54 protein-coding genes and 1 pseudogene are annotated in these 56,816 nt (G+C 59.3%); 28 read left to right on the forward strand and 27 right to left on the reverse strand.

The window, feature by feature from the left end; all coding sequences use genetic code 11:
* Window positions 1-85: 85 nt before the first annotated feature.
* The 9 genes and pseudogenes from EOW68_RS01480 to EOW68_RS01520 form a co-directional block, all read right to left on the reverse strand.
* A pseudogene (locus EOW68_RS01480) lies at window positions 86-433 on the reverse strand (IS5/IS1182 family transposase); the annotation flags it as partial.
* Window positions 434-491: 58 nt separating this feature from the next.
* On the reverse strand, window positions 492-1,241 hold the full coding sequence (locus EOW68_RS01485) for a metallophosphoesterase (RefSeq protein WP_128223407.1): 750 nt from the start codon (window positions 1,239-1,241) through the stop codon (window positions 492-494).
* Window positions 1,241-2,833 (reverse strand): RPA family protein, encoded by a 1,593-nt coding sequence (locus EOW68_RS01490; RefSeq protein WP_128223408.1) that lies wholly within the window; start codon window positions 2,831-2,833, stop codon window positions 1,241-1,243. Before EOW68_RS01490 ends, EOW68_RS01485 begins: the two co-directional genes overlap by 1 nt.
* Window positions 2,830-4,101: a Single-stranded DNA binding protein gene (locus EOW68_RS01495; RefSeq protein WP_128223409.1), complete on the reverse strand. Its 1,272-nt coding sequence runs from the start codon at window positions 4,099-4,101 to the stop codon at window positions 2,830-2,832. Before EOW68_RS01495 ends, EOW68_RS01490 begins: the two co-directional genes overlap by 4 nt.
* Window positions 4,102-4,152: 51 nt before the next feature.
* A complete protein-coding gene (locus EOW68_RS01500; protein WP_128223410.1) occupies window positions 4,153-4,530 on the reverse strand; it encodes a hypothetical protein in 378 nt (125 codons plus the stop codon).
* A gap of 45 nt (window positions 4,531-4,575) precedes the next feature.
* A complete protein-coding gene (locus EOW68_RS01505; protein WP_128223411.1) occupies window positions 4,576-5,001 on the reverse strand; it encodes a hypothetical protein in 426 nt (141 codons plus the stop codon).
* 65 nt (window positions 5,002-5,066) lie between these two features.
* Complete coding sequence (gene nth / locus EOW68_RS01510) at window positions 5,067-5,756, reverse strand: endonuclease III (protein WP_128223412.1); 690 nt, start codon at window positions 5,754-5,756, stop codon at window positions 5,067-5,069.
* Window positions 5,757-5,800: 44 nt separating this feature from the next.
* Window positions 5,801-6,634, reverse strand: a complete 834-nt coding sequence (locus EOW68_RS01515) for a ZIP family metal transporter (protein WP_128223413.1) — start codon at window positions 6,632-6,634, stop codon at window positions 5,801-5,803.
* Between the two features lie 101 nt (window positions 6,635-6,735).
* Window positions 6,736-7,506 carry a TrmB family transcriptional regulator gene (locus EOW68_RS01520; protein WP_128223414.1) on the reverse strand — a complete coding sequence of 257 codons (771 nt, stop codon included), beginning with the start codon at window positions 7,504-7,506 and terminating at the stop codon, window positions 6,736-6,738.
* Between the two features lie 148 nt (window positions 7,507-7,654).
* On the opposite strand from EOW68_RS01520, the gene EOW68_RS01525 reads away from it, so the two are divergent.
* A complete protein-coding gene (locus tag EOW68_RS01525; protein ID WP_128223415.1) occupies window positions 7,655-8,803 on the forward strand; it encodes an SPFH domain-containing protein in 1,149 nt (382 codons plus the stop codon).
* Between the two features lie 100 nt (window positions 8,804-8,903).
* Entirely contained in the window at window positions 8,904-9,518 is a 615-nt protein-coding gene (locus tag EOW68_RS01530; protein WP_128223416.1) for a winged helix-turn-helix transcriptional regulator, read from the forward strand.
* Here EOW68_RS01530 and EOW68_RS01535 read toward each other — a convergent pair whose 3' ends face one another.
* The 4 genes from EOW68_RS01535 to EOW68_RS01550 all read right to left on the reverse strand — a co-directional run bounded on the left by EOW68_RS01535 (window position 9,519) and on the right by EOW68_RS01550 (window position 11,587).
* On the reverse strand, window positions 9,519-9,761 hold the full coding sequence (locus tag EOW68_RS01535; protein WP_128223417.1) for a DUF7123 family protein: 243 nt from the start codon (window positions 9,759-9,761) through the stop codon (window positions 9,519-9,521).
* Window positions 9,762-9,903: 142 nt separating this feature from the next.
* Window positions 9,904-10,299 (reverse strand): TRAM domain-containing protein, encoded by a 396-nt coding sequence (locus EOW68_RS01540; RefSeq protein WP_128223418.1) that lies wholly within the window; start codon window positions 10,297-10,299, stop codon window positions 9,904-9,906.
* Between the two features lie 87 nt (window positions 10,300-10,386).
* Window positions 10,387-11,097: a YkgJ family cysteine cluster protein gene (locus EOW68_RS01545; RefSeq protein WP_128223419.1), complete on the reverse strand. Its 711-nt coding sequence runs from the start codon at window positions 11,095-11,097 to the stop codon at window positions 10,387-10,389.
* Window positions 11,098-11,305: 208 nt separating this feature from the next.
* On the reverse strand, window positions 11,306-11,587 hold the full coding sequence (locus EOW68_RS01550) for an ArsR family transcriptional regulator (RefSeq protein ID WP_128223420.1): 282 nt from the start codon (window positions 11,585-11,587) through the stop codon (window positions 11,306-11,308).
* 272 nt (window positions 11,588-11,859) lie between these two features.
* Here EOW68_RS01550 and EOW68_RS01555 point away from each other — a divergent pair, with 272 nt between their 5' ends.
* The 4 genes from EOW68_RS01555 (at window position 11,860) to EOW68_RS01570 (ending at window position 16,831) form a co-directional block, all read left to right on the forward strand.
* Window positions 11,860-12,564, forward strand: coding sequence for a class I SAM-dependent methyltransferase (locus tag EOW68_RS01555; protein WP_128223421.1), 705 nt, complete (start codon window positions 11,860-11,862; stop codon window positions 12,562-12,564).
* Between the two features lie 132 nt (window positions 12,565-12,696).
* Window positions 12,697-14,463 (forward strand): 2-oxoacid:acceptor oxidoreductase subunit alpha, encoded by a 1,767-nt coding sequence (locus EOW68_RS01560; protein WP_128223422.1) that lies wholly within the window; start codon window positions 12,697-12,699, stop codon window positions 14,461-14,463.
* A complete protein-coding gene (locus EOW68_RS01565; protein WP_128223423.1) occupies window positions 14,460-15,323 on the forward strand; it encodes a 2-oxoacid:ferredoxin oxidoreductase subunit beta in 864 nt (287 codons plus the stop codon). Before EOW68_RS01560 ends, EOW68_RS01565 begins: the two co-directional genes overlap by 4 nt.
* Window positions 15,324-15,415: 92 nt before the next feature.
* Window positions 15,416-16,831, forward strand: coding sequence for a serine/threonine protein kinase (locus EOW68_RS01570; RefSeq protein ID WP_128223424.1), 1,416 nt, complete (start codon window positions 15,416-15,418; stop codon window positions 16,829-16,831).
* Window positions 16,832-16,847: 16 nt separating this feature from the next.
* Here EOW68_RS01570 and EOW68_RS01575 read toward each other — a convergent pair whose 3' ends face one another.
* Window positions 16,848-18,377, reverse strand: a complete 1,530-nt coding sequence (locus tag EOW68_RS01575) for a glutamate-cysteine ligase family protein (RefSeq protein ID WP_128223425.1) — start codon at window positions 18,375-18,377, stop codon at window positions 16,848-16,850.
* 133 nt (window positions 18,378-18,510) lie between these two features.
* Between EOW68_RS01575 and EOW68_RS01580 the strand changes: the two genes are divergently transcribed.
* Window positions 18,511-19,092 (forward strand): response regulator, encoded by a 582-nt coding sequence (locus EOW68_RS01580; RefSeq protein ID WP_128223426.1) that lies wholly within the window; start codon window positions 18,511-18,513, stop codon window positions 19,090-19,092.
* On the opposite strand, the gene EOW68_RS01585 is transcribed toward EOW68_RS01580, so the two are convergent.
* Window positions 19,093-20,637 carry a bacterio-opsin activator domain-containing protein gene (locus EOW68_RS01585; RefSeq protein ID WP_128223427.1) on the reverse strand — a complete coding sequence of 515 codons (1,545 nt, stop codon included), beginning with the start codon at window positions 20,635-20,637 and terminating at the stop codon, window positions 19,093-19,095.
* 33 nt (window positions 20,638-20,670) lie between these two features.
* Entirely contained in the window at window positions 20,671-21,858 is a 1,188-nt protein-coding gene (locus EOW68_RS01590) for a sensor histidine kinase (protein WP_431358689.1), read from the reverse strand.
* Between the two features lie 203 nt (window positions 21,859-22,061).
* On the opposite strand from EOW68_RS01590, the gene EOW68_RS01595 reads away from it, so the two are divergent.
* Window positions 22,062-22,982, forward strand: coding sequence for a halocyanin domain-containing protein (locus tag EOW68_RS01595; protein WP_128223429.1), 921 nt, complete (start codon window positions 22,062-22,064; stop codon window positions 22,980-22,982).
* Between the two features lie 22 nt (window positions 22,983-23,004).
* Here the strand turns inward: EOW68_RS01595 and EOW68_RS01600 are convergent, their stop codons facing one another.
* A complete protein-coding gene (locus EOW68_RS01600) occupies window positions 23,005-25,047 on the reverse strand; it encodes a primary-amine oxidase (RefSeq protein ID WP_128223430.1) in 2,043 nt (680 codons plus the stop codon).
* Window positions 25,048-25,126: 79 nt separating this feature from the next.
* On the reverse strand, window positions 25,127-26,305 hold the full coding sequence (locus EOW68_RS01605) for an AI-2E family transporter (protein ID WP_128223431.1): 1,179 nt from the start codon (window positions 26,303-26,305) through the stop codon (window positions 25,127-25,129).
* A gap of 393 nt (window positions 26,306-26,698) precedes the next feature.
* Here EOW68_RS01605 and EOW68_RS01610 point away from each other — a divergent pair, with 393 nt between their 5' ends.
* From EOW68_RS01610 to EOW68_RS01620, 3 genes are all read left to right on the forward strand, one after another.
* Complete coding sequence (locus EOW68_RS01610; RefSeq protein WP_128223432.1) at window positions 26,699-27,124, forward strand: cobalamin B12-binding domain-containing protein; 426 nt, start codon at window positions 26,699-26,701, stop codon at window positions 27,122-27,124.
* A gap of 10 nt (window positions 27,125-27,134) precedes the next feature.
* Window positions 27,135-28,175 (forward strand): methylmalonyl Co-A mutase-associated GTPase MeaB, encoded by a 1,041-nt coding sequence (gene meaB, locus EOW68_RS01615; RefSeq protein ID WP_128223433.1) that lies wholly within the window; start codon window positions 27,135-27,137, stop codon window positions 28,173-28,175.
* A 78-nt stretch (window positions 28,176-28,253) separates the two neighbouring features.
* Window positions 28,254-29,186: an alpha/beta fold hydrolase gene (locus tag EOW68_RS01620; protein ID WP_128223434.1), complete on the forward strand. Its 933-nt coding sequence runs from the start codon at window positions 28,254-28,256 to the stop codon at window positions 29,184-29,186.
* Between the two features lie 12 nt (window positions 29,187-29,198).
* Here EOW68_RS01620 and EOW68_RS01625 read toward each other — a convergent pair whose 3' ends face one another.
* Entirely contained in the window at window positions 29,199-30,542 is a 1,344-nt protein-coding gene (locus EOW68_RS01625; RefSeq protein ID WP_128223435.1) for a RimK family alpha-L-glutamate ligase, read from the reverse strand.
* Window positions 30,543-30,621: 79 nt separating this feature from the next.
* Between EOW68_RS01625 and EOW68_RS01630 the strand changes: the two genes are divergently transcribed.
* Window positions 30,622-31,632, forward strand: a complete 1,011-nt coding sequence (locus EOW68_RS01630; RefSeq protein ID WP_128223436.1) for a succinylglutamate desuccinylase/aspartoacylase family protein — start codon at window positions 30,622-30,624, stop codon at window positions 31,630-31,632.
* A gap of 6 nt (window positions 31,633-31,638) precedes the next feature.
* Here the strand turns inward: EOW68_RS01630 and epsC are convergent, their stop codons facing one another.
* Complete coding sequence (epsC, locus tag EOW68_RS01635; protein ID WP_128223437.1) at window positions 31,639-32,511, reverse strand: serine O-acetyltransferase EpsC; 873 nt, start codon at window positions 32,509-32,511, stop codon at window positions 31,639-31,641.
* 215 nt (window positions 32,512-32,726) lie between these two features.
* Complete coding sequence (locus EOW68_RS01640; protein WP_128223438.1) at window positions 32,727-33,542, reverse strand: nitrilase-related carbon-nitrogen hydrolase; 816 nt, start codon at window positions 33,540-33,542, stop codon at window positions 32,727-32,729.
* Between the two features lie 109 nt (window positions 33,543-33,651).
* Here EOW68_RS01640 and EOW68_RS01645 point away from each other — a divergent pair, with 109 nt between their 5' ends.
* From EOW68_RS01645 to EOW68_RS01655, 3 genes are all read left to right on the forward strand, one after another.
* On the forward strand, window positions 33,652-34,566 hold the full coding sequence (locus EOW68_RS01645; RefSeq protein ID WP_128223439.1) for a DMT family transporter: 915 nt from the start codon (window positions 33,652-33,654) through the stop codon (window positions 34,564-34,566).
* 123 nt (window positions 34,567-34,689) lie between these two features.
* A complete protein-coding gene (locus EOW68_RS01650) occupies window positions 34,690-35,667 on the forward strand; it encodes a phosphoadenosine phosphosulfate reductase family protein (RefSeq protein ID WP_128223440.1) in 978 nt (325 codons plus the stop codon).
* Window positions 35,668-35,710: 43 nt separating this feature from the next.
* Window positions 35,711-36,205, forward strand: coding sequence for an acyl-CoA thioesterase (locus EOW68_RS01655; RefSeq protein ID WP_128223441.1), 495 nt, complete (start codon window positions 35,711-35,713; stop codon window positions 36,203-36,205).
* A 46-nt stretch (window positions 36,206-36,251) separates the two neighbouring features.
* On the opposite strand, the gene EOW68_RS01660 is transcribed toward EOW68_RS01655, so the two are convergent.
* Complete coding sequence (locus tag EOW68_RS01660) at window positions 36,252-36,722, reverse strand: cupin domain-containing protein (protein WP_128223442.1); 471 nt, start codon at window positions 36,720-36,722, stop codon at window positions 36,252-36,254.
* A gap of 41 nt (window positions 36,723-36,763) precedes the next feature.
* Complete coding sequence (locus EOW68_RS01665; RefSeq protein WP_128223443.1) at window positions 36,764-38,284, reverse strand: alpha/beta hydrolase family protein; 1,521 nt, start codon at window positions 38,282-38,284, stop codon at window positions 36,764-36,766.
* A 184-nt stretch (window positions 38,285-38,468) separates the two neighbouring features.
* Here EOW68_RS01665 and EOW68_RS01670 point away from each other — a divergent pair, with 184 nt between their 5' ends.
* The 3 genes from EOW68_RS01670 to EOW68_RS01680 all read left to right on the forward strand — a co-directional run bounded on the left by EOW68_RS01670 (window position 38,469) and on the right by EOW68_RS01680 (window position 40,106).
* On the forward strand, window positions 38,469-38,825 hold the full coding sequence (locus tag EOW68_RS01670) for an RNA polymerase Rpb4 family protein (RefSeq protein ID WP_128223444.1): 357 nt from the start codon (window positions 38,469-38,471) through the stop codon (window positions 38,823-38,825).
* A 50-nt stretch (window positions 38,826-38,875) separates the two neighbouring features.
* On the forward strand, window positions 38,876-39,232 hold the full coding sequence (locus EOW68_RS01675) for a hypothetical protein (RefSeq protein ID WP_128223445.1): 357 nt from the start codon (window positions 38,876-38,878) through the stop codon (window positions 39,230-39,232).
* Between the two features lie 541 nt (window positions 39,233-39,773).
* Window positions 39,774-40,106, forward strand: a complete 333-nt coding sequence (locus EOW68_RS01680; protein ID WP_128223446.1) for a DUF7344 domain-containing protein — start codon at window positions 39,774-39,776, stop codon at window positions 40,104-40,106.
* A gap of 289 nt (window positions 40,107-40,395) precedes the next feature.
* On the opposite strand, the gene EOW68_RS01685 is transcribed toward EOW68_RS01680, so the two are convergent.
* Window positions 40,396-40,866: a DUF1269 domain-containing protein gene (locus EOW68_RS01685; RefSeq protein WP_431358693.1), complete on the reverse strand. Its 471-nt coding sequence runs from the start codon at window positions 40,864-40,866 to the stop codon at window positions 40,396-40,398.
* Window positions 40,867-41,439: 573 nt separating this feature from the next.
* Between EOW68_RS01685 and EOW68_RS01690 the strand changes: the two genes are divergently transcribed.
* From EOW68_RS01690 to EOW68_RS01705, 4 genes are all read left to right on the forward strand, one after another.
* Window positions 41,440-42,768, forward strand: coding sequence for a metallophosphoesterase family protein (locus tag EOW68_RS01690; protein WP_128223481.1), 1,329 nt, complete (start codon window positions 41,440-41,442; stop codon window positions 42,766-42,768).
* Between the two features lie 250 nt (window positions 42,769-43,018).
* Complete coding sequence (locus tag EOW68_RS01695) at window positions 43,019-43,777, forward strand: mechanosensitive ion channel family protein (RefSeq protein ID WP_128223448.1); 759 nt, start codon at window positions 43,019-43,021, stop codon at window positions 43,775-43,777.
* Between the two features lie 379 nt (window positions 43,778-44,156).
* Window positions 44,157-44,759 carry a hypothetical protein gene (locus EOW68_RS01700; protein ID WP_128223449.1) on the forward strand — a complete coding sequence of 201 codons (603 nt, stop codon included), beginning with the start codon at window positions 44,157-44,159 and terminating at the stop codon, window positions 44,757-44,759.
* Complete coding sequence (locus tag EOW68_RS01705; RefSeq protein ID WP_128223450.1) at window positions 44,756-45,418, forward strand: DUF2238 domain-containing protein; 663 nt, start codon at window positions 44,756-44,758, stop codon at window positions 45,416-45,418. Before EOW68_RS01700 ends, EOW68_RS01705 begins: the two co-directional genes overlap by 4 nt.
* A 374-nt stretch (window positions 45,419-45,792) precedes the next feature.
* Here the strand turns inward: EOW68_RS01705 and EOW68_RS01710 are convergent, their stop codons facing one another.
* Window positions 45,793-46,674, reverse strand: a complete 882-nt coding sequence (locus tag EOW68_RS01710; protein ID WP_128223451.1) for a mechanosensitive ion channel family protein — start codon at window positions 46,672-46,674, stop codon at window positions 45,793-45,795.
* Between the two features lie 164 nt (window positions 46,675-46,838).
* Here EOW68_RS01710 and EOW68_RS01715 point away from each other — a divergent pair, with 164 nt between their 5' ends.
* From EOW68_RS01715 to EOW68_RS01725, 3 genes are all read left to right on the forward strand, one after another.
* The gene (locus EOW68_RS01715; protein ID WP_128223452.1) at window positions 46,839-47,336 is read left to right on the forward strand and encodes a DUF1269 domain-containing protein; all 498 of its coding nucleotides are present in this window, start codon (window positions 46,839-46,841) and stop codon (window positions 47,334-47,336) included.
* Window positions 47,337-47,710: 374 nt separating this feature from the next.
* Entirely contained in the window at window positions 47,711-49,270 is a 1,560-nt protein-coding gene (locus EOW68_RS01720) for an MFS transporter (protein ID WP_431358694.1), read from the forward strand.
* Window positions 49,271-50,044: 774 nt separating this feature from the next.
* Window positions 50,045-50,518: a hypothetical protein gene (locus EOW68_RS01725; protein ID WP_128223454.1), complete on the forward strand. Its 474-nt coding sequence runs from the start codon at window positions 50,045-50,047 to the stop codon at window positions 50,516-50,518.
* Window positions 50,519-50,692: 174 nt separating this feature from the next.
* Here EOW68_RS01725 and EOW68_RS01730 read toward each other — a convergent pair whose 3' ends face one another.
* Together EOW68_RS01730 and EOW68_RS01735 are read right to left on the reverse strand one after the other, a co-directional pair.
* The gene (locus EOW68_RS01730; RefSeq protein ID WP_128223455.1) at window positions 50,693-51,496 is read right to left on the reverse strand and encodes an alpha/beta fold hydrolase; all 804 of its coding nucleotides are present in this window, start codon (window positions 51,494-51,496) and stop codon (window positions 50,693-50,695) included.
* 651 nt (window positions 51,497-52,147) lie between these two features.
* On the reverse strand, window positions 52,148-52,828 hold the full coding sequence (locus EOW68_RS01735; RefSeq protein WP_431358690.1) for an alpha/beta fold hydrolase: 681 nt from the start codon (window positions 52,826-52,828) through the stop codon (window positions 52,148-52,150).
* Between the two features lie 123 nt (window positions 52,829-52,951).
* On the opposite strand from EOW68_RS01735, the gene EOW68_RS01740 reads away from it, so the two are divergent.
* The 3 genes from EOW68_RS01740 (at window position 52,952) to EOW68_RS01750 (ending at window position 56,504) form a co-directional block, all read left to right on the forward strand.
* Window positions 52,952-53,749 carry a helix-turn-helix transcriptional regulator gene (locus tag EOW68_RS01740; protein ID WP_128223457.1) on the forward strand — a complete coding sequence of 266 codons (798 nt, stop codon included), beginning with the start codon at window positions 52,952-52,954 and terminating at the stop codon, window positions 53,747-53,749.
* Window positions 53,750-53,869: 120 nt separating this feature from the next.
* Window positions 53,870-54,658, forward strand: coding sequence for a helix-turn-helix transcriptional regulator (locus tag EOW68_RS01745; protein WP_128223458.1), 789 nt, complete (start codon window positions 53,870-53,872; stop codon window positions 54,656-54,658).
* Window positions 54,659-54,764: 106 nt separating this feature from the next.
* Window positions 54,765-56,504 (forward strand): vanadium-dependent haloperoxidase, encoded by a 1,740-nt coding sequence (locus EOW68_RS01750; protein WP_128223459.1) that lies wholly within the window; start codon window positions 54,765-54,767, stop codon window positions 56,502-56,504.
* Window positions 56,505-56,816: the final 312 nt, after the last annotated feature.

Here is a 56,816-nt window from a genome sequence, read left to right on the forward strand (position 1 = left end):
GGTTTTCCGTTGTTTTTGGTCTCTTTTTTTTTTGGTTGGGTGCGTGGCGGGGGGGGGGGGGGGCCCCCCCCCCCACGAGTCTGTCGAAGATATCGTCGATAACGTGTTCGAGATCGGTGAGAAAGCGATCAACAGTGTCTCTAGATGGCGGTTTGTCGAGGCCGCAGTAGTACCAGACAAGGCTGTGCTGGAGTTCTCGTGTAACTGGACGAGTGCCGTAGACGTTCTCGTAGTAGCAGTGCAGAAAGCCGCAAAAGAGGTCTGGTGGTTCGTGAACTCGTGTTCGCCCCCTCGAAGCGGGGGCGAACACGTCGAACTCCAGCAGAAAATCGAAATCAAGGTGTTCAAACAGCGGAACTGTCTCGGTAGCCGCGACATTCAAGAAGTCGTCTACCGAAGCTACGTCTTGCAGGGTTGCGCTTGTGTTGGACACACTTCGCGCACCCTGCCGCTTCGTACGTGACGCTTTCTATGACAGGCTCGAACGGTATTCAAACAGTTTCGTACGCGCCGAGTCTGGTCCCATCGAGCAGGTATACCCGGCCGTTCGTGAGCCCCTGTGGCAGGAATGGGGAGAGAAACTCCCGGCCCTCGACGTTGATCCAGGTTCCACCCGACCGGTCGTTGAACGACGGAAAGACGACGAGGGCGCACTCTCCGGTCAGCTGTCTGTCGTATTGCTCCTGAAATCCAGAGAGTGCGATCTCCCCACGGAGCCAGACACGTTCGATGCGACTCCCACCGACGCTGTCTTCGAGGCGCACCACCGGATGTTCGTGCCCCATGCAGATGACCTCGGCTTCGAGGAGGTCGACCGCTGGCCACGTCTGGCCGTGGACGAAGCCGATCGGGCCGATCCGGGTGCCCCCCGACGAGGTGACCGTTATATCGTGATCCAGTTCGTCGAGAAACGCCTCGATCTCGCCGTCGTGGTTCCCCTTGACGAGTGTCACGGGCACCGAAAGCGCATCGAACAGTTCCCGGAGTTCCTCGCGTTCGCTCTCCCAGGGCGCTCCAATGGCGTGGACGAGATCGCCAAGCACGACCAGTCGATCCGTACCTGTTTCTGCAAGCAGTCCGAGCAGTCGCTCGCGGCGGCTGTCGGCCTGGCTCCTGATCTCGACGCCATTGCTCTGGAGTACTGTCTCGATACCGGCGTGGTAATCGGCGACGATCAGTAACCGCTCCCCGTCGACGGTCGCGGTGGCCGCCCGTTCGTTCGGGACCGGTTCGACGAGCATCAGATCGGTTTGAGCAGGCTGTCGTCGGGTTCGTAACACTGCCCATCCATCAGTGCATCCTGGATCGCATCCTCGACAGTCTCGCGGTCGGTGCCGTACCGTGCGTCCATCTCGGCGATCAGATCCTCCTTGTCCGCACCATCACCCGTGTCGAGCTCGCCCATCAACTCGACGACTGCTGCCTGCAGATCCTCGGGTTCCTCCTCGTCTGGCTCGTCTGTGCCTGTGGCCTGCTGATCCGCAGGTTCCGGTTCTGGCTCCGGTTCCGCAATCGTTTCTGCTGGTTCGTCCTGCTGGTCGGGAGTGTCGGCACTCTCTGCAGCGCCATCGGCTGCATCCGCTTGGGCGGTTGCGTCGGGATCCGAGGTCGGCGGCTCGTCGGCGACCTCTTCGGGCGTCTCGATTCCGGCCTCGCCGGGGTCGTCGACCTCGGTCCCGGTCTGGAACTCGGTGCCGAACTCTTCTTCGACCTCTTCACGTGTCTCCGCTTCGAGTTCGAACTCCTCCGGCTCGAAATCACCGAGATCGTCGGCGTCCTCGCCCTCCGAATCCGCCGAAGCTGAGCCCTCGGGTGACGCCGTCTCGGCAGAGCCAGCACTGGCAGTCGATGGCTCCTCGGCGTCTGCAGGTGGCTCCTCGGTGGCTTCTGTCGACTCCGGGGTGGCTGCCGTCTCATCTGGCACACTCTCGGTCGACTCTGTCTCAGCAGTCGCCGAGTCAGTTCCAGAATCAGCGGTGCCGGCATCCGTCGGCTCATCAGAGGTGTCGGCTGGCGTCGATTCGCTGGCTGCTGATTGATCTGGTTGTGAAACGTCGGCTTGGCCGGTGTCAGCTGTCGTCGACGGCTCTTCGACGTCGACAGTGACTCGCGCAGCAAGTTCCTCGGCGGTCAGATCGCCTGCAGCGTCGGGCGCTTTGCTGTGGGCCGTTATCTCGTCTTTCTGGTCTGCGACGACACGAGCAGTGTCGAGCGCCATCTCTCGCAGCGCATCCAGGTAGGTCGGTGTCGTCCCGTACTCGGCGAGTGCGAGTTCGATCCCGTGAGCGAGTCCGTCGTCTGCCCCCCGGTCGACGAGCATCTCGCGCAGCCCTTCTCCGGTGTTCAGCGTCATCGCGTGGGCCATCCAGCCGATACGCTCGGTCGTTTGCTCTGCGGCCTGGATTATCCACCGATCCCGGGTTTTGGCGTCGACCTCGCTGATCGACTCCGGCCGGATCGACGTGAACACCTGATCACTGTCCTCCGGCTGGAAGGTGCGTGCTTTCCCGGTGACAGCGACGAACATCGGTGGCTCGGCCCGTTCGAGAAACGCCTGTTCGTCCGGCTGGTACTGGCCGGCATAGAGCACGAACGCACCGGTCGGATCGACGACCCGTCCGCGCAACACGTCCTCGCTGACCGCTTCGATCTCGGTGAGGACGCCGACGACGAACAGCCGGTTCGCCCGCGCACCGGTCGGCGTTACGACGTAACTCGGTGCGCGCTCCTCGTCGCTCTCCGAGAAGGAGAAATCGGCGTCGTTGAACTCCGCGGCGAAGATCCGGTAGGCGACTTCCCGCCGCCCGGCACCGCTTTGCTCCGATTCGCTCATTGTTCCACCTCGGCGAGGAACTGTTCGGCACGCGTCGCCGGCTCTTCGTCGTGTTCGCCGAACGTCGAGGCCTCCAGATTCGCGCCGTAATCGTCGATCGTCAACGAGCCGCGGACGACGTACTCGTGGCCGACGACTTTCGACGCGATATCCTCGGCGACAACCTCACGGTCCATCGCATCGCGGGCGTGGTCCATCGCTGCCGCCAGGTCGCCGCCGTACACCTCGGCCGTCAGCTCCTCGTCGAGAATGACAGTCACCGTTCCGGTGCCGTCGTCGAGGATGGCTTTCGTCCGGAGGTCGTCTTCGCCGTCGACCTCGCCGTGGCTGCGACACTGCCCGTTCTGTGTGACGCGGCCACACTCCGGACAGCGTTCGATCAGTCCAGAGCCGTCGCGGATCGCGACGACGTTCCCGACGAGTTCGACGTCGTACAGCCCACCCGTGGCGATCGCATCCCGGACCGAGTATCTCGGTGCGGTGGCGGATACCTCGACGGGCTGGTCGAGTCGCTCGACGGACGAAAACTCCGAGACGTTCACCGACGGGACGCCCCGGAACTCGCGGATGAAGGTGTTCTCGATCCGGACCGAGGCCCCTTCTTCGATCTCCGCACGGGGCTCCCAGTCGGTGAAGGGGAGCCGGCCGCTCTCGTCGCCGAGTTCGCCGCTCAAGATCTCTGTCTCCCCGTCACGACCGTTGATCGTCTTCGTCTCGCATTCGAGGACCCTGACCTCGACGTTGATTCCACGGTCGCCCGGTTCGAGTTCCGCGAGCGTCGCGTCACCACCGACCTCGAACGGGACCGAAAGCGTCGTCTCCTCGCGTTCGATATCGGTGGACTCTCCGAGATTCAGCTCGGGTTTCTCTTCCCATTCACGGACACCAGCGTTGCCGATGGTGATGGTCTCACCCGCTTCGAGACCGAAATCCTCCCAGGCAGTGTAGGATATTTTCCCCGTTTCGTCGGCGAGTTCACCCTCGAAAATGACGTGGTTGTCACCGTTGTACTGGATCGAGCGTTGGCCGACCGACAGGACACGCACCGTCGTCGAGACGTTGCTGTCGCTCGTGGTGATCTCGTCGATCTGTTTCGTCGCTATCTCGCTGCTGGAATCGGTTCCATCCCCGTACTTCCGCCGGAGACTCTCTTTGGCCTCGTCGACGGGGACGCTGTAGGACAGCAGGTTCTCTAGATCGGCTTTGACCTCCTCTTTGTCAGCGCCGAGGGCGGAGGCGAGCTCCTCGGCATGGTCTTCGAGCTCCATACGTCTGGTTGATGCTGCCCCCACTAAAATCGTTAGCGTTCAGACCCCCGGTCACAGGCCGGGCACGCCGAACGCTTCGAGATTCCCGATCCCGAGGGCGGCGAACAGGACGAGGACGAAAAGCGCCGCAAGCCACGCGCCGGCGGCGACGATGCCTGCCCGGATCCAGCCGACGCTGTAGCGCAGTCGCACCACGTAGATCCAGACGAGCAAGCCAGCCACCGAAGCCGGTAATCCACTGATACCAAGCTCCGAGAGTCCGAAATCGACGACCGCCCACGCGAGTGCGCCGAGCAGTGCCGTCAACACTGCGTGTGAGTAGTTGCGGGATGCAAATGCGACGATCGATCCGACGTGGATCGCAAACCCACCGATCAGGAGGCTGACGGCAAACACCACCAACGAGGCGTCGATTCCATGTCCGGCCATACCGGTACTTTCAGGCCACGCAACAAAAAAATAGCCCTGGAGCCGTTATTCGCCCGGTCCGAGGATCGCTGCTTCGATCTCGTAATTCTCCAGTTTGTCGCCTTCCTCGAAAACGGATTCGAAGAGCATCTCTATGGTCGGTGAGACACCGCGTCCGAGGTTGAGTTCCCTCGTGTTGGTCCACTCCTCTGGCTCACCGGCCGGTCGGTCGTGACGAAGTATCGCTTCCAGTGTCGCCTGCTGTCGCTCGGACCGCCTGTTCTCGACGACGATACGGGCCGCAATATCCGCCGGGTACTCGGTCTCGTCTCCCGTGGTATTCGTGACCCGCAGGTTCGTCGTGACGACGAGAAGTTTGCCCTCCTGATCGTTGCCGAGATACTCACCGAACGCTTCGGTACAGCCCGAGAGCAAAAGGGTAGCCCCGCTAGCGAGAAGTCCTGTAAACTGGCGGCGTGAGAGTCGACCCATCTATCTGTCGTAGGTCGTTAAGAAACTTGTACGTTGCGAGATCAGGAATACAGCCGTGGAGTCGGCTACGCGCTCCACTCCTCGCCACTCGCAAGATCGACCTCGCTGTCTTGCTTCGACGACGGGCAGAGATCTTCGAGGACACACGCCCCGCAGTCGGGGTTACGTGCTGTGCACACTGCACGCCCGTGACTGATGAACAGATGGGTCAGCTGCTGCCACTCGCCGTCTTGAGCGATCTCCATCAGCTCTTCCTCGATCGCTTCCGGCCGTTTCGCTTCTGTAATGCCGAGTCTGCGCGTCAACCGCTGGACGTGTGTATCGACGACAACGCCCTCGACGATGTCGTGGCCATGCTGGAGAACGACGTTTGCCGTCTTCCGCCCGACGCCTGGCAGATCAGTCAGTTCCGACATCGTATCCGGAACCTCGCCGTCGTGTTCGTCGATGAGCTTCCCTGCGGCCGTCCGGATGTACTCCGCTTTGTTGTTGTAGTACGTCACCGAGTTGAGATCCTCGGCCAGTTCTTCCTGGTCCACAGTTGCATAATCTTCCACAGACTGGTACTTCTCGAAGAGATCAGCGGTGACCTTGTTGACGCGTTCGTCGGTACACTGGGCGGAGAGAACGACTGCAACCAGTAGTTCGAGACGGTTCGAAAAATTGAGCGAGATGGTCGTGTCGGGATACTCGTCGTGGAGGCGGTCGAGTACTTCGGCGATCTGGTCTTCGCGACTGTCGAGCGCAGTTCCCATGGGCACCGTTCAGTCCGCGGATGGTATCATCCCGTCGGTTGCGATTATCCGAGGCTCACGTCGAGATACAGCATGACCACGACACCGGCCATCACGCCGAGTGTCGCGATTCGCTCGTGTCCCCGCGTGTGTGTTTCGGGAATGATCTCGTCCGAGATGACGAACAACATCGCACCCGCAGCGAACCCCATCGCGTACGGGAGCAGTGGTTCGACCTGACTCACGGCCACTGCGCCCAGAAGTGCGAGTGGGATCTCGACAACCCCGGAGCGTAACCCGGCGAAGACGGCGTAGCTCCGTCGGTCCAGTCCCGCGTTGATCGCCGCCACCGAGACCGCCAGCCCCTCGGGAATATTCTGGATCCCGATGGCGAGCATCAACGCGATCGCGTTCTCGATATCGCCAGAGCCAAACCCGACGCCGACAGCCAGTCCCTCGGGCATATTGTGGAGTGTGATCGCCAGAATGAACAGGATCACCGGTTCGAGGCGTTCCTTGTCCACCGGTAGCGAGGTTTTTGGATCGGCCTGGTCCGATCGTCGACTCCCAGTCAGGAGATAGTGTGCGTGTGGGACGAGTCCGTCTGCCTGATCCAGAAAGATGACACCGAGGATTACCCCGACGAGCGTGGGAAGCGGATTTCCGCCGGAGTACTGCTCGATCCCGGGAATGATCAGACTCGTGAAGGCTGCAGCGAGCATGACGCCGGCTGCGAACCCGAGTGCACCGTCGAGCGCTCGCTCGGACGGATCCCGCCAGACGAGCACCAGTGACGCACCGAACAGATTCATCCCGGCGATGACGATCCCGCCGACCAGCCCCTGAATCACTGGATTCTCCCCAGCAATCCGGACGAATATTTCGACTACCGAAACCATTGTCTCGTTAGCTGTCCCCCACGTAGTTGGCGAGTAGCACGTCTCTCATCGAACAGCGTCTTTCCGTTATGTCGACCGAGTACAAATAACACACCGGTCGGCTACAGACGACCAGCTGACTCGAAGGGGTTCTGGAGCCACTCCTCGGCCAGCTCGATGATCACTGCCGCGAAGATGTTCTCGCTGGTCCAGAAGGCGACTTCCGTGTTCTCCTCGGTATCGGAGAAGGTACTCAAAAGCAGCGTCTCCCCATCGACGATGAGCAACCGCCCGGTGCTGACGTCCATATCCCGATCGTCGGGGATCTTGTACTGCTTGATTGCGCTGTCGTCGGGCAACGAATCGAGAACGGACTGATTGACGCTTGCGAACATGACCGAGACTCCTTCCGTGGCGGCCGCTTCCAGAGCAGCCAGCGTCTTCTCGTCACAGAGATCCTGCCGGTCTGCTGCGTAGAGGATCCGGTCGTCGGCGTCGTCTATCAGTTCCCCGGTCCGGGATTTGATCGCGTCGGCGCTGTTTACGAGCCAGATCGACTCGCTTCGCTCCTCGTGTTCGTGGGTGTTCTGGACTGTTTCCAGGTACTCGAAGGCATCTGCCCCGGTCTCTGCGAGCTGATCGAGCAGGTGTTTCCGGGCCTGCTCCAGGGGCACCGGCCTGTACACAGTCGGTGTTGACTGCTGGGTTTCGACGAGCCCCCGTTCCTCCAGTCCGTCTGCAGCGCCGTAGACCTGGGATCGCGGAACGTCCGCGACGTCGCTGATCTCGCTCGCTGCGCCGTGGCCGAGTTTCTGAAGCGCCACGAACACCCGCGCCTCGTAAGTAGTCAACCCGAGCCCTTTCAGCCCCTCGACTGCCTGATCCTGGTTCATTGGTTCGGTCGTCTTGTCTGTCCATAGTCGTAGATCCTGTTGATTCTTCTGGTACTCGTGGCTCCACCCTGCTGGCGTACCTCGCCGTTTCTCGGCGAGAGACTATGTACAAACACTTTTTGTTGAGAATTACTAACATTCTGCCGTAATGATTCCATCCATAGCGCTCCAGTCGGGGATGACTGCGAGTATTCTCGCACTCATTCTCTTCTTGCTCGCTGTCGTCACGGCGTACAACAGTGTCGTAATTGTGAAAGCATACGAGAAACGTGCGTACACCCGGTTCGGGAAATATCAGGGCCTGCTCGAACCCGGGCTGAACTTCGTGTTGCCGTTCGTGACGAAGACGTACAACTTCGACATGCGAACCCAGACACTCGACGTTCCCCGTCAGGAGGCGATCACACGGGACAACTCGCCAGTCACCGCCGACGCCGTCGTCTACATCAAGGTGATGAACGCCGAGAAAGCGTTCCTCGAAGTCGACGACTACAAACGGGCCGTCTCGAATCTCGCCCAGACCACGCTGCGAGCGGTGCTGGGCGATATGGAACTCGACGACACACTCAACAAACGCCAGGAGATCAACGCCAAGATCCGCCGCGAACTCGACGAACCCACAGACGAGTGGGGGATCCGTGTCGAGAGTGTCGAGGTCCGCGAGGTCAACCCGAGCAAGGACGTCCAGCAGGCGATGGAGAAACAGACCTCCGCAGAGCGCCGCCGCCGTGCCATGATCCTCGAAGCGCAGGGTGAACGCCGCAGTGCGATCGAGGAAGCACAGGGTGACAAACAGTCCAACATCATCCGCGCACAGGGTGAGAAACAGAGCCAGATCCTCGAAGCACAGGGTGACGCGATCTCGACCGTGCTCCGGGCGAAATCCGCCGAATCGATGGGTGAGCGGGCCGTCATCGAACGCGGTATGGAGACCCTCGAAGAGATCGGCAAGGGCGAATCGACGAAGTTCGTCCTGCCACAGGAACTGACCTCACTCGTCGGCCGGTACGGCAAACACCTCCAGGGTAGCGACACCAAGGAGAACGGCCACGTCCTCGAAGGGATGGAGTTCGACGAGGAGACCCGCGAGATGCTCGGCCTCGACGATATCGAGGAGATCATCAGCGAGTTCAGCGACGAGGAAGATGTCGTCGATATCGAGCAGATGGAAGAGGAGGCTGCAGCGGTCAAACACGGCGAGAGCCAGGCTGAGATCAAAGACCCCGACGAAATCATCGGTGAGGCAGACCAATTAAACATCGACGGTGAGGGCGACACGACCGACAGCAGCGATTGAAGCCAACTGATAACTCTTCGATCGTCGTCGCAGCGTTCGATCAGCAACTGACTGTCAGTAACGAAGTCGTTTTATTGATGCCACACATTAGGGGACAGTAATGGGTCGTGACTCGGAGGTCGACCAGTCCAAACGGGCAACCTTGCGCCGATTCGCTGCGCTGGGTGCAGCGAGCCCGCTCGTCGGCCTCGCGAGCGCGGACGAAAGCGAGAGCGACACGCCGGACGCGATCGCGGGCTACGTCTCCGCGACACCTGGCGCGCACTTTTCGAAGATCCGTGACGATCTCAAACTCGGCACCGGCGAGACACAGCACCACCTCCGCGAACTCGAATCGAACGGTGTCGTCGAGAGCAGAAAAGACGGCGATTACAGCAGGTACTTCCCCGCCGACCGGTTTACCGAGTTCGAACAGGTTATTTTCGGGTATCTCCGGCGTGACACGCCGCGGGGACTCCTGATCACACTGCTGGAAGCACCGGACGCATCAGCCAGTGATATCGCAACGGCACTCGACGTCTCGCGGCCGACCGTGAGCCGCTACGCGGCACAACTCGACGAGGCAGGCATCCTCTCCCGAACGGACGGCTACAGTATCGTCGACCCGGAGACCGTATTGCTCTTGCTCGTCCGATACGACGACTCCTTCGGCGAGGATGCGGCCCGACTGGCCGAATCAGCAGCCAGTCTGGTCGAGTACACCGTCGAAGAGTAACTACGCGGTGACCATCCAGGTCGTACTGGAGGAGTAGCCCCACTTTTCGACCGAGATATCGAACTCGCCGCGCTCGATTGCGGTCATGTTGGTCCCGACCTCTTTGGCAGACATGTCGAGTTCGTCCGCGATGAGTCGCGATTTGAAGTACGTCTGTTCGTCCGCGTGTGCTTTCAGGAATTCGAGAATCCGGTGCTGTTTGTCCGAGAGGCTTGCCCGTGACGCGTCGACGGTTGCGCTCATACAGAGAGAGATGTCTCCACCTCGTATAGCCTGTTTGGTACGAACAGGTAACAGCCTGCCTTCTTGCGGTTTTTCGCTCCTTTCTGGCGTGGTGGCCGGCCAGCGCGCCCGGAGTGGTACGACAGAAAAACAGCAGAGACCGTCAGTTCTCTTCGTCGATCGCTTCCCCGACAGCGAAGTTCGATTTGACCTCCGTCACTTCGACCTTGACGCGTTCGCCGATATCCGTGCCGGGGACGATGATGACGTAGCCGCGTTCGACGCGTGCGATCCCGTCACCCTGTTTGCCGATATCTTCGATCTCGACGTACCGGATTTCGCCCGGTTCGACAGGAGGCTGTGGTTCGTCCGGTGCAGTCTCCTCGGGTTCGGAGCGCTCCTCGCTGGTTTCCGGTGAGATGAGAGCAACGCGGTAGGTATCCCCAGGTGTCACAGAGCCCGTTTCGATCTCCCGGCTCGGGAGTTCGACGACGTATTTTCCGTCGACTTCTGATACATCAGCACTGAACAGACAGAGTAGGTCATTCGAGATTTCCAAGTGTAGTAGACCTCCGTGTGACAGTAAGGGTCTCCGCGTTCAAAGTATTTACCGGTAGAACCATTCCTTGCGACCCAGCACTGACTATCACCGAACCGAACCATCGGGAGATTTGGCGCCCTCCGAGTCGTGGACGACGATTTCACCGTCGGCTGGCGTTGCTGGCTCGTACTCGTCTCGCACCTGAATCGCTTCTTCGAGTTCCCTGATCGCACGCTCTTTGAGTGCTCCGGCCAGGTCTTCGGCTTCTGTCCGGGAGATGTCCCGTCCCAGCCCCTCACATTCGTGCGCTCGGACCATCCCTTCCCCATCGACAGCCTCACCCATCGGCTGGCTCGTCCCGCCGAGGGCGACACTGAACGGGTACGTCTTGCAGACCAGCGGTCGGTCGCCGTAGATCGTACACTCTCCACCGCCCGTCTGCTGGGCGTCAGGTTCGTCGGCACTCGCAGCGCCTGATTCGTCGTAAAACATGCAGTCACCGCAGGCGTCGGTCTGCAAGGCCCACTCGAAGGTCTCTCCGCTCTGGCCCTCCGGCCCCTCCGAGAGCCCGTACGGCATCGGCCGGGCGACGTCCCGCCAGTCGTACTCTTCGCGTTTCTGAATCGACCGAATTTCGTCCGGAAAGACCGTTGCCGTGTGCGGTTCTGATTCCTCCGAACCGTCGGAGTCGCAGTCAGCAGCTTTGCAGCAGGCGCCACAGCGTGTACACTCGAAGCCGATCGATTCGATCGCGTCGGCGAGCTCGTCGACCGACAGCGAGCGTGCCCGCTCCAGTTCCGTTTCGAGGGAGTCCACACAGACGTATTCGTGGCTCCACCCAAAAGTGCGTCGTCCGAAAACAACGCCCAGTTCACGCTCATAGACCTCGAACCGACTGGCAGAGACGAGGACTCCAGTCAGTACTTCGCTCACTGCTCCGAGACCAACTGGTGGTAGTTAGCCGGCTCTATTCGGTCCAGGTGACCGAGGATGTACGCGTCGTCGCTTCAGAGCCTCCACGGAGTTACTGACGATCTGTAAGCGAATACACCTGTTTGCGGGCATCCTGAACGCTGTATCGGGACTCGACCAGGGTGGCTTCCTCTAACCGGTTCAGTGCGTAGCGTACAGTACGATCGGGTAACAATGACTCGTCGGCCAGTTTCCCCTGGGAAAGCGCACCATCAGTTTCGAGAATTTTCGCGACCAGTTTGGCACTGGGTGGCAGTTCTCGAAGACGATCGCGATATTCCTGTTCAGTTAGCGTACTCTTCGCTTTTCCCGGATCTTCCACAATTGTGCTCATATACTGTCCAATCTCTGCATGATGCTTGTAAACGTTTGCTATATGTACATCCAAAGAATTGGGAGTATATAATCGGTAGGGCACCCCCTTATACAAATCTTTTTGACAGTTCGATTCACACAGATTCCGCTTTCAGTCCATCGATTTTTCGACTCCGTTCCCGAACATCTCCAGGATCGGGGATGTGACCGGCAGTACGTGTTATTCGAGTGTTATATCCCCGTGTGTAATTCAGTATCATTTTAACGCTGGCTGTGCGAGAGCCTGATAGCGTGAAAGGACAGGAGTGGTACCAGGCCGATGATGTGGCCGAAGAATACGACGAGAAACGGTTCTCGAAAGGCGGACGCCTGATCGACAGGCGGGAGAAGCAGGCAGTTCTCGATGCACTCGGCCCAGTCGAGGACAAGAGAGTGCTGGAGATCGCCTGTGGAACCGGTCGGTTTACCGCGATGCTTGCAGAACGTGGTGCGGATATCGTCGGTCTGGATATCTCGGGCCCGATGCTCAAGCAGGGACGCGAGCGCGCGCAGTCGGCTGGGGTCGCGGACCACCTGGAGTACATGCGCGGCGATGCTGGCCGACTCCCGTTCCCGGACGACCACTTCGACGCAGTTTTTGCGATGCGATTTTTCCACCTCGCAGATACGCCCGAAGCGTTTCTCGAAGAGATGTGCCGTGTCTCGAGTGAACAGGTCTTTTTCGACACGTTCAACGGATTCTCGACGCGGACGATCTACAACTGGGCGCTGCCGATGGGGTCGCGACTGTACTCGGAACAAGAGGTACACGGCTTGCTCGATACAGCAGGTCTACGACTCGTCTCTGCGGAACACGACTGGGTGTTTCCCTACGGTCTCTACCGGGAGATTCCGAACCAGGTCGCGTCGGCTCTCCGACGGGTCGACGGCGGAATCAGAAAGCTACCCGGTGGGAACCGTCTCGCCTCGGTCTCCTACTGGAACGCTCGGCTGTAGCCCCCGAACTGTTCTCGGCGTTGGTGGGTTCGTTGTCGGGGCCGCTATTCAGTCGGTGATAAGTGGTGATCGTTCCGCTGTCTGCAGTATTGCAGAAGTCTTTTGCTCCGGCACTATCTACCCCCATCTAGTATGCCCGACGACCTGAACTGGGCCATCGGCGGCGAAGCCGGCGATGGGATCGATTCTACAGGGAAAATATTCGCGCAAGCGCTCTCACGCGCGGGCAGACACGTCTACACATCCAAGGATTTCGCGTCGCGTATCCGCGGGGGATACACGGCGTACAAGATCCGGACCTCTGTCGACCGCGTCGAAAGTGTCGTCGACCGACTCGACGTCCTCATTGCGCTGACCGAGCGGACCATCGAAGAGAACATGGACGAACTCCACGAGGGTAGCGTCATCATCTACGACGGTGAACGCACCTCGATGAAAGACGTCGAGATCCCCGAGGGGATGATCGGGCTGGATGTCCCACTGAAAACCCTCGCGGAGGAAGCTGGTGGGGGAATCATGCGCAACGTCGTCGCGCTGGGCGCGGCCTGTGAAGTCTCTAACTTCCCGATCGAGAACCTCGACGCCTCGCTGGAAAAACGGTTCTCCGACAAGGGGACTGCGATCGTCAAAAACAACAAGGAATCTGCACGGCTCGGCCAGGAGTACGTCCAGGAGAACTTCGATCACGAGTTCGACTACGACCTCGACACGACCGATCAGGATCTCGTCTTGCTCAACGGTGACGAGGCCATCGGGATGGGGGCACTCGCCGCGGGCTGTAAGTTCTACGCTGGCTATCCGATCACGCCAGCAACCGACGTGATGGAGTATCTCACCGGCCGGATCGATCAGTTCGGCGGCAAAGTCGTTCAGGCCGAGGACGAACTCGCCGCGATCAACATGGCGCTGGGTGCCGCCCGAGCAGGTGCACGCTCGATGACGGCGACCTCCGGCCCAGGGATCGATCTGATGACCGAAACCTTCGGGCTGGTCGCGACCAGCGAGACGCCACTGGTCATCTGTGACGTGATGCGTGCCGGGCCGTCGACCGGGATGCCGACCAAACAGGAACAGGGCGATCTCGATATGCTGCTGTACGGTGGCCACGGCGAGATCGATCGCTTCGTCGTCGGACCTACCACCGTCGCGGAGTGTTTCTGGAAAACTGTCGAGGCGTTCAACCTCGCCGAGAAGTACCAGATTCCGGTCTTCCTCGTCTCGGATCTCTCGCTTGCGGTCACCGAACAGACGTTCTCACCGGAGACGTTCGATATGGACGAGGTAGAAAACGACCGCGGGAAAGTCGTCGACGAGTCGGAGATCGACTCCTGGCTCGACGAACAGGGTCGCTTCCAGGCGCACTTTTCGACCGCAGACGGCGTCAGCCCACGTGCCCTCCCGGGGACGACCGACGGCGCACATATGACGACTGGTCTCGAACACGACGAGCTGGGCCGACGAACGGAGGAGACTGAAGTCCGTGTCGAGCAGGTCGACAAACGAGAACGGAAAGTCCAGACAGCACGCGAAGAAGAAGACTGGGAGCCACGCGAATTCGGCAATCCAGACGCCGACACACTCGTTCTCTCCTGGGGATCGAACGAGGGACCCCTCCGCGAAGCCCTCGACTATCTCGACGACGAGGATATCGACGTTCGCTTCATCTCCGTCCCGTATCTGTTCCCGCGACCCGATCTCTCGGATGCCATCGAGGCAGCCGAGACGACGGTCGTCGTCGAGTGTAACTCGACGGGGCAGTTCGCGGACCTCATCGAACACGACGTACTCGAACGCGTCGAGCGGATCAACAAGTACAACGGCGTCCGTTTCAAAGCGGACGAACTCGCAGCAGATATCAAAAATGTCATCGAACCACAGACAGCGGAGGTGGAACAATGAGTTCCGAGGTTAGATTCGTCGACTTCAAGTCGGACAAGCAGCCGACGTGGTGTCCGGGCTGTGGCGATTTCGGGACGATGAACGGCATGATGAAAGCCCTCGCCGAAACGGGTAACGACCCCGACAACACGTTCATCGTCGCGGGGATCGGCTGTTCGGGCAAGATCGGCACCTACATGCACAGCTACGCGCTGCACGGCGTCCACGGCCGCGCATTACCGGTTGGCATCGGCGTGAAGATGGCCAACCCGGAGCTGGAAGTGATGGTTGCCGGCGGTGACGGTGACGGCTACTCAATCGGTGCCGGGCACTTCGTTCACGCAGTGCGTCGGAACGTCGACATGAGCTACGTGGTGATGGACAACCGGATCTACGGGCTGACGAAAGGGCAGGCCTCCCCGACGAGCCGCGAGGACTTCGAAACATCGACCTCACCCGACGGGACGAACATGCCGCCGGTGAACCCGCTCGCACTCGCGCTCGCCGCCGGCGCGACGTTCATCGCGCAGTCTTTCTCCTCGGACTCGAAACGCCACGCCGAAATCGTGCAGGAAGCAGTCGAACACGACGGCTTTGGCTTCGTCAACGTCTACTCTCCCTGTGTAACGTTCAACGACGTCGACACCTACGACTACTTCCGCGATACGCTGGTCGATCTCAAAGAGGACGGTCACGATCGCACAGATCGAGAAGCCGCCAAAGCTGCCATTCTCAGCGACGAGAAAGAGTACCAGGGAGTCATCTACCAGAACGAAGACAGCGTCCCGTTCGAAGAGCAGGAAGGCATCGAGGCACCGATGACCGACGTGCCCGAGGGCGCACCCGAAGGTGCGATGGATCTCGTTCGCGAGTTCTACTGACCCATATCTCCGACTTCTGCTGACTTTTGTGGATTCAGTTCTGATAACAGCGGCCTCAATGTTCTTAACGGTTCGGCGGCTACCAACTGCTGATGGGCACCGGTAGTGATGGCTACGGCGCCGACAACGAGCGAGAAATCCCCCTGGAGGGGTTCGTCCGCTCGTTGTTCGGAGGGCTGGAGACAGCCGACAACCGACTTCGGCGACACGCCGGCTACATTATCTGTCAGACTGCCCACTCGAACGCCGCGATTCGCCCAGCGATAATCACGGCGCTGACGGAGTGGGCGGTTCGGCGGCCGTATCACGACCCGGTGTTGCGGACACTCGCGACGATCGGTACCCAGTACGACGAGATGGTAAAACAGGCGTTGCTCGCTGCGACGACTCGAAGGGAGGCCAGGCTGCTCTACCAGCGGCTGCAGAAGATCCGGACCTGGCAGGTCTCCTTCGGCGAGGGCGGGACCGAAGAGGGAGAGACCCTCGTCGATGTCGGGGGCTCGGGGATGGTTCGGGTTCCCCGGGAGTTTCTCGAACAGTACTCCAGGTCGGACAGTTCCCCGACGACGAGTTCCGAACTGGAGACCGATCACACCGAGACGACCTCACCGAGTCGACAGCGCAGCTGGTCGCGGCTCTCGCGGCGCAAGCGAATCGAGCAGATGGAACACGGCCAGGAGTTTGCAGCCATCGAGGAGATGAGCAAGTTCGACGAGGTCGAGTTTCTGGGGCCGGAATCCGAAACCCGATATGGACATTCGGTTCGGACACGGACCTTCGAGGGATCGACCGAAGACATCGCGATCATGCGGCTCTACCGGCACCACGACCAGCCGGGATTCGGACAGGCACTCGGCCAGCAGCTCGGGCAGTGGGTAGATGCAGCGACACCGGGTGTCGTCGGTGTCGTCGACTGGGGCGACTCCCCGCGTCCGTGGGTGGCAGTCGAATTTACCGACCAGACCCTCTGGGAACGTGGCAAACTGGAGCCGGCCGAGGCACTGGAGTCGGCACGCGATCTCACCGGTGCGCTGGCAGAACTCCACCAGCGCGATCTGATGCACGGCGGAATCGATCCCCACAGCATCCGGTACACACCGTCGATCATGGAGGATAGGCCGCTTCCGATGCTCGAAAACGTGGGATTGATTCCGGTCTACCGCCACTTCGACAACCCCGCATCCTATCTCGATCCGCGCTACGGTGCTCCGGAGTACTACGATGGACGGTACGGCAGCATCGACCACTGGACGGATATCTACCAGCTCGGGATGGCCCTCTACAGCGCCTTCACTGGCGATCCACCCTACAGCGGTACGTTCGAGGATATCAAGAGTCAGGTGTTGACCGACCGGCCGCTCGGGATGAGCACGGACAACCCGGATCTTCCGGGCTCGCTCGCCGAGGTACTCGCGAAAGCAACGGCGCGGGAGAAGCTCAAACGGTACGAGACAGCACACCAGTTCCACAACGCGATTTCGGCGGTCTGCGACGAGTTTCTGGAGTGAAATCCGATCTCCGGGGTTACAGCCAGTCGGCGAAGGAGTCGTACTCACGGCTGTGCTGGATGTAGGACTTCTGAGCGGCCGTGATCGCTGTCGCGAGATCGTCGCCATCGTTCAGCCGGTCACGAACACGGTTCTGTTTCCAGATACTCGGCGTCGTTCGCTCCGTCCAGCGGGCTTCGAGTCCGCCGAGATAGTCGTCGATTTCGGCAGTCGACACGCCGGCGTCTCGGAGCCCCGCACGCGCGAGTTCGAACACCTCCTCGAAGATCACGTCGGAGTCTGAAGTTTGCTCACCGTCGGCCGTAATCCAGGCGAGATCAGCGTCTAGTCCGTCCTGGGCCGCGTTGTAGAAACTCGTCTCTGCGTCCGCCCAGGGCAGCGCCGGGAGTGGGTGGTCAGTCTCGACGAGTCCGCGGAGCAGTCCCACAGTTAGCCACTGCACCGCGACAACGTCTGTGACAGTCGGCTGTGTCGGAATCGGCCGGTACTCGATACGCAGCGACTCCTCGTTGCCCGCGCCGTCGACGGGATCGCCGCCGATGACACACCGCAGCCAGCGCCAGTACGTCGACCGTTTGTACTGAAACTCCCAGGTGTCCGCTGCGAAGGAGTCCCGGGGGTCGTCGACGATCCACTCACGAAGGAACGGAGCAAAGAGATCGTCCTCGACGACCCGATCGATCGTCTCTTCGGCGCTGTCGATGTCGTCCGGAACCCTGACTTTCGGATTCGGTGTGGCGTTGACCGACTGCTCGAACACCGCGATCCGGAGTTCGTGGTGTGTCTGGTCGACGAGGTCGTGGGGGTCCTCGACGTCCGTGTACAGCTCCGGGGGGAGAAACGGCGAGTTCGTCGTCAGAGCCAGTAGCGGCCCGAGTGTTCGAATCGCCGCGTTGTAGTACGCCGGGAACTGCTCGGCAGTCGGAATCTGGAGGTGTGGCTGGATCGAGGTGGCGAGTGACTCGAAGAGAATGGACGGAAAACGTCGGTCGACACCGGGAACGTCGAGTCTGATCTCACCATCGAACTCCCGCAGGACGTCGTTGTCGATTGCAGCGTAGCGGGGATCAGTGCGCATATTCGTCGCGACGGTGACGCCGTCCTCGATCTCGACATCGGAGAGATACGAGTCGGCACTCTCCTCGGGCGAGATCGTCCACATCGCATCCGAAATCAGCAGTCGCTCGGACTCCCGAGCGGCGTCGTCGGCCGCCTCGAACGCAGCCTCGATCCGGTCTGCCTGCGAGCGCAACCCCGCCTCGTCGAACACGTCGGGATCTGTATTTATCTCGGCGTTGTGGACACCCAGTTCCTTGGTCGCGCCTGCGTCGAAGACCGACTGTGGGAGGTCTGTGAGTCTGGACTCGCCGTCTCGCTCGACAGCGTACACCTCCATCTCCAGCCCAACTGAGAAATCCTCGTTGTCGAGTTCGCCGGCCCGAATAGCCTCCCGGAGCGTGGCTGCCTGGTCTTCGACCCGGTCCAGATACACCGGAATAGCGTCTTCGGACAGCGACCGCTGGACGAGATCTCTCAACGCTGGCATCGGTTCGTCTCCGTACTGCATGGGTTGCTTTGCATTATCACGAAGATTGGATAGCGGATACAAACCCTTTGTGCATCGACGAGATGATAGCTGTTATGTCGGTGGCCGGAGAATACAGAGGATAGACCGGATTATGGATGATTCAGCGGACGGACCGTTGCCGAACGCGTTGCTCGTCGACGACGAGAAGGAAGTCGCGGACGCGTACGCCCTGCGCCTGCGTGGGCTCTGCGATGTCGAGACTGTGTACAGCGGCGACAGCGCGCTCCAGATGGTCGACGAGTGGGATGTCGATATAATTCTGCTCGATCGACATATGCCGGGTATCTCGGGTGACGAGGTACTCGACCGCCTCGAAGACCACTCCTTTTCGGGTCGCGTCATCATGGTTACCGCGATCGACCCGGGTTTCGACGTGCTCGATATGCCCTTCGACGATTACCTCTGCAAACCCGTCGATCGTGAGGATATCCGTGAGGCAGTCAGACAGCAGTGCCGGATTCTGGGCTACAAAACGCTGGGCGCGTATTTCAGCGCGGAATCGAAACGGAGTGTGATCGAAGCAGAGCTGCCGGAGCCGGAGCGCGGGGACCACGAGGGCTACCAGCGGGCGACGGAGCGGGCCGAAACACTGAAAGAGCGAACGAAACGGCTGCTCGACGACCCAGAGACGCTGTTCGATGCGTTCGACGATATCGAACGCGAGGGCCGGTAATCACTCACGAGTGCCGTCGTCGGTCGCCTCGAAAAATTCGGAGAGGAGTTTCCGCTGACCTGCGCGCAGATGGTAGAGTAGCGTCGGCCCAGTGATCCCGAGCGCGTTCGCTACTTCCTCGGCGCTACTGCCGCGTGGTGACTGGAAGTATTCGGCGAAAAAGGCCGTTCGGAGCGCGTTTTGCTGTCGGTCGGTCAACCGATCGCTGAGTTCGTCCCGGAACTCACGGGAGGTTGCAAGCTCCCGTTCTCGCTGCCGTTTCGCGACGACAGAGCCCTCGTACTCGCGCGTGACGGCCTCGGCGACCCGACGAACGTCCTCTGCCGGTGAGAGCTCGATCACACACTCACCGCGGCCGTTTTCGTACGCCGCGTGCTGGATGGCCGCGCCCTGCGTCGCGAGCAACCCGAGTGGCGTCTCTTCGTCCAGCCGGAGTTCGAGCGAGCCGCCGGTGTCGTACTCACCGATCACCCTGGTCGCAGTCGTCCCCTCGGTCTCCGCGAGCGTCTCTGCGACAGCGTCCGGTGATTGGTCTGTGACTGTGACGTAGCAGAGCAGTTTACTTCCCTGAGGAACTGTTCCATCGAGAACGAGTTCGCCCGACCCCTTCGAGGCGGCGACAAGCGGTGCGTCCTGGTCGGTTATCTCGAGTGTTAACTCGACGAGCGTATCAGACAGCAGCTGGTTGCGATGGCGAGCCGCGTTGATCGCGAAGCCTGCCATCTCGCCGACAGTGCCGAAACTCGCTCGCTCGCGCTCTGAAAACGCGTCCTGGTTGCTGCTGTAGATGCCCACGACACCGTAGACGTTCGAGCCGTAGCTCAGCGGAATCGCGAGCAGGGACTGCAGTCCGTCTGCGAAGGCAGCCCGCCGGATCGACTCCGGCACTGACTGTTCACCGCCGAGGGGCTGGACGATTTCGGGGGTTCCCGTTTCGACTGCGCGCCCTTCCGGCGGCGCAACACCGTCGTCCAGGCAGTCACCGATCTGTTCGAGGGTTCGTCCGGTCGTTCCTGCGGAGGCCCGGATCACGAGTTCGTCACCGCCCAGTTCTCGCTCGCCGACCCAGGCGAACTCGTAGATATCCGTCTCACCCAGTCGCTCACAGATCGTCGCAGCGATCTCCTCACGCGTCGAGGCGTCGACCAGTGCTGCGAGAATATCCGAGATGAGTCTGTTCGTTATCGTCAGCCGGTCGAGATCGTCTCTGAGGTGTTCGATCTCCCGCTCGTGTTCGTGGTGGCTGGTCACGTCCTGGAGATAGACGAACACAGACGCATCGGCCGGGGCGAGTGTCACCTCCAGCCATCTGTCAAGTCCGGGGTAGTACTGCTCGACTGTCGTCCGCTGGGAGAGCCCACCCTCGAAGGCACGTGGAATGCTGTTGTCGACTGACTCCGGAAAAATCTCGCCGATCGCTCTTTTGTCGGCTCCGGCGGGATCGACATCGAGCAGGGCCGCTGCCCGATCGGTGACGGCGGTAACCACGCCGTCCGGCGTCGTTTCGAGCACCCCTATGGGTGCTGCCTCGAAGCGCTCGTCCATACAGATACACTACTGGCCTGTGGTATAATCGTTTTACTCCGAATCCATCCCCGTAATCTCGAAGCGTGCCCCACCACTCTCGGAGGTTCTCACGTCGACAGCCCAGCCGTGGAGGTCGGCGATCCGTTCGACGATGGCGAGTCCGAGCCCAGTTCCGTGTTCGTCGGAGCTGTATCCCGGTTCGAAGATCCGGTCCTGTCTGTCTTCGGGGATTCCAGTACCATCGTCGGAGACGTAGACACCGTCGGAGAACTGACCCACCGTGACGGTGACGGTGCCAGACTGAGTTGGATTCCGACCACCCGGAGCGCCGTGTTCCACTGCTTCCTGTGACGCTTCCGAGTCAGGGCTTGTCGAACCGTGTTCGACGGCGTCATCAGGAGCCTGTGACTGAGGGCTCATGGAGCCATGCTCCACGGCGTCATCAGGAGCCTGTGACTGAGGGCTCATGGAGCCATGCTCCACGGCGTCATCAGGAGCCTGTGACTGAGGGCTCATGGAGCCATGCTCCACGGCGTCATCAGGAGCCTGTGACTGAGGGCTCGTCGAACCGTGTTCGACGGCGTTTCGGAACAGATTCTCGAACAGTCGACTCGCGCGATCCCTGTCGACGACGACCGTCGGGAGGTCGTCGGTAACCTCGAACGTTGCGCCGTTGGTCTCGACCGTCTGCCAGGCCACCCGTGCGAGTTCGCCCATATCAGCCCGCTGCTCGGGGTTGACGACGTCCTCGCCTCGTGCGAGTGTCAACACGTCCTGGATGATCCGCTCGATCCGGTCGTGGGCCTGTTCGACGTGATCGAACTGTTTGTCCTCGTCAAGTTCACGACCCGCACGGAGTCTGGCACGGGCCACGTCGAGTGGGTTGCGCAGATCGTGACTTAGCACACTCGCCATCCGGTCGACCCCGAGTGACGTTGTCTCGGTTTGCTCGTCTACAGCGGTAAACAGCAAAAGCCCCGGTTCGTCGTCACCTGGTGGGATGACCCGAACCAGATACTCCTCGCTGGTGCCATTCTGGACTCTGAGACGCTCTGTTTGTTCGAACGTTGGCCGGGGCCGTCGAAAAGAGAGGCTGGTCTCGAACAGTTTCTGGAGTGGGTCTCCCTGGTCGAGATTACAGATTGATCCGAACTCGTCGTTTCCTTCCTCGACGATCGGCTTCCCATCCTCGAAGCAGTAGCTGCATGCGGGGTCGGGATACCGTTCGATCGATACCATCGGGCTCTCGGTCATCTGTCTGGATGGGTGGCAGCCTGGCATGCGAAATCAGCAACCCGGATCGTCATCGGTACTGTATCTTTTGATGGGAACTAACTTAGTGGTGGATTCTAGCTATACAGAGAATCTCGGACGGGCTTCTGTTTTCGTGATAGTACAACAAACATATACTGGTGGAGTAGAAACAGTCACACCGCAGATATATGACTCGAAGCCCTCCACCGATCCAGCGACGTCGTTTTCTGACAGCAGCAGGCGCGACGGGACTCGCTGGGCTGGCAGGCTGTACAGCACTGACCGACGACGGCGAACAGGAACAGACGGCACCACAGACAGCGGCTCAGGACGACCTGCAAACTGATAGTCCAGCGCAGGTAGTCGAGAGCTATCTCGAATCAGTCACCACAGTACAGAAGCGCAGAGCAGAACTGCACCACAGCGCGGTCAGTGAGACGTTCACTCTCGGAGAGATCACTACAACAGTCGTCGAAGAGGATCTCTCGAGGGGTGAGGTCAGCGAGCGGACGTATCTCGATAGCGAGCAGGTCGAGGAAATCGTAACAGATGCCGAGACCGCAGTCGTCGAGGGAAACGTCGAAATCACCCAGTCCGGCGAAACGGTCAACGAGCAAGTCGAGTGGCTCGTCGCAACGGAAGGCGGTGAGTGGCGGCTGGTCGATCAAGGGTCTAGCGGGAGTAACTCTGGCGGCGAGAGTGATTCGGAGTCAGAGACAGAAGCGGTGCCGGAACCGGACCCCGAGATGCCGGCGGCGGTACACGAGTACATGATCGACAACGACGTTCAGGCGTACGACGGCTCGCTCGCCGACAGAACCGGAACGGAGTCGGTCACAATCGACGTCGGTGGCGGCGATCAGGGGCTGGCATTCGACCCACCCGTCGTCCGTGTCGATGCGGGAACCGAAGTGGTCTGGGAGTGGACCGGCGAAGGTGGTGCCCACAACGTCGTCTCCACGGACTCTCCCGAGGAGTTCGCGAACGAGGACGTGACAGATGAAGCAGGCCACACCTGGTCACAGACGTTCGAACAGACCGGTACCTACTTCTATTACTGCCAACCGCACAAGCCAATCGGGATGCACGGTGCGATAATCGTCGAATAGCTCGACAACCCGGGCTATTCAGTTACTCGTCGTCCTCTCTAAAGGACTCCTGGTTTTCGGTTTTCCACCGCTCGACGTCCTTGATCGCGTGTTCCGGTGGGACGTCGATTGCCGGATTCTCCTCGAAGAAATTCACCGGTTCGAGTTTGAGCGACATCATCTTTGCAGGGAGCACCGGCCAGTCTTCCGGCGCACAGACGTGGGTCTGGTTCAGATTGTACCAGACGACGATATCTTCGTTGTCGACGGAGCGATCCTGCTGGCTCCAGGCGGGCAGCCCCTCGCCGCCGGGGCTCTGGTTCGGATACTCGCCAGCGGGGAACAGTTCGTCGTCGTCGTACTGGGTCACCCAGAAATGTTTGTCTGCGAGCCCGAGCCGTTTCGTATCCGAGGAGCCGGGCTGGGCGGCGAATGCCGTGTTGTTGCCGTTTTTCTGGCGCAGCCGGTAGCCGACTGGCTGTCCCGTCGCCTCGTTGGTTTTGTTCTCGTTTACGATCTCCCAGTATCGGCCTTTGTGGGGGTTAGTCAGCGCCTGTGCCTCGGATTCGGATTCGAATTTCTCCCGTTTGGCGTAGGCAGCGTTTCCGTACCGATTCGAGTGGCCGCGGTCGGGTTCCTGGTGTGGTTCGGTGTCGTACCCCTCCGGGCCGTAAGGGACTGGTTCGAGTTCGACCTGTCTGACCGAGTTTTCCAGGCCGTCCATCTCGACATCCAGCCGACAGGTGAACACGTGCTGGTGGATCATCGACTTGTGATCCGGGCCGACCATCTCGGCGTAGCCCGACTCAGTTTCACCCGGCGGGGTCAGCCCGGTGGCGTTACAGCCCGTCAGCCGGACCTGTGCTTCGATGCTGCCGTCCTGGTAGAAGTACCAGTAGAAGGCGAAGTCGTAGTTGCCGATCGTCGAGATGAAGGAGACGACGAGCCGTCTGTTTCGCCGCACTTCGTCGTCACCGACCCGCCAGTCGTGGTGTTTCCAGAGCAGGCCGTAGTCCTCCTCGTGCAGACAGATGGCGTTCTCGATGACCGAGGGCTCGCCATCGGGGCCGTTCAGGATTGCATCGAAGTAGTGCATGTAGCCGAGACAGTCACAGCCCTCGGTCAGCGAGTTCGCGAGCCGACCGAGTCCGTACTCGCCGACGTCGAAGGGAGTCTTCCAGTAGTGATCCGGGTCGGGGTCGTTGTACGGCGTCGCTACCTCGGGGAAGGAAGCCCGGTTGATGATGCTCCTGCGCTCGCCGTCGTCTTCGTATTCGATATCGTACAACACGAGTCCTTCCCGGTGGTTGAAGCCGACGCGGAGCTGCCAGTTCTGCCAGCTTATTTCGCGGCCGTCGAGCTCCCAGCTCGGCCCCTCCGGCTGCACGACGTTGTAGGGCGTCAGATCCTCGCGGAGGTCCCGGTTTTCCTCCCGGTAGTGGTAGGTTTCGAGGTTGTTGACGACATCGGGGTTGGTGACGCCGGTGTCTACGATCTTGACAACCTCCTTCTCGTCGAGATCGACCCAGGCGTGGATTCCTGACAGTGGTCGGTTGTACGCGTTTGCGCCCTGTTCGTCCTCACTGGCTTTCACCCAGGAGACGCCGTGTGCGAGTCGCCGGTCACGGTCGATATCCTCGGGAACGAAATCGTAGCCAGCGGACCACGCCGTGACGATTGCCAGATCCGGATCTGCACCCCGCTTCCGGACTGCCTCGCGGAACTGCTCGTTACTGGTGACGACCGCTTCGACCTCGACGAACTCCTCCCCGATCATCCGCGGCTGTGCATTCGGGAGATTGTCCCACCGTCGGACTGTTTCGTCGTCCAGCGAGATAATTCCTTCGTAGGTTTCGCGTTCGACTTTGTCCCTGACGACGATCTTCGCCCGGCGGTCGACAGGTTCCCCCTCGTTCTCGTAGGCGCGCATCGCCGCTTTCGAGGGTTCTTTCAGTGTAATTTCGACGTACCGGGTCTGTTCGGAGAGCTCTTCTTCGGTGTCCAGAATCTGTCGGGCGGCGTCGATCTCGTCGGGAGCCAGCGGATCCAGCGGATGGTCGACGGGATAACTACTGTTGGATCCCATACTCAAACTGATCAGTTGTATTGTATTAATTTTTGCCACAATACGCAACTGATAATTGGGCGGCTGTACCAGGAGACTGTTATTCGGCTTCCTCACTGTCCGCAGCGGGGGATACCTCGGGCGTGTCGGGTCCGAGCGTTCGGTTGCCAGCGCGGGGTAACTCGGAGCGATCGGGTTCGAACCTGTCGAGTGTCGTCTGGGTGGTCGGTGGATCTGTACCCGAGACGATATACGGCAGCAGAACAGTCACTGCATTCGTCAGACAGATCAACACGATCGGAGCCAGAAAGAGGCCGTAGAACCCGAATACCGACGGCCCGACAATGTATGCGATTATCAGCAGTCCCGAGTGTGTCTCGTCGCTGCTCACCTGGGCACGGATGACGATGTCGGGGATGAAATCGATGAGGACAGCACTCACGAGCGCGAGGGCGGCCACGGGGACGAGCAGTTCGGGCTGCCCGGCGATCCAGGCTCTCGCTGCGAGGGCGATCGTGACCGGCACGTACACCAGTTTGATACCGATGGCGGGAATGAGACTCCCGATCCCCGACAGCGCCCCGGCGAGTGCAGGGAACGGCACTTCGATGAGCGGCGGGACGAGGGCGTTGTAGCCGTAGAAGGTGACGATACTGAGGATCGCAGCCACGAACACGTTGACAATATTCCCGAACAGTGCGAGCGAGAGTTCCGGATCGACAGCCCTGACGTACCGGCCAAGTGTTCCGGAGTCGTCGTATGTCTCCACCAGCCAGGAGACGAGTTTTGGGCCGTCGACCAGCATATAATACGTCGCAGTCAGAATGAGAAGCAACTGAACGAAGAGGCTGCCGAGGATGCCTGTGGCACCGATCAGCGTGTCAAAAACGAGATCGACATCGACCTGGGAAACCTGGCCGGTGAGGAGCCGTTCCAGTTCGTCGAGGTCGAGTCCGCTGATGTTCAACTCCGCGATCAGCCGATCTGCAGTCCCGCCATCGAGGAACCTGCGGAGTTCGATGGCGACGACGGTCAGTGTGTACCCGATTAAAACGAGAAACGGGAGCCCGAATAGTGTGATCGATACCGCTGCCCTGGTTCGTCGACCGAGCCCAAAGCGAGTCAGAAACCGGAAGATCGGACGGACAGCGTAGTACAGGAAGACGGAGAACACCCAGACCGCAATAAAGGCCAGCAGCGCGTAGCCAACGACGAGAAACAGTGCTCCCGCGACAGTCGCGATGGCGATCCGTCGACGGAGTTCTGGGTCAATAGGCATGATCGTAGCGGCCGAGACACGAGATTCTAGCCGTACATTCGGACAGCAACTTCGTCGGAATGGTCCAGTTGCTCGGCTTCGTGTCTAGTGAGGGCAATTTTTTATAAATAGCACTGCGCCTACTGATAAATCCCCCGGTCGTGTTTCCGAGGGAGAACGTCTGCTCAGAAGTTTATACACTTTGACGGTGTAGATAGTCGTGGCGGCAGACAGACGCCGCCCCCGCCCCAACCCAGTCGGAAGCAGCGGCCGCTGCTTCACTTTTTTAGCTTTTCTCGCACTCACCTTCCACACCACCGTGCTCCGGAACTGATCGCTGACACCCGCTATAAATCTAGATAATCCAATATATCTATCGAAAAAACCAAACGGCAACCGCGCGAAGAGATAGCTATGGGTGTAGATCAGGAACAGGCCGGGCGGACGATCCGCTGTCTGGTGGCCAAAGTGGGGCTGGATGGCCACGACCGCGGCGCACACGTCATCTCGAGAGCCTTTCGGGACGCCGGTTTCGAGGTTATCTATTCGGGTCTGCATCGAGCACCCGAGGAGATCGTACAGGCAACTGTCCAGGAGGACGTCGACGTTCTGGGGATCTCTATTCTCTCGGGGGCACACGATACACTTATCCCGGAGATAATCGACGGCCTCGAAGAGTACGATGCCTTCGAGGATACGCTCATTCTCGTGGGTGGCATCATCCCCGACGAGGACGAAGATGAACTGCTCGAACTGGGCGTCTCGAAAGTGTTCGGGCCGGGGGCGTCGATGGACGAGATGATACAGTTTGTCAGAGAGAACGCCCCCGAGCGCGAGTGATGACGACCATATGAGCGATCTCGTAGCCGAACTACTTGCAGGCAAACACCGCGCGCTGGCCCGTGTGATCACGAAGATCGAAAACCACGAACCGGGCTATCGCGAACTCGTCTCACAACTGCACGAACACACCGGCACCGCCGACGTGATCGGCATTACCGGTTCGCCCGGCTCCGGGAAATCCACACTCGTCGACAAACTCGCCGCGACCTACCGCGAGCAGGGGTTGACTGTCGGCGTGATCGCGATCGACCCCTCCTCGCCGTTTACCGGTGGAGCCGTGCTCGGTGATCGAATCCGGATGGGATCGAACATCGGCGATATGGACGTCTTCTTCAGATCCATGTCTGCCAGGGGGACCCTGGGTGGTCTCTCGACGGCGACGACTGACGCTGTCAAGGCACTCGACGCCTTCGGCAAGGACAAGATTCTCATCGAGACCGTTGGCGCCGGTCAGAACGAGATCGATATCGTCAAAACAGCAGAGTCGGTGCTCGTGCTGGTGCCGCCGGGGAGTGGTGACGACGTCCAGATGCTCAAAGCGGGCATCCTCGAAATCGGCGATATCTTCGTCGTCAACAAGGCCGATCTAGAAGGGTCGGATCGCACCGTCCAGGAGTTACGGGAGATGCTCGGCTACCGTGAGGGGCGTGTCCCGAGTACCGTCGGTCACCACGGCACGTCGGATGTCGACGCGACGATCGAAGGCAGTGATGCGGACGACGGGTGGGAGCCAGAAATCGTCGAGACGGTCGCCGAACGCGGAGAGGGCGTCGACGAACTACTCGACGTACTCGCTGATCACCAGGCGTATCTCGACAGCTCCGGACGGCGCGAACAGCAGCGACGACAGCGCTACGCCGAAGAGATCCGGACGCTGATCCGCGAGGATGCAAACAAGTTGCTGGTCGAAGAACTCGAAGCCCAGGGTGGCCTCGACAACTTCGTCCAGCAGGTCGTGGATCGCGAGATCGATCCTTACACCGTCTCGGATTCGATCGTCGAACCGATCGCCGACTGCCTCCGTGAGCGACGGGACGAATCCGAGTGAGCTATCCGAGACGTTCAGAACCGGTGGGAAATTTCCTCTTTCAAGAACACTAAACGCCAAGCGTGCATAGAATAGGATATGAAAATTCGGACAGTACTCGGTGGGGCTGTCGGCGTCCTCGGCGGGACAGCGATCGCGAATCGACTGCTTTCGGCCGACGAGACGCAGTTCGAGCCGTTTCTCGACGGCGATCAGGGAAGCTATCGCTGGCGTGGGTTCGATATTGCCTACACGGAACTCGGCGATCCAGAAGCGCAGGATCTCCTTCTGATCCACGGCACCAGCGCTGCCGCGTCGAATCACGAGTTTTTCACTGTCGCCGACCGACTGGCAGAGGAGTACCACGTCATCGCGCCGGATCTCCCGGGCTTTGGCCACTCTGACCGACCGCCGCTACTTTACTCTGCGTCGCTGTACGAGGCCTTCGTCGAGGATATCGTCGCCGATCTGACCGACGAACCGGTCGTGGTGGGTTCCTCGCTGTCGAGTTCCTACGTCGCCGGGGCAGCGAGAGACGCCGACGTCTCGAAATTGGTGTTGATCTGCCCGACGGACTCCTCGATGGGGGGCCGACAGGTGTGGCTGCGTGGCCTGCTCCGGTCACCCGTCGTCGGGACTGGCCTGTTCAACCTGCTCGCGAGCGAGGCCTCGATCCGTCATTTCAACGAAGATCACGGCTACTACGACATGAACAATCTCCCCGAAGCGGTGATCGACTACGAGTGGGAGACAGCCCACCAGCCGGGAGCACGGTTCGCGCCAGCCTCTTTCGTCAGTGGCTTCCTCGACCCCGAGGAGTCACTCGAAACGATGCTGTCTGCTGTCGATGCCCCGGTCACGTTCGTCTGGGGGCGCAACGCGGATATTTCGCCGCTTTCCGAGGGGCGCACACTCGCGGAACGTGTCGATGCCGGTCTCGTGGTCTTCGACAAGGCGAAACTCCTGCCTCACGTCGAACATCCCGAGCAGTTCGTCGACGTCGTTCGGGAAACAGCGAGAGTCACACAGTAAGTTCGAGGGTCGCTACTCTTCTGTCTCGACTCCCGGCTCCGGCTCGCGCTCGTCCGCCCGTCTGGTTACGTCGACGTGGTAATCTTTGAGAACATCCCGTCCGAGCAATAGCGGATAATCCATGTGATCCCGGTCCTCGACGCTCGCGGTGACAGTGTGCTGTGTCCCACCGACGCCGATCACGGTGTCGACGACCGGGCGGGTCTTGCTCTTTTTGTCGCTGCCGGATTTGATTCTCACGGTGTCTTTGATCGGTCCGGTCCCGATCTGGGCCGCCAGTTGCAGGTCGATACTCGACCGTGTTGCGCCGGTGTCGGACTTCGCGAACACCGTCCGGGAGCCCCGCGTTCCACTGACGACAACCTCTTCGATGTAGCCGATGACCGACGGCTCGACCGGGTCTCCGAGTGATTTTCTGGGGACGGCTGCTGGCCGAGAATCGTCCAGTTCCCTCGCGAGGTCGGCGACCGCATCGTCGTCGACAGTCGCGCCGCACTGTTCGGCTGCGAGTTTGACGATCGCTGGCCCCGGGTTCGTCCCCGTGGCGGCGAACAGTCCACGGAAGCCTGCCGTCGGATTTACCTCCAGGACGTACCACTGGTCGCCGTCGTCGATCAGATCGACACCGCCGTAATCGAGCCCGACCGCGTCAATCGATCGGCGTGCGATCTCCGCTGCGACGTCCGGCAACTCCCCGCTCGCATCTTCGACCCGGCCACCGAGTGCGACGTTGGTTCGCCAGTCACCTTCGGGTGCGTGCCTGTACATCGCGCCGATAACCTCGCCGCCGACGACGTAGACCCGGGCGTCCCGCTGGATTCCCTCCTGGTCGATGTACTGCTGGAGGAAGGCTTGCCGGTCACCGACCCGCGTGTTGACCGGCTCGTCGAGTCCGACCCGCCAGGTGCCGCCGCCGTGGGTTCCGATTGCCGTCTTGTAGACGGCCTGATCGCCGAATCTGTCACGGCGCTGGTTCAGTTTGTCGTTCGCGAGCGCCATGATCGAATCCGGAACGGGGACGCCTGCCTCGGCCAGCACGACGGCGGCGGCGTACTTGTGCATCGCAGTGAGAACAGCATCAGGCCTGTTGAGCATCGGCCGCAAATTCTCGAAGACACGGGCCAGACCCAGATCCTCCGCTGGCTGTGTGCTCGTCGACATGAGTAGCCGGTTGATGACAACGTCGACCTCCGGTTCGATACTGACCTCACTGTCGGTAATCGAGACCGCGGTGTTCTCCCGACGGAGCCAGGCTGTGTCGAAGCCCAGTTTCTCCGCTGCATTCAGAATTGCCTTGCTCTCCTTGCTGATATGGAGGCTCAGAACACCGATGGTGGGTGCGTCAGAACTGCTCATACAGTTGGTTATGAACTGGGGCATCTAAACGACTCCCGTTCGTCGTCAGAGCTAACTGGTCCGGCGACAGATTGCAACCATGTCGGACGCTGACCCGTTCACGTTCGACGGTGGCCGGGTCGATCCAGGTGAGACCGAAAACATCCGGTACACCGTTACAGAGACGTACCTCGGAGATCCCGTCCGGATCCCCGTCACCATCGTCAACGGGGAACAGGCTGGGCCGACGCTGTTTCTCTCGGCGGCCGCACACGGCGACGAGCTCAACGGGATCGAGGTCGTGCGGACCGTCGGCCACAGCTGGGATCACAGCGATCTCTGCGGGACGCTGGTCTGTCTACCGGTGTTGAACGTCCCCGGCTTCATCGCCCAGCAGCGGTATCTCCCGATCTACGACCGTGATCTGAACCGCTCCTTCCCAGGCGCAACCGACGGTACGAGCGCCAAACGGATCGCCCACAGCATCTTCCGGAACTTCATCCAGCCCTGTGATCTCGGGCTCGATTTCCACACGTCGACGCGTGGACGGACGAATATGCTCCACGTCCGTGCCGGCCTCGCAAACGAGACCTCGGAGCGCCTCGCGAAGGCTTTCGCCTCGAACGTGATTATCGACAAACAGGGGCCGAGTGGCTCGTTACGTTTCGAGGCAACCGAGGCCGGTGTCCCCACGGTGGCCGTCGAGATGGGGGAGGCCCACCGGTTCCAGCGCGAGTTCATCGACGAGGCACTCGTGGGCGTCGAAAGCGTCCTCGCCGAGTTCGGAATGCGCGAGACAGCCACTGTCCGGTGGCCGGGCTGGCGAGCCATCATCGCCGGCAGTGAGGAGAAGACGTGGATCCGGGCCGATGTCGGTGGCCTCGTCGACGTGCAGACGAGCTACGGTGATCTGGTGTACGAGGGCGAGACGATCGCACGGATCACGAACCCGTTCCAGACGGAGATCACGACCGTGACCGCACCGTTTACCGGTCTGCTCGTCGGCCTGCTCGAAAACCCACTCGTCTATCCCGGCAACCCCCTCTGTCATCTCGTGAAAGTCGACGACCGGACCCGTCGCGCTATCGAGTACACGAAGTCCAGCCCGTAACTGCCGTCAGTCCTGGGGAGATTCGATGCGTTTACGCTCCTGTTTCGGGTGTTCCGAGACGTACACCTTCGTGTGGTCCGGGATGTCGTCGGTGACCCAGGAGTTGGCACCGATGCTGACGTGATCGCCGATCGTGATCGCACCGAGAATCTTGCTCCCCGCACCGATGACGACGTTGTTGCCGATATCCGGGTGGCGTTTGTAATCTTTCTTGAGTGCGTGCTCGTCGTCTTCCTGGTGTTCGAAGTGTAGGGCACCGAGCGTGACATCCTGATAGATCCGGACCCAGTCACCGATCGTCGTCGTCTCGCCGATGACGACACCGGTGCCGTGGTCGATGAAGAAGTACTCGCCGATCTCCGCACCGGGGTGGATGTCGATCCCGCTGACGGTCTTTGCGGCCTCGGTGAGCTCGCGAGCGTACACCTTCGCACCCTGGTTGTAGATCTCGTGTGCCACGCGCTGGACCATGATCGCGTGGAATCCGGGGTAGGAACGCACGACCTCGACGTGTGTTTTCGCCGCTGGGTCGCCCTTGAACGCCGCTTCGAGGTCTTTCTTGAGTTTGGCACGGATCTCCGGCAGTGTCTCGATGACGTTCGCCACCAGTTCCATCGGGTAGGCGACGTACGGGCACATCCCGCGGTAGAAGAGGTCTCCGAGCTCGTTGAGTTTCTCCTCGATTTCACGTTTGTCTTCGACTATCGAACACGAGTTCCAGCACCGGGGGAAAAAAAGTGTCTTGAGAATATCGATCTCGGCACACTGGGAGGTGCGTTCCGGAAACTCCGGACAGTCGAGCGTCGGCAACTCGTCACCATCCTCGGCATACGAGTCCCGAAGTCTCCGGTGGACGTCCCCACTGTGTTCGTACTGCATACTACACTATTCTTGTCGGATCGGTTTAGGCGTTCCGAGTAGAGAGAAGCCGTGGCCGTCCGGACGGCCACGTACGGCGTGCCATCCCGTTGCGGCCGAGTGGAGTCGCGAGGCCGAGAGCCCTGATACCGGCTGTGACGTGAAAAGCGCCTGTACCGGCATCAAGTTCTTTCTACCCTGGATAGTTAAACCTCTCGGCGGAAACGCGGCCGCAGTCAGTACGAGTCACGCCGGTCCGCGAGTGCTGGAAACTCTTCCCGGCGCTGTCCGACCCCGTCTGGATCGAGTTCTGCCATCACCAGTCCCGCTCGCTCGCCGGCGCTCGCGATCGGTGTCCCCCAGGGATCGTACACTGTCGATCTACCCACGAGGGCAGCTTCGTCGAACTCACCGACACCGTTGGCTGCTGCGACGTACATCAGATTCTCGATCGCCCGCGCTTTCGGGAGCGTCTCCCAGTGTTCGACCCGCGGGTACGGCCACGCGCTGGGGACGAGCGTGAGTGTCACTTCTGACTCGACGAGGCTCCGATACAGCTCCGGAAACCGGAGATCGTAGCAGGTCGTGATCCCGATTGTGAACCCCTCGTCCTCGACGGTTGGCACTGACTGGCCTGGTGTGAGCAGTTGCTGTTCTGCCGACTGGTAGCCGAACAGATGCTGTTTCCGGTAGATCGCCCGCCGTCGCCCAGCTGCATCGATATAGACAGCTGTGTTTGCATACCCCTCGTCTGCGGGTGTTTCGAAGCCGTGTTCGGTCGAGGCTTCGAGGTCTTCGACGAACGACCCCGCGAGAATCGAGATCTGCTCCTCGGTAGCAATGTCCTGCAACTGATTGATCGTCTCACCGTCGATCGGTTCCGCCTCCCGGGAGTAGCTGTCGAACGCGAAGTAGCCGACTGTGAACATCTCGGGGAGGCAGACGAGATCACAGCCCCGGTCGGCAGCCTCCCTGATTGCCTCGGTCGCTCGCTGTCGGTTCCGGTGGCCCTTCGCCCCCTCGATCTGTATCTGCGCCAGTCCGAGTTTCATACGATAGCTGTCTGATCGGGGCTACGGACGGTCGCCACAAAGAGCTACGGATCGAACCAGCGTAACCGAGTATCGTCAGTGCTATGGAGCCGTCAGCCCAATCGCGACTGTGTCACGTTTCCGGGATCTGGGACTGTTCGTTACGCTCGCGGTTTTCTGGGGATTGTCGTTCCCGGCGATCTCTGTCGGGCTCGAGAAGTTACCTCCGCTGCTGTTTGCGTCGTTCCGATACGACGTTGCAGCGATCCTCCTGCTCGTTTATGCCCTGCTGATGACCGACAACTGGTGGCCCGAGGTGCGGACCGATCGGGCAGCCATCCTCGCCGGCGGCGTCTTTCTCGTCGCTGGCAACGGATTCCTGTTTATCGGCCAGCAGACGGTCCCGAGCGGTGCTGCGGCGATCATGCAGACACTGGTCCCAATCGCAACTGCTGTCTGGGCGCTTTTGATCCTCGGTGAACGACTCTCTTTTCTCGGAACGGCCGGTGTTACAGTAGGGTTCGTCGGGATCGGATTCGTCATCCAGCCCGATCCGGCCAATCTTCTGGGCGGAGATACAGTTGGTCGGCTCATCATCATCGGACAGGTCGTCAGTGTCGCCCTCGGCGGTGTGCTGGTCGAACGCGCCAGCCCGTCGATCAACCGGGCAGCCTTCACTGGCTGGTCGATGCTACTCGGTGCGCTGATCCTCCACGCGGTGAGTCTGGGTGCCGGTGAGCTACCCGGGAGCAACGTCACGACGCCGACGGCTATCGGCTCGGTGCTCTACCTCGGAGTGTTCTCGACAGCGTTTGCCTTCCTGATTTTCTTCTACATTCTCGGCACGTACGGCGCGTTCGAGGCCTCACTCGTCTCCTATCTGGTCCCGATTGTCGCGACGCTGGTCGGTGTCTTCGTGCTGGGGGAGACGATCAATCTCCTGACGATATTCGGCTTCGGACTCGTCGCGCTCGGCTTCACACTGTTGAAACGCGATGCGATAGCAGAAGTCGTCGACAGCTCGTTCAGTCTGGCCAGACTGTAGGCAGGCGGCTACTCCCTCTCACCGGAGCAGTGTCAGTACTGCACAGACTGTGTGTGTCGTTCACAACCACTCTCCAGGTCCAAAAGGTACTTAATCGATGGTCTAATTATATATCATTACACCATGTCAGAACCACAGGAATTTCCGGCGTATCTCGACGTCGATTACGACGCGGGTGCAGGTGAGGATCCTGCAGATTACCCGACCGTTGCGGACAAAGTAGAGAAAGCGATCGAGGTAACCCGCGAGGGGCTGGAAAAATACGAGAACCCGGCCGTCATGTGGACCGGCGGGAAGGACTCGACGCTGACGCTGTATTTCATCAAGGAAGTTGCCGAGGAGTACGGCTACGACGTGCCACCGGCCGTGTTCATCGACCACTACCAGCACTTCGACGAGATCCACGACTTCGTCGACCACTGGGCAGAGGAGTGGGATCTCGATGTCATCTACGCACGCAACACGGACGTCGGCGAGTACGCCGAGGAACACGATCTCGAACCCGGCGACGACATCCCGGTGTCGGAACTCTCCGAACACAACCAGCACCACGTCCGCGAGATACTCGAATACGAGGAGGACAGCTTCCCGTTCCTGCTCGACACCTACGTCGGCAACCACCTGCTGAAGACGGTGGCACTGAACGACACACTCGAAGAGTACGACATCGACGGCGTCATCTCCGGTGTCCGCTGGGACGAACAGGAGGCCCGCGCCGACGAGACCTTCTTCTCGGCGCGTCACGACCCCGATATCTACCCGCCGCACGACCGCATTCAGCCGATCCTCCAGTTCGACGAGGCCGCCGTCTGGGACGCCTTCTGGCAGGTCGTCGTTCCGGAGACTGTCGAGGGCTACCCGGACGACGGCTACGTCCCGGAGAGTGCCGACGACCTTCCGGACGGTGTGTCAGCCGACGACATTCCGGTCTCGCCGAAGTACTTCGCCGGCTTCCGGTCACTCGGCAGTGAAGTGAGCACGGAGAAAAGCGAAGAAGAGCCCGCCTGGCTGCAGGATCTGGAGTCGACGACCGAGCGCGCCGGTCGCGCACAGGACAAAGAGGACCTGATGGAGCGACTGCGCGATCTCGGCTACATGTAGATCGGCCACAGTTCTATACTCCCGCGCTGCGATTTCTTTTCACATGACCGACAGCGACCGTAGCGGCGCGACCCTGGCCAGTTCTTACACCGAGATGACCGAGCTACTCCAGCCAAACGAGGCGAACTCACTCGGGCGCGCCCTTGGTGGCGTCGTACTGCACTGGATGGATATCTGCGGTGCGATCGCCGCGCTCCGGTTCACGAACCAGCAGGTCGTCACCGCGTCGATGGACGCTGTCGATTTCATCTCGCCGATCGACATCGGCGAAATCGCCGTGGTCGAAGCGTACGTCTTCAAAACGGGAACCACGAGTGTGGACGTGAAAGTTGACGTCCACGCCGAGGATCCACGGAAAGGCGAGCGCAGAGAGACCACGTCCTCGTTTCTCACGTTCGTCGCGATCGACGACCGGGGCAAGCCGGTCGAAGTACCTGAGTTGGTCTGTGAAACAGAAAACGAGGAAGCTCTGCGCGAGGAGGCGATTGCGGACCGTGAGGAGAAACTGACCGAATTGATCGAACGACTCGGCGGCTGATAGTGGTTCCTTGGCGGCACAGACTCGCAACAATCACCATGACCACTCACTCCCAGTAGTCGGTTTCCGCATCCATCGGAAAGTAGCCCTCGAACGTCCGTTCCTCGCGGCCACCCGGTGGAGAGCCGACGTAGACACCGAATTTCTCCATCTCCGGATAGATCGTCACGTCTGGCTCTTCCATCGTCGAGATGGCGAGATACCGGAGTGGTTCGTCGCTGTCGTTGATGACACGGTGGCCACCGCGTTCGTCCGCTGGGAAGTCGAGAAAGTCCCCCGGCTCCAGGTCGCTGTTGCCATCAGGTGTCCGAATCTGGCCGCTCCCAGCGAGCACGTAGATCGCCTCCGCGTTCGCCGTGTGGTAATGATACGGCCAGGAGCGTTCGCCTGGTGGGAGTTCGTACAGACTACAGCCCAGTTTCTCCGCGTCGACAGCGTTTCCGAGTTCCTTCCGTCTGAACGTCGTTTCCGGGGTTTCGTACTCGTTCCACTCGATATCCTCTTCGTTGACGTGCATACAGACTCGTCCAGCGGAGAGGGCAAAAATACAATCCTCACTCAAGCGAGAACTGTCCGCACTCCATCGGATTCCTCTCTGATTTCGTTTTCGACGAACGTTGCAATCCTGTCGATAACTCGCTTGTCGACCTCGTTGTCCAGGGCGTACTCCGCCTGTGTCCGCTCCCCCTGACTCTCCTGGAAGAGGTGGTTCAGATCGTCGTAGACGGTTATCTCCACGTTCTCTTTGCCTTCCAGCGCATCCCGCCAGATCGGGAGGTCGTCCTCGACCGTGAGCTGAAAATCCTGGCCACCCTGAATCAGGAGCTGTGGGATCTCCAGCTCTGCCGCTGTACCGGTCTGATCGTAGTTCTGCAGACTCCTGTAGAACTCCCGGCCACCGAACCGAACGACCTCGTCGTCGCCGATCTCCAGATTTCGGATCTTTTCAGCCTCCCGTTCGACACCCTGGAGAAATTCCTCGCGCAACGAACTGTCGACTGGCTGGAGGTCGAACAGGTGTCGGGCCTGGCGCTCGATCAGATCGCTGAACGGGCCGGCCGGGCCGGGTGCGAGCATCACAGTTCCAGCGAGATTTCCGTCCATCCGGGCGATCCGGGGGGCGAGCCCCCCGCCGAAGCTGTGTCCGGCGACGAACAGCCGGTCGTCGGCGACCTCCTCGAAGCTACGAAGTTCCGAAATAGCAGTCAGCGCATCCTCCGTCACGATATCGTCGATCGTGGCGTCTGCGAGATCGGGCTGGCAGGCGTAGGTTCGTTTGTCGTACCGCAACACAGCGATACCCTGACTCGCCAGACCCCACGCAATTTCCGTATATGTCCGGTTGGGGCCGACCGTGTTGTCCCGGTCCGTGGGTCCGTTTCCGTGGACGATGACCACACCGGGGACCGTCTCGTCGGTGTCTGGCAGTGACACCGTCGCGCCGAGTTCGCAGTCGAGTGGCGTCTCCAGCCCCACCTCTTCCTCGACGAAGCTGTCTCGATCGGCGTACTCCGGTGGCGTCCATTCCTGGACCGGAACAATCTGGAAGGTAATCACTCCATGCGCACTGTAGTCGACGACAACCTGATACTGGTCGCCATCCACCGTCACGTCCAGGTTGTACCGGTTGTTTCCTCTGACGGTGCCGAAGTACACGACCCGATCGATCGAATCGATCTCCGCTCCGGAGCCGACCACACCTGTCCAGGCCCGTTCGAGTTCCGTCGCACCGAAGGGGATCGGTGCATCGGGATCGACCCACTCGCCGGCAGTCTCGAACTGCCCGTCTGCGAGTAACTGGACGAACTCACGGGAGCGCTGGCGTAACGCGTCCCGGTCGTCGAACGAGTCCGGGACCCCCGAAGGTGGATCACCGTCGGTCTCGCTCCCGTCGTCACTGGAGTTGGTTTCGTTGCCGTCAGTAGCGGGGGCTGTCTCGTCGTCGCCCCCCATACAGCCAGCGAGTGAGAGGGCTGCTGCAGTAGCCGACGTCGTCTGGAGGAACTGCCGCCGGGAGATACTTCCACGCGTCTGTCTCAGTTGCTCTCGCAGTACTGGACGGGATGGTGCTGGTATCATTGTTGTAGTCGTTTCGTTGCGGTATAGTTATTACATTGGTGTGTTTCCGACTGTGAAACAGCACTGGGGAGCTCTGGCAGCCACGACAAACACCAGAACGTCGGCGCTCCGTTTCCGAAGGTATTTTATCTTCGGTTGTCTACATCGTACAAACCGCCGACCATCTCGGTCGCAGTCGCCTACCATGACAATATTCAAAGAGAAAGTAGACGAGGAGTATCTCACCGTCGCAGAAACCAAGGAGATTCTGGAAGATCTGCAGGCAGAGCGGGCTGCAGACGACGATCGGGAGATGCGATACGAACTCTCCCGGGCTATCGAACACGTGAACATGTTCGCGGAGCTTACACCGGAGCAGTCCCGCGAATTCGTCGAACAACTGCTCGAACTCGAGAAAGTCGACGAGAAAACAGCCTACAAGATCGCCGATACCAGACCGCTGGACCGGGACGAACTCCGCGCACTGTACGCCCAGGAACGGTACTCCCTCTCCGGTGACGAACTCGACGAAATTCTCAACGTCGTCAAACAGTACGCCTGAGCCGTCCCGGAACCCGCAGGCTCATAGTTGTCGATTCCCTCTATCCGACTATGACGCGGGAGTTGTCTCGGCGCCAATTGATTCAGTCAGTACCGGTCGCTCTAGCGCTCGGGCTGGCTGGCTGTTCGACCGACGTCGAAGAGGAGGAAGTACGGGTCGTCGGGCGACAACCGGCGGAACTGAAAGAGCCCGTCACCGGGTCGATAGATGTCGAAGTCCTCGTTCACAACATCGGAGTTGCCAGTGACGTGGAAATCACTGTCGAAGCGGTCGATATCGACGAGGATGTTGTGGCGACGAACTCGATCGTCGAACCGTTCGAACGCGACGAACAGCGAACTGTCTCCGTCGAGTTGACGCCCAGTCCGAAAGCAGATATTATTTTCGCGGAAGCAGCGATCGTGTGAACTACCCTGACCTACCGCGCTCGGGGCTACCCGCCCCTCGCTTGTTGAGGACAGGGCTTCCTGTTTCTGTGTCGGAATTTATACCCGACGTGGGCAGAGGGATTCCAGACTCTGCAGGCGACTTCCCTTCACAGGCGGTACGGAGTGTCCCACTCCTACCGAGTGGACACTCGGCCACAACCGACAGTGCGCGCTTCTTGTCGCGCTTGCACACCATCGGAAGCGTGGCGAGCATCGTACTACCGACATCGGCCGCAGGGTAGCAAGGCTATGCCGTGCAGTGAATATTAAACGATGACGGCGTGGACGAATCGCGGAGCGATTCGTTCGCACACCAGAAATCTAAGATTTCTGGGGACGCTGTATCCCCGCCCTACTCGCTCACTTCGTTCGCTCCGTGAGGACTGGGGCTTCGCGCCTGTAATCAGCTAAATCAGCACCGCAGTATCTATGGAATTAGTAACTGTTATTATAATTTGGGCCTAATGATAGATTAGGATGGACCTGCCTGGGGTGGCGTAACTGTCCAGAAAACAATACCATGACGCTCTTAGAAAAACCCCGACCAATAGACCGAACATTCGATTTACTCAGACATCCGGTTCGTCGGCGTATCCTCTCGCTTGTCATCGAGCACGATGCCAGGAGTGAAGACGCGTTCAGTGTTGCCGACATCGAAACGGAAGACGACGCGATAGAACTCCCGACCGTTGAGTTGTCTCATTCGCAACTGCCCAAACTGACCGAGGTAGGCTACATCGAGTGGGATGTGGATACCAATACGATTCAGCAGCGGTCGAACTGTGATGAGATTGCGCCGTTACTCGATTGGATGGCCGAAGACGAACTCCTGGGGGGTGGCCTGGCCCAATGAGCCTGGGTCTCCGCGGATATCTTTCCCGACTCGGTGGGCGCACAGATCCCGAGACACCGTCCTCACGTCAGGATACCGAGCACGAAACCCCCACGGTCCTGTATTCGTGCCCTGCGTGCAAGAGGACGTACATCAGCGAGGAGATGGACTCCTGCTCGAAGTGTGGCATGTCAGTCACTCGGATTCCCTCGGAGCACGAGCTAGGCCTCTCAGCAGGACGATCGTAGCTCACAGTTGGTACGAACTGTCTACTTCGTGGAGACAGAGATGTTGACCGGAGGTCAGCGATTCACCCGGAGACGTCCTCGGCAGCGAAGGTCTCGCGCAGGTGGGTTTCGTCCTCGGGGGAGAGGTTGGTGTGGATAATCTCGAATTCGTACTCGAAGTCAGATAGCTCCTGCTCGATGCGCTCGACGTTGCCCTCGCGGGTCAGCAAGAACAGTGCGGAGTTTTCGGGTTCGATCGCGTCTCGAATCTCCTCGATAAAGTCGTCGTCAATGCCGATGTCACCGAGTTTTCCCGAGAGTGCGCCGGCGGCGGCACCGGCCAACAGGCCGGCCCACGGAGCGAAAAACAGGATCCCGATGAGCATACCCCAGAAGGCGCCACCAACCGCTCCCGCACCGACGAGGCTGTGTGCCTGCTTGATCTTTGCGCGCCCTTTCTCGTTACGAACGACCACTGCCGCGTCATCGAGTTTGATTAGCTCCCGTTTCTGTAACTCGTACATCTTGTCGCGCATTGCTTCGGCACCATTCATATCACCGAACCTGAGTACAATTAGTGAACTCATCGATTCCCAGTATGCTGTACTCGATATTAGTTATCAAGTGACATTATTGCGCTAAGATTGTCGTAATCATCCATCCGTCCAGACGGAGACTCGGTATGAGTCGTCATCTTCTCTCCCTGGATTCCGGTTGTCGACAACGGAAGGCACGGACTCACAAGCCCAGGATCGTCTCGCAGTGCACTAATTTTCAATTCTCACTCCACACGCCCGTTCGGACAGGGTGGGCTTATTTACCAGTGGGACGGTCACTACGAGAGTACTACTATAATAACTATTTCTCGAACCGCTCATCTATCAATATGTCTGCATTCGATAGGCTTCGTTTCGACATAGCAGTTGCACGAAACCGTTACTCCCGAGGCTGTCACCAACAGCGTCGCAATCAGGACTTTACCCCCTACAGTAGTCGGTGTCCGGGGGCTCCACTGCGATCCGAACCGATGGGGCCGGTCGGTCGACGAGACGGAGACGCACAGATCGCAGCAGACCAAACCGAGTCGAAGGGCTGTGCCACAAAAAAACCGGACAGCGAGTAGCGACATGGCCGACGTCTACTACCTCATCAGCGACCTCCACATCGGCGGGGACGAGCAACTCCAGCAGGTGGACTTTCTGGACGAGTTGCTCGGGTTCCTCCGGGAACTCGAAGAGAACGACGAGGACGCCGAACTGATAATCAACGGTGACGCGTTCGGGCTGTGGGAGTTCACGGAGTTCGAGGGCCCGGAGAAGTTCGACGCCCTTCTCGACCGGTATCCCGACCTGTTCGACCAGCTTGAAGCGACTGGCCGAGAGATACCGATCACGCTTATCCCTGGGAACCACGACTACGAACTCGCCGCGTACCCGGCCTACGTGGAGCGACTGGCCGAGTACAATGTCACGCTGGAGCAGGAGGTATCGATCGAACGGAGAGTTGGCGACTCACTCGTCCACGTCGAACACGGCATGCAAGAGGACCCGAACAATCGGATTCCGGATTTCGGGAATCCGTACGCGAACCCACCGGGGTACTTCGTGAACCGCCAGATAACGAGTCGTGCCGGGAAACTCTCTGACCGTGGCAAGTACAACTGGCTGAAGGACATCCAGGCCGTAACACCCATGACCGAGATCCCCGACTGGCTCGTCTCGAACTACTTTTATCGTGAGATGAGCCCGTGGTTGCGTTACTCGGTCGTCCCATTCCTCCTCCTGTTCAACGCAGGTGTGCTGTACGTCGCGATGTTCGCGCTCGACTGGTTCGACGTCTGGTCGCTGCCGCTCACGCTGGTCGAGGAGGTGTTCAGCTTCTTCGGGTCGGCTGGGCGACTGGTCGAACTCGTCTTCGTCGGAAATCTGGTCATCATCCTGCTGTTGCTTGCAATCTCGATCCCCTTTTCGGTATTCGTGTGGGATGCGCGAAAGACGCTTAGACGGTTCGGACTCGTTCGGTCACCAGCCGAACGGGAGCCCGTCGAAAAATACTACGACAGAGCCAGAGACGTGTTCGCGTCGGAACCGGAGGTCGCTGTCTACGTATACGGGCACACGCACCGTCCGGCAGTGACTGAAGTCGACAATCGACTTGTCGTCAACACTGGGACGTGGCTCAAACGGCTCAATCGGGTCGATCCTCCACTCGGAGTTCTCCCGCCGGTCTACTACTCTACTTACCAGCTCAACTACTTCCGTCTCTCCGCGACCGACGATGGCGACGTCCTCGTCGAGTACGACGTAATCGAGAAATCGGACCCGGACGAGGAGACGTTGCTCCAGCGATTACTCACCCGGTCACCGCGGCGACAACGGAACCCTCCTGACCGGACAGTCGTGAACCGTACTATCGAGGGGAGTTCGCAACTGAACGAGTCGACGGTCACAGAGTGATACTGGTGGCTATACATTCGTAAAGAGATTCCCACCCCGGGTGTGCGAAATTCTTCAGTTTCGTATAGCCACCAGTACGAGTTGCATTTCATCGCCGAACAGTATCACGCTAATACCTGACAGCCGCAAGTCGATCGTGAAAACGAGATACCTCTATTCTGTTGTGAAATACAAGAATTCACACAATTACCAGGGCCAGTGCCGCGGAAAGTCACAAATACCAATATTCTAATAAGTTCTGCAGATAACTATGGGTTTCACAAATTCCCATCTGTTACAAACCGACGTACCGGGCGTTCCAGATTACCTTCAGGAGACCGTCGAGGGGACCATCAACTTCCTGCCCCAGCTCGTTGGCGCAGTTATCATCCTGCTCATCGGCTGGTTCATCGGGCGTCTCGTCGCCGGAAGCGTCCGACACGTTGCCGACCGAACCGAGATCGACCAACTCGTCATGAAAACGCCGCTCGGTGGAGTGCTGGGCGGCAGTGAGAAGGCAGTATCGTCGAGTATCGGGCGTATCGCTGCCTACTTCGTGTACGCACTGGCGATACTCGCGGCGGCCGACGCCCTCGCGGTTGAACTCCTCTCGGAGTGGATTGCGACGGCAGTCTCGTATCTGCCGGCATTCGTCGCGGGTGCGCTCATCATCGTCGTCGGATTTGTTCTCGCCGACTTCCTCGCCGACATCGTCGCACATACGAAGACGGTCACAGAAACCAGCTATACCGGTATATTCTCCGATGGAGTGCGTCTGTTCCTGTATTTCATCGCGATCGTGATCGGGCTGGGCACGATGGGGGTCGATGTTCAGATCCTCAATACGTTTGCACAGGCCGCGGCCTATGGACTGGCCGCCGGTATCGCTCTCGCCATCGGCATCGCGTTCGGCCTCGGCGGTCGGGACTACGTCGCCACCAACATCGGTGACTGGCTCCCCGGACGCGCGCCGGACCCCGAACCATCCCCGATCGGTCAACCCGATGGTGGTGAGGAATCGGCCGATTGAATCTCACGATACCGTCGCGAATTTTCTGCGAAATCGCGTCGGATGCGGGCGAAAGGGCGTTTGCGACTCTTGTTGGGTGGCTGACTTTGGAACGGTTCTCGACAAATAGCGTCGGTGATGCATCCGTCGTTTGACGTGATGTTCACCCCTCGTCTCCAGTCGGATGGATCTTCACTGATGTCCGGAGACGCATTGTCGTGCAGAGTCGCACACTTCGGTTCAGTAAATTAAACTATATCAATTTTATTTGTATATCTCTGTAATGTAACGAGTACGAATCCTGATAATACACTGATATGCAAAGCTAGCGTATGGATCACTAAGCACTACTGGCGGTGTAGCATGTAGAAATGGGTCCGCTGCTAGGTGTGCACAGATAATGATACAAATGTTACCTGAAAACTGGTTCGTCAGAGACACGAAACTGAACGCCGTCATCTCGTGGGTACTCACGGGGATGCTGGCAGTGACGATCGCCGTCGGGCTGGTAAATAGCCGGTTCGACATAGTGATGCTCGCCGGTGCCGCAGCGATTGTCGCCGTCGTCCCGCCTCTCGTCTCGCGTAACTGGCAACAATCTGTTCCGTGGCCGCTGCTCCTCGTCGCCACGTTCCCGCTCGTCTTCGGCGCGAGCGGGTCGTTTTTCGGCCTCGTTGTCGTCGGCATCGGCATCGCGGCACTGGCACTCCTCGTGGTGGTTGTCCTCCAGATGACGACGACAGTTCGAATGACGCCAAATTTCGCTACTGGGTTCGTGATGATCTGCACCCTCGGGACAGCCGGACTGTGGGCAGTCCTCTCGGCTACCTCGGCACGGTTTCTCGGATCTGCGTTCGTTGAGACGAACGATCAGTTGATGGGCGTTTTCTCGGCCGCGTTGGTCGCAAGCATCCTCTCCGGGCTCATCTTCCGCTGGTACTTCCGGCGACAGCTAGAGCGGAATCGCTCGTCTGGCTCCCCCGAGGAGGCACAGATAGCATGAGCCTCGGAGAGTACGTGAGCGACCGTCGACAGCGCCAACTGGTTCACGTCCTGCAGGCTGCGATGGGCGGGATCCTTCTGGTCGGCTTATTTACTGGCGAGTACGGAATCGTCGTCAACGCTGGCGTCGGACTGGCCGTAACCTTCCTCCCAGCAATCCTGGAGCGGAGCTACCGATTTACGATGGGCGTCGGTATCGTGCTCTGGATCACTGCCGCGATGTTTCTGCACGCCCTCGGAGTGGTCCCGCTCCCGTTTTTCGACTTCCAGAGCGCATACTCGTCGACGTGGTGGTGGGACCACATGACCCACGCGCTCTCGTCGTCGCTCGTCGCCGGTGTCGCCTACGCGACGGTTCGAGCACTCGACGAACACACGGAATTTATCAACATGCCGCCGACGTTCCTCTTCGTGTTCATGCTCATGTTCGTCCTCGCGTTCGGTGTCATCTGGGAACTCCTCGAGTTCTACATCAGCGTCGGCGCAGAGCTACTGGGGACCGGATCCGTCCTCACGCAGTACGGACTCGATGACACTGTACAGGACCTGTTCTACAACTCCCTCGGTGGGATCGCCGTCGCGATATTCGGTGTGACCCGCCTCTCGGGTGTGTCCAGTCAACTCGCGGACCGATTCGAGGGAGCGTCTCCGAGACGCTGATACTGCTGGCTGTCAATTCGGACAAATATTCGACCACCGTGAGAACGAGTGCTCACGAGGATCGCCGCACGCTGTTCGACTCACCCCACGTCGGGTCGACATTCGTTCATTTCTTACAGCCACCAGTATGACTCCCCGGAGTCCGCATTTCTGCGTCAGTTAAAAGCCGACAGACGACGACAACAGAGAGATTCAGGACTCATCGTGATTGTTGCGAGTCTGTACCGCTCTAGGGACGCAAATTCTGTGCTATACGCCGTGAGACGTCGATATCCGTGACTCGGTCACGAAAATAACCGCAACAATCATTATCAATGTGGGATCACCGACTGGCGAGAGCGTCGCGAAAGTCGTCTCGGCTGGAAGACCCGCGTTCAGTCGCCAAGGGCCTGTTCGCTCTCTCCCACAGTCGTCACCTCGACGCCGCCGGACAGCTCTGTGTTGGGGTACGGTATACTGATGCCCTCGGAATCGAACCGTTCTTTCACAGTCTTGACGAACTGCGCCCGTACTGCTTTGACGTTACTCTCGTTGGTGTTCGTCCAGACGCGACCCGAGAGGACAACAGCCGAGTCGCCGAGTTCTTTGACCGGGGCCGTCGGTTCGGGGTCGTCGAGCACACCATCGACCCGGGATCCCGTGTCGATAATGGTGTCCTGTGCCTGTTTGATGTCTTCGTCGTATCCGATGCCGAAGTCGACCGAAACCCTGCGTTGATCGTTCGCCACGTTGTTTATCACCACTGCAGTGGCGAGGTCGTTGTTCGGGACGGTAACCAACTCGTTGTCGAGCGTGTCCAGTTTCGTCACCCGCATCTGGATTTCTCGCACCACTCCGGTGTTGTCGTCCCACTCGATTCGATCGCCAACCGTGAACGCTTCGTCCTGGATGATAAAGACGCCAGCGACGAAGTTGGCGATAATATCCTGGGCGGCGAACCCGATGGCGAGTGTGAGCGCTCCAGCCAGCGTAGCGAACGCTGCGAGGATGGCTCCGAAGCCAGCAACCGCTGCAGCTACTGCCACCGCAAAAATGCCAAAGACGGCAGCAGTCGTACTCACGGCAAGCCCGATGAGCGTTTCATCGTACTCTCGGCGCCTGAGGCTCCGTTCCACTGCCCGGGTGATAATTGATTTTCCAATTGGATAGAAGACCGTGAGCACGACGACGAACAACACGATGGTCGTGACTGCGCTAACGAGTGGGGGGACGTACTGCTGCAGATCGAAGGGGATGTCTTGCTGTAGTAGTATCATTAGCCGTCTTAATACGTAAAATTGGCAGCGATTTAGTTATATACTGAAGAGTTCAAGATTCGCTCTTGAGAGGCTGTCACACAGCATCTTACTCCGGAGTAAGGTAATGTATCTCTTCCAGTCCGGGGTACTTAACTAATATCTGTCCTGCTCTGCGGTAAATTATGAGTTCACTCGTTGTACTCACATTCGAGGACGAAGATGGTGCGGAAGACATGCGTGATCGCATGTTCGACTTCCAGAAACGCAGGCTGATTACTATCGAAGACGCGGCAGTTGTCAAGCGCAAGAAAAACGGCAAGACGAAAGTAAAACAGGCCTACAGCCTCGTCGGTGCGGGTGCACTGGGTGGTGCCTTCTGGGGAATGCTCATCGGGCTCCTGTTTTTCGCGCCGTGGCTCGGCCTGATCGCTGGCGCTGCTGGCGGTGCCCTCAGTGGCAAACTGGGTGATATCGGTATCGACGATTCATTCATCAAAGAAGTCGGTGAGGCGATCGAGCCCGGCCAGTCGGCACTGTTTCTCCTCGCGCGGGAGGCACAGATCGAACGTATCCGAGAGGAAACGAAGGGGATCAACTTCGAGATAATCCAGACCAATCTTTCGCCAACCGAGGAGACGCAACTCCGAGAGACTTTCGCCGCCGAAGAACTCGCGGGCTGATGACAGAGAAGCCACGTGCTCGTCCGAGACTGTTCAAACTGTCGAACCACCGGCCACAGAACCGGGTCGATCCGCCAAGCGTCTCTCGGAACGTGCCCGACACCCCATCGCGGCTGTGGTGAACTATCAGATTGCGTGTAATCTTGCTGTTTCCGAGAGGTTGGAACGATGATCGATATATTTCAACACGATTTCTCGGCAGTAAGACACTCACGTTCGCAGACCGCCGAGTGTACATATGAGTAGTCCGATCGTCATATCAAAATGATATGACCTCCGATACGAGCACCACCCTTCTCGACGGGAACACAGCACCGGACAGAACCGAGGGGCGGTTGGCCTACTGGGGGCCAGCAATCGCCGTCAGTCTCGCGATGTTTATCGGCGTCATCGACTCGACGCTGATGAACGTGGCAATCCCCGCGATCGTCGTCGACCTGGACACGACCGTTCCGGTGGTCCAGGGAGCAATCGCTTTCTATGCGATGGTGATGGCTGCGTTGATTCTCCCCGGTGGGAAGCTGTCGTCGATGTACGGCATTCGGCGGCTGATGACGGCGACACTGATCGTCTACGGAATCGGAACGACGCTGGCGGCGGTGAGCTGGAACGTCGCTGTCCTCTACGTCGGCTGGTCGCTCGTCGAGGGTGCTGCTGCGGCCGTACTGCTGCCACTGACGTTTACTGTCTTGCTCGTCAGCTACGAGGGAGCCGACCGGCTGAAAGCGCTCGGGATTCTCGCAGGTGTGAACGCTGCTGGTGCTGCCTTTGGCCCACTGCTGGGCGGGGCGGTGACCACGTTCGCGAGCTGGCGATGGGGGTTCGGAATCGAGGTCGTAATCGTCTTCGTCGCACTCGCTTTCGTCCGGTATCTTCCCGGTGAGCGCCTGAGCGAAACCCGGGTGAAATTAGATGTGGGTGGGACTGTTCTCTCGATTCTCGGCACGACAGCGCTTGTGGGTGGTGTGCTTCTGGCTGGGCGATACGGGTGGTTGCTGGCCCGGCGTCCGTTCGTCGTCGGCGGTGTCCAGATTGATCTGTTCGGTATGTCACCGACTGTCTGGCTCGTCGGACTCGGACTCGTTACGTTCGCTGCCTTCGTCCAGTACGAGCGTCGAATCGAGCAGACTGGCAGGTCACCACTGGTCCCGGTCCACCTGTTGGCGAACGGCTCGTTCACGGCTGGTATCGTCACCAACGCCGTCCGATCACTGGTCATGGCCGGGTTCATCTTCGTCGTTCCGGTCTTTCTCCAGTCAGGTGCTGGATACACAGCGTTCGAGACTGGGGTTGCCATGCTCCCCTTCTCCATCGCGACGTTCGTTGCGTCAATTTTCACCACGGGGTGGCGACGGATTGTCTCGCCGAGAGCACTCGTTCAGGCTGGCATCGTTCTCATGGGGATGGGGCTCCTCGTGCTGGTCTCACAGACGACGATCGACGTTACGATCGTCCAGCTCGCCGCCCCTATGACCGTAATCGGTTTCGGACTCGGACTCGTCATGGCACAACTGATCGAGATGACACTCTCCGCTGTCGAGGCCACCGACTCGGCGGCTGCATCCGGCGTTTTGAACGCAACGATGATGCTCGGGTACTCGTTCGGGACAGCAATTGTCGGCACCTACTTGCTCAGGCAGTTCTACGGGGGAGTCATCGATGGTGTGCTGGGCGGAACGAACGTGTCAGCCGACGAGCGCAATACGCTCGTGGAGGCCCTCGAACAGGCTGCAGAGACGGCGACTCAAGAGACCCAACAGAACTTTTTGACTCAACTGTCCCCCGAACAGCGGGAACTACTGGCTAGCGTGTTCGAAACTGCAACCGTGCAAGCACAGCGAGGGACGCTGTTGCTTCTCACCCTCTTCGTCGGTTTCCTCCTTCTCACGTCGACGCTCCTCCCGTCTGGTGAGGTGGACGAACGCGACACTTGAACCGCTGCATGGACGTAGCGAACTACGGAATCGAACCGCCACGGTTCAGAACCGTTCGCGGCCTGAACGAAGGCATACCCGTTGCGTCAGGTGAGGGCCAAACCGGCGTTTGAATGGCTCTGATATTGGATTACGACCGAAAAATCTGCGATGGGCGCTGCAGGTGCTCGTTCGTCGATCGAACGAATCGTCTTTTCGGGCCTGAAACGGCCGAAATCGGCACGCTCAGAAGGGTATCTGTAGCCGCTATCTTCAATGTCCGAAAGGTATACTTCCCCTGGAAATTCGGAATTCGACTCAAACTATTCCCGGCGGGTCACCTGATTGGAACAGGCAGTCATAGATAGCCCGTGATCTCGTCGGCAAGAAGACGCTGATGAACGCCATTCTCCCTGTGTTGACTCATAGTGATTATTGCGGTGATTTTCAGTACGGAAGCGAAAACAAGGCTGTTTCGGCCCTAATAGACCGGTTCTATCGGAAACTGGTGGTAAAGACTTGCAATAATCACTATCAGAGGGTTCGCGGTTCCCACACCTCAAAAATACTAGTAGCTTGCCTCCAGAGATTTTCCACACATTTGTTTCAATTTTGAAGGGAGAAACATTAATACGGTGCTTGCAGATATTTTCTAATGAGGTGTATGAGAGTGATTACCAAACACATAAGAACAGTAATCAACGAGTCAGGACCGAGCGTTGAGGACAACGAGCTGGGGGATCGATTATGAGCAACTCTTACTCTGACCATTTGGAGGGGGTTTGGGTAAATCTAGTGACTGGACGTGGGAGATACACCGGTACCGACGACCACGTCTACCTCGGCGTCTACGGACCCGAGGGAGGTCGCGAGTTCGCGCTCGACGTTGCTGGGTTCGATGACTGGGAACCGGACAGCTCTGTGGATTACAGGTTTGGATCCGGTGGCGGAGCCGGGCGTGATCCCAGAACTGCCGAGGACCAGCTGTACAATATATCAATATCCACTCCCGACATCACCCACGTGTACCTTCGCAAGCAGGGGGACCGGACGCGGAGTGGCGATGACTACTGGGAACTCTCGGACGCCACTGTCTATCTCTTTCCCCGGGGAAGCGGTGGCCGGGTATTTACCTTACCGGGAACGGCGAGACTCGGCAACGAGTACGGGCACAAAGTCTGGCTAGAGGAGAGAACGGATGGGACCGTTCACGCCGACGACCCAACGTTAAAAGAGGTGAGAGCCAAGTTCGAACAGGATCAAGAGTAGGCCGTAAGACAACGTATCGGAAACCAGCCAGCGAAGACCGGTGCAATGAGTTCGAGATCCCCTGAATATATTTGGAAAATCCGCTGGATACGTGCTCTATATGCAGCGCGGCTTCTGAAACCTATCACCGTTCGAGGGTTTCAACAAACTTACTGGACAGAGGGTGAATTTCCGTCACAGCGTGTCGATAAACTCGCCGAGGATCTGGTTGAACCGCTCGGGTTCTTCAATAGTGAGACAGTGACCACTGTTTTCGAAGCGTTCAAACTGAGAGTTCGGTACGAGTTCTGCGACATATTGGACGGACGCAACGCTGCGCCACTTTTCATCCGCTCCAGCACACACCAACGTTGCAACGTCAATCTCGGTGAGTATATCCCGATAATCACGGAGGTACAGTAATCCAAAGAGTGACGCACCGTGGATTGATGCTGGCGTCCGTGACCCTTCGTCGAGTATCAGATTGCGAAGTTCCCGCGATGGTGGTTCACTGAGCATCGCCTTCGCTTGCTGATCGAGGAGTTCGATCGGCGACATCTGGATCTGATGGATGGCCTCTTCGAGATCATCGATCCCGTAACTCCCGTAGTCGTAGTCATCCCGTTTCAGCGGTGATGGTTCCATGTCGATATCGACGAGCGCCCGAATCTGATCAGTCCCGAACTGATGAATGTATTCCCAGGAAACTACGGCTCCCATCGACCACCCGACGAGAACGACATCGTCGAGACCGAGTTGCTCTATGAACGATCGCACGTCGTCGGCATACTGTTGCATAGTGTGGCCGAGTTCGGTCTTCTCGGATCGACCATGTCCTCTAAAATCGACCCCTATCGTCCGATATTCACCAGACATCGCCGTCAACTGTGGTTCGAAATATCGAAGACCCGCCGTGGCTCCATGAAGAAATACGATCGGTTGCCCCTCTCCGTGATCCTCATAATAGAGATCAGCCCCGTTGCACTGGATGATTGGCATAGCAGCGATAGTACGTTGCAGTGACTAATAATACCGAGCAGGGTTTCAAAATGTGCTGAATGTCGTCTCTGAGTGAAACTTCGACATTCATTTTGCGAGTCTACCGCTCCGACAACAGGTAGAAAATCCTGAATTTTCATAGAACTGGTGTGCGAGATAGAGAGGATACAGTCAGCATAGCAACGACAATTTTCAGTTTTTCGTTACCGAATCAATCACTCAGTGTCGGTGCGATCCTACCACTGGTGAGCGCCAATACTGACGATCGCCCCACAGCGAGCGCATTCCGAGACGACCAGCGGGTCGGATGGAGAATGCTTTACGACGACATCAGTGCCCCCAGTTGGCCCACCACACCGCTTGCAGACGACCGGTCGAGTTTCTCTCATTTTTCAGTACCCCATTAAAGGAACGTCACCGACCGAAATAAACGAATTCGACATTTTATCGCCTGATATGGTATCTGTACCGAGTGATGTGCTCACTCAAAAACTGGCGGAAACCAAATGCAGGATATACGCGTTGACTCTTGTGTGATGGTGAATCGCCGGAGTTCATGGGATTTGATGAATTCCCTGAAACGGCCGAAATCGGTCCACGTATACTGTCGGCTGTAAGAAACTGAAGAATTGCGCCACAGAGTCAGGTTCCTCACGCCGGCAAAACAGCCACTACCTCGTCGATTACCTCGTGGCGATCGGACGCCGAAAACAGCTGATGTTTCCCATCGTACAGACGGATCTGGTCGGACGAAACCGCTGTTCCGATCGCGTGGAGACTTACGATCGTATCCGAAAGCGAGGCGAAGACGACGGCGTCGTTGCTGATTGACGGACGCGTCTGTTGTGCGCGATAAATCTCTGTAATAAAGACCGGTGAGATCCGTTTCGGGAGTTGCTCCCATTCGTGATCCGAAACGTGGACTCCGAGTTCCTCGCGGCGTGTTTTAATCGGGAGGATGCGAGCTCGGAACGGGAGTCGTAAAACGAGCCACCGCTCCCAGGCGGAAACCTTCGCCTCGTAGATCCCCCACCACGGAGAGAGATACACCTCCTTTGCAGACGTCTCCAGAAACGCCGCGACAAGTCCACCCAGGCTGTGACCCACGATCCCCGCCGGTTCGTGCTCATCATGTAATCGCTGGACTGGTCGACGGTACTCTCGTTCGAAATCCGTGATATCGGTGGGAAACTGAACCGCATGAACCCGATAGCCGGCGTCGGTGAGCCGGTCTATCATCCAGCCCACGGTTGCACTATCGAATCGGTTGCCAAATCCCATAATAAAAAGGAGCGTTGGTTTCCCTGACTCGTTGAACGTCCGACTGTCCATATTCAGGTACTTCCGTGGCAGGAGGGAAAACAATACCTCTGGATTCCGAAGTTGCATCACCATTCCAGGGCAAAACCCAACACACTTTTTTCATAATCATGCGACATTGCAGTTGGCGAAACAATGACTGATTCGGAAGGTGCGTTCGGGTCTCTCGTGTTTCTCGCGAGGTCACCGAATCGGATCGCGGTACTCGACGCCCTCGCAACTGAGGAACCGGTCGACCGCCGCGACCTGGTCGATGATCTCGGCCTCTCCCGGGTGACGGTGACGCGGATCATCAACGCGCTCGAATCGCGAGGATGGATCACCAGTGAGGGTGCCGCCTACCAGGCCACACCTGTCGGTGAGGTCATCCTTGAAGAGGTTCAGTCGCTCCTCGATACGTTCGAGTCAATGGAACGGCTTTCACTGGTGCGTCCCTGGCTTCCGGCCGACTTCGATGTTGATCTCCGTCGACTGACGGACGCTCGCATTACGTTGCCGACCTGGAGCGACTCCGTTGCACCGGTACGCCGGGCGGCGGAGGTCTGTCGCGGGGTAGACGAACTCCGGGTCTGTGCGTCGGGCGTCGCGCCGGATGTCATTCAGGGGATCCGCGACGCCGCTGTCGAGGACGATACCGATGTCGAGGTCGTGTTGACGACGGACGCCATCGAGGTGGTCCGGGACGACCCGACGATGCGGACGTGGTTCAGGGACCTCGTTGCCAGCGACGGACGAGTCTACGAACATCCCGGTCATCCGTATCTGATCGGGCTTTGCGACCGCATAGCGGTTATCGGAATAAACGACGGTGACGGAATGCCGCGGGGACTTGTCGAGTCGACGGATACGGCAGTCTACGAGTGGGCTCGCTCGACAACTGACCGATGTCGAGAGGAGGCCAAACCGATCAGGGGTGACGCGTTCTCTGCGTGAGAACAGTTTGTCATCTGTCGAGGAGAGAATCCGGGAGTGTCGATCAAGAGAATATCCGAACAGTCGCTCTCCAGGCTCACGGCAAGACAGTGATATTGTGATCTACGTCTTATCTAATATATGACTTCATCTCTTGAGACAGTTGAATTTCTGGCTCGCTCGGAAAACCGTGTCCGTGCGTTGGCAACCCTCGCTACCCGTCCGTGCGACCGAAACGAACTCGCAGATGTGGTCGGTGTCTCCCGGGTGACGGCCCAGCGGATACTCGACGACTTCGTCCAGTACGGCTGGGCCACCGAGACGGACCGCACGTATCGAGCCACCGACCTCGGATCGATCGTCTCCGAGGCGTTCGAGACGCTCCTGGACACGGTTGATGCGACGCAGCGACTGGCGGCGGTCACCCCATGGTTACCGTCCGAGTTCGACGTCGACATGCGAAGCCTGACCGACGCCCGAATCACCCTTCCCACGCACAGTGATCCCCTCGCGCCGGTCCGACGGTCGACCGAGCTGATGGGCGAGGCCGCGTCCGTCCGTGGAGTGGGGGCGGGTATTGCCCCTGATGCGCTCCGAGTCAACCACGACTCCGTCGTTGACGGCGGCCAGTCGTTCGAGGTCGTTTTCTCCGGGGACGTTCTCGACGTCATCGCCGCTGATCCACGCATGTCAGGATGGATGCGCGAAATGCTCACGGCTGGCGCATCGGTGTATCGTCACGAGGAGATCGGCCTCCTCCTCGGCGAGTTCGACGGGGAGGTGGTCGGGTTCGGAGTCGGTGACGAGTCGGGCATCCCGCGTGGATTTGTCGAGAGCAAGGCCGAAGAAGTGCTCAAGTGGTTCGAGGAGACGTTCGAGCACCACCGCTTGGAGGCCGAGTTGGTCACCGCCGACGAGTTCACATCGTGAGCAGCGTTCACACCGTGAACAGTCTTCATCGGGAGTCTATATTCTCGGTCACATCGTCTTCTACGTAACGTCTAGCTTCACCCGAAGGGAGATGTAAGAGGAGAAAATGACAAACAATGGTGACAACGCTGTAGACACGGCAGCACGGTGTACGGAACAACCGATTCGCGGTTCGTCTGTCGATATGGAGTCTCACGCGACGAGAACTGGAGACTCCCGGCGTCAGTTCCTGGGCACCGTCGGTATCGCCGCTATCGGCTTTTTGCTCGGCTCGTCGGGACTGGCTCGCGCAAAGTCAGATACGGACGGCTGTTCGGACGATTTCGGAAATCGGGAGGAGAGTGTGCATGACAGACTTCGCGACGCGTACCGTCTCCGCGTTCGCACTGCACGCGATACGTTACTCGCTGGTGACCGGGTGACGACCCACAGGACGAACGGCGACCACGAGCGCTATCCCGACGCGATGGCGGATTTCACGAAGGGGCTTCCACATGATGACCACGGTATCGTCGACCCCGAGGCGTACGCCACCCTCCAGCGTGCGCTCGTAGAAGGTGATCTCGCGGCCTTCGACTCGATCCCGCGTGGCGGTCAGCGCCGACTCGCAGAGCCGGAGGGCGCACACGGGTTCGAACTGGTCGGCGTCGACCCTCACGGCGTCTCGGCGGACCCTGCGCCCGCATTCGCGAGCGCGGAGACCGCCGCCGAGATGGTCGAACTCTACTGGCAGGCGCTCTGTCGGGATATCCCGTTTCAGGAGTACCCGGACAGCGACCTGATCGCGGCGGCCGTCGACGACCTCAACAGCGTATCGGAGTTCACCGGGCCGACAAACGGCGGACAGGTCACGAGCGAGACGGTCTTCCGCGGCCTCGACCAGGGTAACCTGCAGGGGCCGTACCTCTCACAGTTCCTCTGGCAGACGATCACGCGGGGTGCGATCGAACTCACCCAGAAGATCCGGACGGGCGAACCCGGCGTGGACTACCTGACCGACTACGACGAGTGGCTCGCCAACCAGCGCGGAGCGATGCCAGCGCACGAACAGCGATTCGACGCCGAGAAGCGATTCATTCGTAACGGCCGCGACCTCGCCAGTTACGTCCAGCAGGATATCCCGTTCCAGGCCTACGAGAACGCGGCCCTCCTGTTGCTGAGTATGGGGGCGCTCGATCCCTCGCTGCCACACGATGCGGACGACACCACGGACGGACTGCTCAACTTCGGCCCGTTCGACGTCCTTGACGCGGTCATCACCGTGTTCAACTGCGCGCTGTCAGCCGCTTGGTACCACAAGTGGGTCGTCAACAAACGCCTCCGTCCCGAAGAGTTCGGTGGACGCGTCCACGACCATCGCACAGGCTGTGCGAGCTACCCGATACACGACGACCTGCTGACCTCGTCTGTGTTCGACCGTGTCGAAGAAGAGTTTGGGGCCTCCCTCCTCCCGCAGGCCTACCCCGAGGGGTGTCCGTTACACCCTTCGTATCCAGCAGGCCACGCGGTGATTGCTGGCGCATGCATCACCGTCCTGAAGGCGTACTTCGACGAGTCGTTCGTCTTCGAGAACCCGGTTCAGGCGACCACCGACGGCACTGCGCTCGAACCATACGTGGACGAGGATCTAACCGTGGGTAGCGAACTCCGGAAACTCGCGTCGAATATGGCGATCGGGCGCAACTGGGCAGGAATCCACTACCGGAGCGACGAACTGAGCGGCCTTCGGATCGGCGAAAAAGTAGCCATCAGTATCCTCGAAGAACGGAAGGAAATTTCCCTCCAGGGCCAGCAGTTCGAGGGATTCACCCTGACCACGTTCGACGGTGAGCGGATCCGAATCTGACTCGCTTCCGGATCCAGGATACTACCGGTTCGGTTTATTCGGGCAGTCGTCTAGTGTTTGTCGCATCCACTCAGGCATAGCACAGAAGAAGGAACGGAGTCTGCCTCCCGCTCGATGAGATGATGAGAGATATCTATCAGGACCTCGTCCGACGTGTCGCAGCAGCCGATCGAGAGTCAAACGGGATATCTACGACGCGCTGAAAAACGAGTGACGCAGACTTGCTGGATTTGGCCGTCGTTCTCGCTCACGCCAGGATAGCAAGTCAGCACTTGTGATCTCTTCATAACCTGCAGTTGTTACCGACCTCGC

Source organism: Halovenus amylolytica (assembly GCA_004015825.1).
Taxonomy (GTDB): Archaea; Halobacteriota; Halobacteria; order Halobacteriales; family Haloarculaceae; genus Halovenus; species Halovenus amylolytica.

Excerpts from the sequence above, each read along its gene's own strand:
- EOW68_RS01485 (WP_128223407.1), bottom strand. The coding sequence starts at position 1,241 with ATGCTCGTCGAACCGGTCCCGAACGAACGGGCGGCCACCGCGACCGTC.
- EOW68_RS01490 (WP_128223408.1), bottom strand. The coding sequence starts at position 2,833 with ATGAGCGAATCGGAGCAAAGCGGTGCCGGGCGGCGGGAAGTCGCCTAC.
- EOW68_RS01495 (WP_128223409.1), bottom strand. The coding sequence starts at position 4,101 with ATGGAGCTCGAAGACCATGCCGAGGAGCTCGCCTCCGCCCTCGGCGCT.
- EOW68_RS01500 (WP_128223410.1), bottom strand. The coding sequence starts at position 4,530 with ATGGCCGGACATGGAATCGACGCCTCGTTGGTGGTGTTTGCCGTCAGC.
- EOW68_RS01505 (WP_128223411.1), bottom strand. The coding sequence starts at position 5,001 with ATGGGTCGACTCTCACGCCGCCAGTTTACAGGACTTCTCGCTAGCGGG.
- nth (WP_128223412.1), bottom strand. The coding sequence starts at position 5,756 with ATGGGAACTGCGCTCGACAGTCGCGAAGACCAGATCGCCGAAGTACTC.
- EOW68_RS01515 (WP_128223413.1), bottom strand. The coding sequence starts at position 6,634 with ATGGTTTCGGTAGTCGAAATATTCGTCCGGATTGCTGGGGAGAATCCA.
- EOW68_RS01520 (WP_128223414.1), bottom strand. The coding sequence starts at position 7,506 with ATGAACCAGGATCAGGCAGTCGAGGGGCTGAAAGGGCTCGGGTTGACT.
- EOW68_RS01525 (WP_128223415.1), top strand. The coding sequence starts at position 7,655 with ATGATTCCATCCATAGCGCTCCAGTCGGGGATGACTGCGAGTATTCTC.
- EOW68_RS01530 (WP_128223416.1), top strand. The coding sequence starts at position 8,904 with ATGGGTCGTGACTCGGAGGTCGACCAGTCCAAACGGGCAACCTTGCGC.
- EOW68_RS01535 (WP_128223417.1), bottom strand. The coding sequence starts at position 9,761 with ATGAGCGCAACCGTCGACGCGTCACGGGCAAGCCTCTCGGACAAACAG.
- EOW68_RS01550 (WP_128223420.1), bottom strand. The coding sequence starts at position 11,587 with ATGAGCACAATTGTGGAAGATCCGGGAAAAGCGAAGAGTACGCTAACT.
- EOW68_RS01560 (WP_128223422.1), top strand. The coding sequence starts at position 12,697 with ATGCCCGACGACCTGAACTGGGCCATCGGCGGCGAAGCCGGCGATGGG.
- EOW68_RS01565 (WP_128223423.1), top strand. The coding sequence starts at position 14,460 with ATGAGTTCCGAGGTTAGATTCGTCGACTTCAAGTCGGACAAGCAGCCG.
- EOW68_RS01570 (WP_128223424.1), top strand. The coding sequence starts at position 15,416 with ATGGGCACCGGTAGTGATGGCTACGGCGCCGACAACGAGCGAGAAATC.
- EOW68_RS01575 (WP_128223425.1), bottom strand. The coding sequence starts at position 18,377 with ATGCCAGCGTTGAGAGATCTCGTCCAGCGGTCGCTGTCCGAAGACGCT.
- EOW68_RS01580 (WP_128223426.1), top strand. The coding sequence starts at position 18,511 with ATGGATGATTCAGCGGACGGACCGTTGCCGAACGCGTTGCTCGTCGAC.
- EOW68_RS01585 (WP_128223427.1), bottom strand. The coding sequence starts at position 20,637 with ATGGACGAGCGCTTCGAGGCAGCACCCATAGGGGTGCTCGAAACGACG.
- EOW68_RS01590 (WP_431358689.1), bottom strand. The coding sequence starts at position 21,858 with ATGGTATCGATCGAACGGTATCCCGACCCCGCATGCAGCTACTGCTTC.
- EOW68_RS01595 (WP_128223429.1), top strand. The coding sequence starts at position 22,062 with ATGACTCGAAGCCCTCCACCGATCCAGCGACGTCGTTTTCTGACAGCA.
- EOW68_RS01600 (WP_128223430.1), bottom strand. The coding sequence starts at position 25,047 with ATGGGATCCAACAGTAGTTATCCCGTCGACCATCCGCTGGATCCGCTG.
- EOW68_RS01605 (WP_128223431.1), bottom strand. The coding sequence starts at position 26,305 with ATGCCTATTGACCCAGAACTCCGTCGACGGATCGCCATCGCGACTGTC.
- EOW68_RS01610 (WP_128223432.1), top strand. The coding sequence starts at position 26,699 with ATGGGTGTAGATCAGGAACAGGCCGGGCGGACGATCCGCTGTCTGGTG.
- meaB (WP_128223433.1), top strand. The coding sequence starts at position 27,135 with ATGAGCGATCTCGTAGCCGAACTACTTGCAGGCAAACACCGCGCGCTG.
- EOW68_RS01620 (WP_128223434.1), top strand. The coding sequence starts at position 28,254 with ATGAAAATTCGGACAGTACTCGGTGGGGCTGTCGGCGTCCTCGGCGGG.
- EOW68_RS01625 (WP_128223435.1), bottom strand. The coding sequence starts at position 30,542 with ATGAGCAGTTCTGACGCACCCACCATCGGTGTTCTGAGCCTCCATATC.
- EOW68_RS01630 (WP_128223436.1), top strand. The coding sequence starts at position 30,622 with ATGTCGGACGCTGACCCGTTCACGTTCGACGGTGGCCGGGTCGATCCA.
- epsC (WP_128223437.1), bottom strand. The coding sequence starts at position 32,511 with ATGCAGTACGAACACAGTGGGGACGTCCACCGGAGACTTCGGGACTCG.
- EOW68_RS01640 (WP_128223438.1), bottom strand. The coding sequence starts at position 33,542 with ATGAAACTCGGACTGGCGCAGATACAGATCGAGGGGGCGAAGGGCCAC.
- EOW68_RS01650 (WP_128223440.1), top strand. The coding sequence starts at position 34,690 with ATGTCAGAACCACAGGAATTTCCGGCGTATCTCGACGTCGATTACGAC.
- EOW68_RS01655 (WP_128223441.1), top strand. The coding sequence starts at position 35,711 with ATGACCGACAGCGACCGTAGCGGCGCGACCCTGGCCAGTTCTTACACC.
- EOW68_RS01660 (WP_128223442.1), bottom strand. The coding sequence starts at position 36,722 with ATGCACGTCAACGAAGAGGATATCGAGTGGAACGAGTACGAAACCCCG.
- EOW68_RS01665 (WP_128223443.1), bottom strand. The coding sequence starts at position 38,284 with ATGATACCAGCACCATCCCGTCCAGTACTGCGAGAGCAACTGAGACAG.
- EOW68_RS01670 (WP_128223444.1), top strand. The coding sequence starts at position 38,469 with ATGACAATATTCAAAGAGAAAGTAGACGAGGAGTATCTCACCGTCGCA.
- EOW68_RS01675 (WP_128223445.1), top strand. The coding sequence starts at position 38,876 with ATGACGCGGGAGTTGTCTCGGCGCCAATTGATTCAGTCAGTACCGGTC.
- EOW68_RS01680 (WP_128223446.1), top strand. The coding sequence starts at position 39,774 with ATGACGCTCTTAGAAAAACCCCGACCAATAGACCGAACATTCGATTTA.
- EOW68_RS01685 (WP_431358693.1), bottom strand. The coding sequence starts at position 40,866 with ATGAATGGTGCCGAAGCAATGCGCGACAAGATGTACGAGTTACAGAAA.
- EOW68_RS01690 (WP_128223481.1), top strand. The coding sequence starts at position 41,440 with ATGGCCGACGTCTACTACCTCATCAGCGACCTCCACATCGGCGGGGAC.
- EOW68_RS01695 (WP_128223448.1), top strand. The coding sequence starts at position 43,019 with ATGGGTTTCACAAATTCCCATCTGTTACAAACCGACGTACCGGGCGTT.
- EOW68_RS01700 (WP_128223449.1), top strand. The coding sequence starts at position 44,157 with ATGATACAAATGTTACCTGAAAACTGGTTCGTCAGAGACACGAAACTG.
- EOW68_RS01705 (WP_128223450.1), top strand. The coding sequence starts at position 44,756 with ATGAGCCTCGGAGAGTACGTGAGCGACCGTCGACAGCGCCAACTGGTT.
- EOW68_RS01710 (WP_128223451.1), bottom strand. The coding sequence starts at position 46,674 with ATGATACTACTACAGCAAGACATCCCCTTCGATCTGCAGCAGTACGTC.
- EOW68_RS01715 (WP_128223452.1), top strand. The coding sequence starts at position 46,839 with ATGAGTTCACTCGTTGTACTCACATTCGAGGACGAAGATGGTGCGGAA.
- EOW68_RS01720 (WP_431358694.1), top strand. The coding sequence starts at position 47,711 with ATGTTTATCGGCGTCATCGACTCGACGCTGATGAACGTGGCAATCCCC.
- EOW68_RS01730 (WP_128223455.1), bottom strand. The coding sequence starts at position 51,496 with ATGCCAATCATCCAGTGCAACGGGGCTGATCTCTATTATGAGGATCAC.
- EOW68_RS01735 (WP_431358690.1), bottom strand. The coding sequence starts at position 52,828 with ATGGACAGTCGGACGTTCAACGAGTCAGGGAAACCAACGCTCCTTTTT.
- EOW68_RS01740 (WP_128223457.1), top strand. The coding sequence starts at position 52,952 with ATGACTGATTCGGAAGGTGCGTTCGGGTCTCTCGTGTTTCTCGCGAGG.
- EOW68_RS01745 (WP_128223458.1), top strand. The coding sequence starts at position 53,870 with ATGACTTCATCTCTTGAGACAGTTGAATTTCTGGCTCGCTCGGAAAAC.
- EOW68_RS01750 (WP_128223459.1), top strand. The coding sequence starts at position 54,765 with ATGACAAACAATGGTGACAACGCTGTAGACACGGCAGCACGGTGTACG.